This is a genomic window from Anoxybacillus sp. J5B_2022, from assembly GCF_026847645.1.
Lineage (GTDB): Bacteria > Bacillota > Bacilli > Bacillales > Anoxybacillaceae > Anoxybacteroides.
In genome coordinates, this window is the sequence record NZ_JAPSMC010000010.1 from 1 (window position 1) to 57671 (window position 57671).

Annotated in this window: 56 protein-coding genes and 1 other annotated feature (1 of these 57 running past the window's edge); of the genes, 46 read left to right on the top strand and 10 right to left on the bottom strand. The window is 44.6% G+C overall.

Annotated elements, in window-relative coordinates:
- Positions 1-41 precede the first annotated feature (41 nt).
- Positions 42-1904 (top strand): sensor domain-containing diguanylate cyclase, encoded by a 1863-nt coding sequence (locus M4I42_RS04475; RefSeq protein WP_268851100.1) that lies wholly within the window; start codon positions 42-44, stop codon positions 1902-1904.
- 40 nt (positions 1905-1944) lie between these two features.
- Here M4I42_RS04475 and M4I42_RS04480 read toward each other — a convergent pair whose 3' ends face one another.
- A complete protein-coding gene (locus M4I42_RS04480; protein WP_328284587.1) occupies positions 1945-2424 on the bottom strand; it encodes a GAF domain-containing protein in 480 nt (159 codons plus the stop codon).
- Between the two features lie 28 nt (positions 2425-2452).
- Positions 2453-3265, bottom strand: coding sequence for a histidinol-phosphatase HisJ (gene hisJ, locus M4I42_RS04485; RefSeq protein ID WP_268851047.1), 813 nt, complete (start codon positions 3263-3265; stop codon positions 2453-2455).
- Between the two features lie 175 nt (positions 3266-3440).
- Between hisJ and ezrA the strand changes: the two genes are divergently transcribed.
- From ezrA to mbcS, 5 genes are all read left to right on the top strand, one after another.
- The gene (gene ezrA, locus M4I42_RS04490; protein ID WP_268851048.1) at positions 3441-5144 is read left to right on the top strand and encodes a septation ring formation regulator EzrA; all 1704 of its coding nucleotides are present in this window, start codon (positions 3441-3443) and stop codon (positions 5142-5144) included.
- 144 nt (positions 5145-5288) lie between these two features.
- Positions 5289-6431: a cysteine desulfurase family protein gene (locus M4I42_RS04495; RefSeq protein ID WP_268851102.1), complete on the top strand. Its 1143-nt coding sequence runs from the start codon at positions 5289-5291 to the stop codon at positions 6429-6431.
- Positions 6432-6436: 5 nt separating this feature from the next.
- A complete protein-coding gene (thiI, locus tag M4I42_RS04500) occupies positions 6437-7642 on the top strand; it encodes a tRNA uracil 4-sulfurtransferase ThiI (RefSeq protein ID WP_268851049.1) in 1206 nt (401 codons plus the stop codon).
- 79 nt (positions 7643-7721) lie between these two features.
- Positions 7722-7925 (top strand): alpha/beta-type small acid-soluble spore protein, encoded by a 204-nt coding sequence (locus M4I42_RS04505; RefSeq protein WP_066327687.1) that lies wholly within the window; start codon positions 7722-7724, stop codon positions 7923-7925.
- Positions 7926-8048: 123 nt separating this feature from the next.
- A complete protein-coding gene (gene mbcS, locus M4I42_RS04510) occupies positions 8049-9641 on the top strand; it encodes an acyl-CoA synthetase MbcS (protein WP_268851050.1) in 1593 nt (530 codons plus the stop codon).
- Positions 9642-9702: 61 nt separating this feature from the next.
- On the opposite strand, the gene M4I42_RS04515 is transcribed toward mbcS, so the two are convergent.
- Entirely contained in the window at positions 9703-10506 is an 804-nt protein-coding gene (locus M4I42_RS04515; protein ID WP_268851051.1) for an NAD kinase, read from the bottom strand.
- 116 nt (positions 10507-10622) lie between these two features.
- On the opposite strand from M4I42_RS04515, the gene sppA reads away from it, so the two are divergent.
- From sppA to M4I42_RS04555, 8 genes are all read left to right on the top strand, one after another.
- Positions 10623-11633, top strand: coding sequence for a signal peptide peptidase SppA (gene sppA, locus M4I42_RS04520; protein ID WP_268851052.1), 1011 nt, complete (start codon positions 10623-10625; stop codon positions 11631-11633).
- Between the two features lie 12 nt (positions 11634-11645).
- A complete protein-coding gene (locus M4I42_RS04525) occupies positions 11646-12116 on the top strand; it encodes an RDD family protein (protein WP_268851053.1) in 471 nt (156 codons plus the stop codon).
- A gap of 73 nt (positions 12117-12189) precedes the next feature.
- The gene (locus tag M4I42_RS04530; RefSeq protein ID WP_268851103.1) at positions 12190-12849 is read left to right on the top strand and encodes a DUF2953 domain-containing protein; all 660 of its coding nucleotides are present in this window, start codon (positions 12190-12192) and stop codon (positions 12847-12849) included.
- 11 nt (positions 12850-12860) lie between these two features.
- On the top strand, positions 12861-13307 hold the full coding sequence (gene ytfJ / locus M4I42_RS04535; protein ID WP_268851054.1) for a GerW family sporulation protein: 447 nt from the start codon (positions 12861-12863) through the stop codon (positions 13305-13307).
- Between the two features lie 74 nt (positions 13308-13381).
- Positions 13382-13882, top strand: a complete 501-nt coding sequence (gene tpx, locus M4I42_RS04540; RefSeq protein WP_268851055.1) for a thiol peroxidase — start codon at positions 13382-13384, stop codon at positions 13880-13882.
- Positions 13883-14007: 125 nt separating this feature from the next.
- Positions 14008-14997, top strand: coding sequence for a class I SAM-dependent methyltransferase (locus M4I42_RS04545; protein WP_268851056.1), 990 nt, complete (start codon positions 14008-14010; stop codon positions 14995-14997).
- A 188-nt stretch (positions 14998-15185) separates the two neighbouring features.
- The gene (locus M4I42_RS04550) at positions 15186-16379 is read left to right on the top strand and encodes an acetate kinase (RefSeq protein ID WP_268851057.1); all 1194 of its coding nucleotides are present in this window, start codon (positions 15186-15188) and stop codon (positions 16377-16379) included.
- A gap of 77 nt (positions 16380-16456) precedes the next feature.
- Positions 16457-16969, top strand: coding sequence for a MogA/MoaB family molybdenum cofactor biosynthesis protein (locus tag M4I42_RS04555; RefSeq protein ID WP_268851058.1), 513 nt, complete (start codon positions 16457-16459; stop codon positions 16967-16969).
- 26 nt (positions 16970-16995) lie between these two features.
- Here the strand turns inward: M4I42_RS04555 and M4I42_RS04560 are convergent, their stop codons facing one another.
- Positions 16996-17301 carry a hypothetical protein gene (locus M4I42_RS04560; RefSeq protein WP_268851059.1) on the bottom strand — a complete coding sequence of 102 codons (306 nt, stop codon included), beginning with the start codon at positions 17299-17301 and terminating at the stop codon, positions 16996-16998.
- Positions 17302-17494: 193 nt separating this feature from the next.
- Between M4I42_RS04560 and M4I42_RS04565 the strand changes: the two genes are divergently transcribed.
- A complete protein-coding gene (locus M4I42_RS04565; protein ID WP_268851060.1) occupies positions 17495-18703 on the top strand; it encodes an argininosuccinate synthase in 1209 nt (402 codons plus the stop codon).
- The gene (gene argH, locus M4I42_RS04570; RefSeq protein WP_268851061.1) at positions 18700-20079 is read left to right on the top strand and encodes an argininosuccinate lyase; all 1380 of its coding nucleotides are present in this window, start codon (positions 18700-18702) and stop codon (positions 20077-20079) included. The genes M4I42_RS04565 and argH overlap by 4 nt, the downstream gene beginning before the upstream one ends.
- A gap of 65 nt (positions 20080-20144) precedes the next feature.
- Here the strand turns inward: argH and M4I42_RS04575 are convergent, their stop codons facing one another.
- Complete coding sequence (locus M4I42_RS04575) at positions 20145-20600, bottom strand: universal stress protein (protein WP_268851062.1); 456 nt, start codon at positions 20598-20600, stop codon at positions 20145-20147.
- 265 nt (positions 20601-20865) lie between these two features.
- Between M4I42_RS04575 and M4I42_RS04580 the strand changes: the two genes are divergently transcribed.
- On the top strand, positions 20866-21012 hold the full coding sequence (locus tag M4I42_RS04580; RefSeq protein WP_268851063.1) for a hypothetical protein: 147 nt from the start codon (positions 20866-20868) through the stop codon (positions 21010-21012).
- 284 nt (positions 21013-21296) lie between these two features.
- Positions 21297-22055 (top strand): SDR family oxidoreductase, encoded by a 759-nt coding sequence (locus M4I42_RS04585; protein WP_268851064.1) that lies wholly within the window; start codon positions 21297-21299, stop codon positions 22053-22055.
- A 30-nt stretch (positions 22056-22085) separates the two neighbouring features.
- Here the strand turns inward: M4I42_RS04585 and M4I42_RS04590 are convergent, their stop codons facing one another.
- Positions 22086-23180, bottom strand: coding sequence for a M24 family metallopeptidase (locus M4I42_RS04590; RefSeq protein ID WP_268851065.1), 1095 nt, complete (start codon positions 23178-23180; stop codon positions 22086-22088).
- Between the two features lie 134 nt (positions 23181-23314).
- Between M4I42_RS04590 and M4I42_RS04595 the strand changes: the two genes are divergently transcribed.
- Positions 23315-23995, top strand: coding sequence for a metal-dependent hydrolase (locus M4I42_RS04595; RefSeq protein ID WP_268851104.1), 681 nt, complete (start codon positions 23315-23317; stop codon positions 23993-23995).
- Between the two features lie 109 nt (positions 23996-24104).
- Complete coding sequence (locus M4I42_RS04600; RefSeq protein ID WP_268851066.1) at positions 24105-25421, top strand: CBS domain-containing protein; 1317 nt, start codon at positions 24105-24107, stop codon at positions 25419-25421.
- Between the two features lie 13 nt (positions 25422-25434).
- Here the strand turns inward: M4I42_RS04600 and M4I42_RS04605 are convergent, their stop codons facing one another.
- Positions 25435-25746, bottom strand: a complete 312-nt coding sequence (locus M4I42_RS04605; protein WP_268851067.1) for a YtpI family protein — start codon at positions 25744-25746, stop codon at positions 25435-25437.
- 92 nt (positions 25747-25838) lie between these two features.
- On the opposite strand from M4I42_RS04605, the gene M4I42_RS04610 reads away from it, so the two are divergent.
- Positions 25839-26786, top strand: coding sequence for a DHH family phosphoesterase (locus M4I42_RS04610; protein WP_268851068.1), 948 nt, complete (start codon positions 25839-25841; stop codon positions 26784-26786).
- A 28-nt stretch (positions 26787-26814) separates the two neighbouring features.
- Here M4I42_RS04610 and ytrI read toward each other — a convergent pair whose 3' ends face one another.
- On the bottom strand, positions 26815-27321 hold the full coding sequence (ytrI, locus tag M4I42_RS04615) for a sporulation membrane protein YtrI (protein WP_268851069.1): 507 nt from the start codon (positions 27319-27321) through the stop codon (positions 26815-26817).
- Positions 27318-27659, bottom strand: coding sequence for a YtrH family sporulation protein (locus tag M4I42_RS04620; protein ID WP_268851070.1), 342 nt, complete (start codon positions 27657-27659; stop codon positions 27318-27320). Before M4I42_RS04620 ends, ytrI begins: the two co-directional genes overlap by 4 nt.
- 122 nt (positions 27660-27781) lie before the next feature.
- Here M4I42_RS04620 and dnaE point away from each other — a divergent pair, with 122 nt between their 5' ends.
- The 7 genes from dnaE to M4I42_RS04655 all read left to right on the top strand — a co-directional run bounded on the left by dnaE (position 27782) and on the right by M4I42_RS04655 (position 37142).
- The gene (gene dnaE, locus M4I42_RS04625; protein ID WP_268851071.1) at positions 27782-31105 is read left to right on the top strand and encodes a DNA polymerase III subunit alpha; all 3324 of its coding nucleotides are present in this window, start codon (positions 27782-27784) and stop codon (positions 31103-31105) included.
- Positions 31106-31289: 184 nt separating this feature from the next.
- Positions 31290-31889 (top strand): FadR/GntR family transcriptional regulator, encoded by a 600-nt coding sequence (locus M4I42_RS04630; protein WP_268851072.1) that lies wholly within the window; start codon positions 31290-31292, stop codon positions 31887-31889.
- Between the two features lie 23 nt (positions 31890-31912).
- Positions 31913-32785 (top strand): acetyl-CoA carboxylase, carboxyltransferase subunit beta, encoded by an 873-nt coding sequence (gene accD / locus M4I42_RS04635; RefSeq protein ID WP_268851073.1) that lies wholly within the window; start codon positions 31913-31915, stop codon positions 32783-32785.
- Positions 32770-33747 carry an acetyl-CoA carboxylase carboxyl transferase subunit alpha gene (accA, locus tag M4I42_RS04640; RefSeq protein WP_268851074.1) on the top strand — a complete coding sequence of 326 codons (978 nt, stop codon included), beginning with the start codon at positions 32770-32772 and terminating at the stop codon, positions 33745-33747. Before accD ends, accA begins: the two co-directional genes overlap by 16 nt.
- Positions 33748-33922: 175 nt before the next feature.
- Entirely contained in the window at positions 33923-34882 is a 960-nt protein-coding gene (gene pfkA, locus M4I42_RS04645; RefSeq protein WP_268851075.1) for a 6-phosphofructokinase, read from the top strand.
- Between the two features lie 51 nt (positions 34883-34933).
- Complete coding sequence (gene pyk, locus M4I42_RS04650; RefSeq protein WP_268851076.1) at positions 34934-36694, top strand: pyruvate kinase; 1761 nt, start codon at positions 34934-34936, stop codon at positions 36692-36694.
- A 58-nt stretch (positions 36695-36752) separates the two neighbouring features.
- Positions 36753-37142: an FxsA family protein gene (locus M4I42_RS04655; RefSeq protein WP_268851077.1), complete on the top strand. Its 390-nt coding sequence runs from the start codon at positions 36753-36755 to the stop codon at positions 37140-37142.
- Positions 37143-37162: 20 nt separating this feature from the next.
- On the opposite strand, the gene ytvI is transcribed toward M4I42_RS04655, so the two are convergent.
- Complete coding sequence (gene ytvI, locus M4I42_RS04660) at positions 37163-38269, bottom strand: sporulation integral membrane protein YtvI (protein ID WP_268851078.1); 1107 nt, start codon at positions 38267-38269, stop codon at positions 37163-37165.
- Between the two features lie 99 nt (positions 38270-38368).
- On the opposite strand from ytvI, the gene M4I42_RS04665 reads away from it, so the two are divergent.
- The 18 genes from M4I42_RS04665 to thrS form a co-directional block, all read left to right on the top strand.
- Positions 38369-38824: a DUF441 domain-containing protein gene (locus tag M4I42_RS04665; protein WP_268851079.1), complete on the top strand. Its 456-nt coding sequence runs from the start codon at positions 38369-38371 to the stop codon at positions 38822-38824.
- 285 nt (positions 38825-39109) lie between these two features.
- Positions 39110-40228: a citrate synthase gene (citZ, locus tag M4I42_RS04670; RefSeq protein ID WP_268851080.1), complete on the top strand. Its 1119-nt coding sequence runs from the start codon at positions 39110-39112 to the stop codon at positions 40226-40228.
- 76 nt (positions 40229-40304) lie between these two features.
- Complete coding sequence (gene icd / locus M4I42_RS04675) at positions 40305-41579, top strand: NADP-dependent isocitrate dehydrogenase (RefSeq protein WP_268851081.1); 1275 nt, start codon at positions 40305-40307, stop codon at positions 41577-41579.
- A gap of 24 nt (positions 41580-41603) precedes the next feature.
- On the top strand, positions 41604-42542 hold the full coding sequence (gene mdh, locus M4I42_RS04680; protein WP_183253313.1) for a malate dehydrogenase: 939 nt from the start codon (positions 41604-41606) through the stop codon (positions 42540-42542).
- A gap of 83 nt (positions 42543-42625) precedes the next feature.
- Positions 42626-43096, top strand: a complete 471-nt coding sequence (locus M4I42_RS04685; protein ID WP_268851082.1) for a MaoC family dehydratase — start codon at positions 42626-42628, stop codon at positions 43094-43096.
- Positions 43097-43184: 88 nt separating this feature from the next.
- Positions 43185-43895: a response regulator transcription factor gene (locus tag M4I42_RS04690; protein ID WP_268851083.1), complete on the top strand. Its 711-nt coding sequence runs from the start codon at positions 43185-43187 to the stop codon at positions 43893-43895.
- Positions 43888-45636: a two-component system histidine kinase PnpS gene (gene pnpS / locus M4I42_RS04695; protein WP_268851084.1), complete on the top strand. Its 1749-nt coding sequence runs from the start codon at positions 43888-43890 to the stop codon at positions 45634-45636. The genes M4I42_RS04690 and pnpS overlap by 8 nt, the downstream gene beginning before the upstream one ends.
- Before the next feature lie 186 nt (positions 45637-45822).
- Positions 45823-48453 (top strand): DNA polymerase I, encoded by a 2631-nt coding sequence (polA, locus tag M4I42_RS04700; RefSeq protein WP_268851085.1) that lies wholly within the window; start codon positions 45823-45825, stop codon positions 48451-48453.
- Positions 48454-48468: 15 nt separating this feature from the next.
- On the top strand, positions 48469-49290 hold the full coding sequence (mutM, locus tag M4I42_RS04705) for a DNA-formamidopyrimidine glycosylase (RefSeq protein WP_268851086.1): 822 nt from the start codon (positions 48469-48471) through the stop codon (positions 49288-49290).
- Positions 49291-49305: 15 nt separating this feature from the next.
- Complete coding sequence (gene coaE, locus M4I42_RS04710) at positions 49306-49905, top strand: dephospho-CoA kinase (protein WP_268851087.1); 600 nt, start codon at positions 49306-49308, stop codon at positions 49903-49905.
- A gap of 124 nt (positions 49906-50029) precedes the next feature.
- Positions 50030-51058, top strand: coding sequence for a glyceraldehyde-3-phosphate dehydrogenase (locus tag M4I42_RS04715; protein ID WP_268851088.1), 1029 nt, complete (start codon positions 50030-50032; stop codon positions 51056-51058).
- Between the two features lie 238 nt (positions 51059-51296).
- On the top strand, positions 51297-51671 hold the full coding sequence (gene speD, locus M4I42_RS04720) for an adenosylmethionine decarboxylase (protein ID WP_066327582.1): 375 nt from the start codon (positions 51297-51299) through the stop codon (positions 51669-51671).
- Between the two features lie 108 nt (positions 51672-51779).
- Entirely contained in the window at positions 51780-52178 is a 399-nt protein-coding gene (locus M4I42_RS04725) for a cytosolic protein (protein ID WP_268851089.1), read from the top strand.
- Between the two features lie 25 nt (positions 52179-52203).
- On the top strand, positions 52204-52665 hold the full coding sequence (gene nrdR / locus M4I42_RS04730; protein WP_268851090.1) for a transcriptional regulator NrdR: 462 nt from the start codon (positions 52204-52206) through the stop codon (positions 52663-52665).
- A gap of 60 nt (positions 52666-52725) precedes the next feature.
- Positions 52726-54117: a replication initiation and membrane attachment family protein gene (locus M4I42_RS04735; protein WP_268851091.1), complete on the top strand. Its 1392-nt coding sequence runs from the start codon at positions 52726-52728 to the stop codon at positions 54115-54117.
- Positions 54118-54131: 14 nt separating this feature from the next.
- Positions 54132-55070, top strand: coding sequence for a primosomal protein DnaI (gene dnaI / locus M4I42_RS04740; protein WP_268851092.1), 939 nt, complete (start codon positions 54132-54134; stop codon positions 55068-55070).
- Between the two features lie 107 nt (positions 55071-55177).
- On the top strand, positions 55178-56035 hold the full coding sequence (gene ytxC, locus M4I42_RS04745) for a putative sporulation protein YtxC (protein WP_268851093.1): 858 nt from the start codon (positions 55178-55180) through the stop codon (positions 56033-56035).
- Between the two features lie 46 nt (positions 56036-56081).
- Positions 56082-56331: a binding site (T-box leader), on the top strand.
- Positions 56332-56376: 45 nt separating this feature from the next.
- Positions 56377-57671, top strand: the 5' portion of a protein-coding gene (gene thrS / locus M4I42_RS04750) for a threonine--tRNA ligase (protein ID WP_268851094.1). Its footprint extends 637 nt past the window's final position; the window shows 1295 of its 1932 coding nt (coding positions 1-1295); it begins with the start codon at positions 56377-56379; the stop codon falls past the right edge of the window.

Below are 57671 nucleotides of genomic sequence, written 5' to 3' on the forward strand. Positions count from 1 at the left end.
GAATTATTTTGTAGATTACATAGATGCGGGTGAATGACATGATGAAAGCACATGAGAGAGAAGCATATACCGCCTTTAAGGAAAAGTTTTTCGACTGGTTGTTAGCGTACGAAGATCACGATCATTTTTCGAAAACGATGCTGAGTTTGTTTTTATTGTTGAAACAAGAACTGATGATAAAAGAAGTCACATTGTTTTTATTCGACCCTTTCGAAAAAACGTTTTACCCAGAAGTGACAACAAAAGAAGACCTATTAGCTTGTGATGTTTTACCGAATGCCGAGTTTCAAACGGCCGATCCAAGACAACGTATACATATACATGAAAACGAGCAATGTATGATTGCGCAACTATTGCTTCAGCAATCCGAAGAATTTTCGGGTGTCTTGCAATTCGTCTATGACAACGGTCAGCGTCCTAGCCAAGTGTTTCTCGAGCAGATTGTCACCGACTTTTCGCGCTTATTTAGCAAAATGAAAAAAATTGCGCGCGGGTTGAGCGAAGAAAAACGATATGAACGGCTTCATCATTTTACAGCGAAAATTCATGCGTCGATGAAAATTGAAGATGTGTTGGAAGAAATTATTGATACGCTGCAAGAAGTATATCCTTCCTTTACGTACTACTTGTTTTTATCCGACGATCATCCGTATCACGAACGTTTGCCAATAAAAACACTTATGTTTGAACAGGCGGACGAAAATATGGCGGCAATGCAGGCGTTTTTGACGGGGAAAATTCAACTCGAAGACTCAATTGCGCTTCAACGTTCCATTTTATACGCCCCAATTAAAGGAGCCCAAGGGGTTTATGGGGTGATTGAAATTATCGCTTCGCACATTATGGAGTTTCCAAAAAGTGAAATCAATTTCATTTCTTTGTTGGCGAATACGGCAGGAAGCGCGTTAGAAAACGCGAAATTATATGAACAGTCGCGCCGACTTGTAGCGGATTTGCAGCTGATTAATGAAACGATGCACCGGTTGAATGCAAACTTGCGCCTGCAAGATGCGCTAGAGTTTATGGTCAGTCAAATTAAACGTTCATTTGGTGCCGAAGAAATCGGTTTTTTCATGTTTGACCGTGAAAAGAAAAGGTTGTTGCCTGGAAGCACGCCATTTTTTCAATCGCGGCAAGCGAAAAAATATATTGAATTTGTATCGAAACGAATTCGCACGGAACGGGATATGGTGTTTTTAGGCGATGCGAAAGTTGATGCCTCACCGTCTGCACCTATTTATCGTTCGTTAATGGCCGTGCCGATGGTGCAAAACGGTATGCTAAAAGGAATGGCCATTGTGTTGCATCGCGAGCCATATCACTTTACTTTTGAAATGTTTAAATTGTTGCAATCGCTCATTCACCATTCTACGCTGGCGTTTGCGAATGCAATGCTACGAGAGGAATTAGAAAACCTTGTGATTACGGACTATTTAACGAAGCTATATTCGCGTCATTACTTAGACGAACAGCTACAAAAATCGATGGAAGTCGATGCGTTTGGTACGTTTATTTTAATTGACATTGACAATTTCAAAAGCATTAACGACACGTACGGTCACCAGACAGGCGATGATATCATCGTGCAAGTGGCCAACATCATTAAGCAAAACATTCGCGAGCATGATATTGGGGCTCGTTGGGGAGGCGAAGAGCTGGCGATCTATTTGCCAAAAGTCCCATTAACAACCGGAGTAGCGATCGCTAATCGCTTGGCGGCAAAAGTGCGACAAGAAACAAACCCGCCGGTCACCGTTTCTTGCGGCGTTTCCTATTGGAAAAAAAATCGTCGCGAAGAAGCGACCGAGTTGTTTAAACGAGCCGATGAGGCGCTATATATGGCGAAACGGTCGGGGAAAAACTGCGTGTTTGTGAAAGATTACCAACACCAATACAAAGCGTAAAAAAGGAATCCGTTTTGCGGGATTCCTTTTTTCGCGAATCTTATAAGGAAGCAACTAAGACTTCGACAAATTTTTCTAAATAGTGTTGATCGATGTCGTCGAAACGGTTTTTCATCGGACTGTCGATATCTAATACCCCGATGACGTTCCCGTTTTTTATCATCGGTACGACAATTTCTGATTGCGAGGCAGCATCGCAGGCAATATGTCCAGGAAATAGATGTACATCGGGAACGAGTTCCGTTTTTTTGTTTTGCGCTGCTGTTCCGCATACGCCTTTTCCGAACGGAATGCGAACGCATGCTGGCAGCCCTTGAAACGGTCCCAATACTAACTCTTCCCCTTCGGCTAAGTAAAAGCCAACCCAATTGATATTATGTAAAAATTGGTTGAGAAGCGCAGCAGCATTGGCTAAATTGGCGATAAAATTCGTTTCTCCGGCAATCAGCGCTTGTAGCTGTTTAATGACAAGTTCGTAATTTTCTTCTCGTGTTCCATTATACTGGATGGCGTGAAACAAAGCGATCCTCTCCTTTTAAAAATGGATGTTAAAGCGTCGATTCCGAAAATGCCTCGCGAACCATTTGCTCTCTCCCTTGATGCAAATCGCGGGCACAATGGGCATCAGATCCGTACACGAGCGGGATGTTTCGCTTTAATGCTTCGTGAACGACCCAATGCGGCGGATACGGCTCTTTGCAAAGCGGTTTTTGGACACCGGCTCCGTTATAGTCCAGCTCATACTGCCGTGCCTTGATTTCATCGAGGATGTGAACAATCCGTTCTGCCATAGAAACAGGACAAGGAAATTGTTTTTGAAACTTATGAACGAGCGTTAGATGACCGATGCGCTTCGGTTTATATGCGCCGAGGTCAGCACGGACTGCCTGCAATACGGCATGATAATATGCTTCATGAGCGAGAGACACCGACCCGAACGCTTCGGTCATGGCTTGGAACATATCCGGGCTATAGTCTAAACAGAAATATTGGCCGTTCGCAGGAAGAAAATGTACCGACAAAATGCTATCATCTAATTCGGGACCGATTTCTTCAAGAAAGCGTGCGGTTTCTTCCTCATAGCCGATAATAAAATCGACTTCCAACCCGATGCGAATCGTAATATCGGTTTGATACTGTTTCTTTATGCGTTGCAGTGTTGAGATATAGGAGTCTAGCTGCTCCATAGCCATGGCGCTGTCTTGTTCGGGAGTTGGATCGACAAAAGCCGACGGAAGCGGTGCGTGTTCGGTAAATGAAATGTCTGTATATCCTAGCTCGATGGCTCGCTCGATATATTGCACGAACGAGTCGTTGCTTCCGTGTGGACAAAACGGTGTATGGATATGACCGTCGCGCAAACGAATCCCTCCTTTTATTACATAGTTGAAAAAATGAAGATTTTTGTAAAAAAAAATTAAAAATTTTGGTCAAAAAATGTCGTTAACATGGTATCATAAAAACATTAAAAGAACATTATGTCAATGTTTTTGCCTTCTCCATAATGTGACTAACTCGGATGCAAGGGGGCTTCTTATGGAAATTGCGATCACGATTTTACTCCTCGCTAGCGGAGGAATGATATATAACTATGTGTACCGAAAGAAGATGTATCGTGAAATTGATCGTTTAGAAGCATGGAAAATTGCGATTATGAATCGGCAAGTAACCGATGAACTTTCGAAAGTGAAGCAGCTGAACATGACGGGAGAAACGGAGGAGCTGTTCGAGCGCTGGCGCCAGCAATGGGACGACATTGTGACTGTAAGACTTCCGGAAGTAGAAGAAAAGCTGTTTGATGTGGAGGAATTTCTTGATAAATACCGCTATGCAAAAGCAAAAGGCGTGTTGCGGGAAATCGAACAAACGCTTCGGAAGATAGAAGAAGACATTCAAACCATTCTTCATGAACTCGATGAACTTGTAGGTAGTGAAGAACAAAACCGCGTGGAAATTGAGCAGTTAAAAGCGGTGTATCGCGATGCGAAAAAAATGCTGCTCGCCTATCGCCATACATTTGGGGTGGCGGAAGAAAATTTGACACTTAAATTGGACGACATTCACAACGCGTTTCAAAGATTCGAAGAGTTGACGAATGCCGGTAATTATTTAGCGGCACGAGAAATTGTCTTGTATTTGAAGCAAGAATTGATGGTTTTTTCTAAAATGCTTCAAGACATTCCAACGGTGCTTACCGAATGTCAAACAACAGTTCCAGCTCAGCTCGCGGAGTTAATCGAAGGATATCAAGAAATGAAAGAGGAAGGCTATATCCTTGACCATCTCGACATCCACCAAGAGGTATCGAAGCAGCAAGAAAAATTACAGCAATGTATCGACATGATTCGCCAGCTTCAACTAGAGGAAGCGAAGCAAATGCTCGAAGAGATCAAAGCAGATATCGATGCGCTCTACGATTTATTAGAAAAAGAAGCATTGGCGTACCAATACGTGAAAACAGAAATGGGACAAATTGAAGAGCAATTGTATCAGTTAAGCGAAGAGGCGAAGCAGACGGGAGCTGAAACGTTATTTGTGCAACAAAGCTATCGGTTAACTGCCCAAGATCTTGAAAAATACCGCAGTATGGAAAAACAAATTCAGCAATTAGCGAAGCGGTTTGCATTAATTCAAGAGCGCGCTCTGGAAGAACGGACGGCTCATTCGTTTATTAAAGAAGAACTAGAGTTGTTGTTCGGACAAATTCAACTGTTGAAAGAAGAGCACGAACAGTTTCGTGAAATGTTGCAAACGCTGCGAAAAGACGAATTGGCCGCTCGCGAAAAGCTTCGCGATATGCGTAAACAGTTGTCAGAAGCTGTTCGTTACGTGAAAAAGAGCCGATTGCCAGGACTTCCCGAAACCTATAAATTGCAGCTAGATGAAGCGAAGGAACTTTTGACAAACGTTTCATTGCGCCTCGATGAGAAGCCGCTCAACATGGAGGCGGTTAATCAAGCGCTGACGGAAGCAGCAGCGTTAGTGGAACGCGTCTGTGAACAGACGATGAGCATGGTGGAGCAAGCGGATCTTGTCGAAAAAGTGATTCAATATGGGAACCGTTATCGCCGCCGCTATCCATCGGTCAAAGAGGGATTAGAAGAAGCGGAAATGTTGTTTCGCCATTATGATTACGAACGGGCGCTAGAGCAGGCGGTGGCAACGGTGGAAAACGTTGAACCAGGTGCTTTTGAGCGTATTCGGCAACTTTTGCAAGAAGAAGTCGAGCCGAAAATATGACCGCGTGAAACCGATAAATACCTACCTATGTAGATATTTATCGGTTTTTTCGCGAATAATGTAAATAGGCGTTTTTGTTGCGGTTAGACGAATTTATTTTTATTATTTTCTTTGTGTTAAGCATGTATGCGGAGGATGGACGTGATGATTTATTTAGATAACAGTGCAACGACAAAGCCGTTTCCTGAAGTGGTCGATTCGTTTGTGACGGTCGCCACCAACTATTTTGGCAATCCTTCATCGCTTCATGAATTGGGCATGAAAGCGGAGCGGTTGCTCTCACAAGCGCGGGAGCAAGTGGCGGCGCTTCTTGCCGTCAAACCGAATGAAATCATTTTTACATCTGGAGGAACGGAAGCGAACAATCTGGCGATTAAAGGAGTTGCTTTTCAGTATCGGCAACGGGGCCATCATATTATTACGACTGCGATTGAACATCCATCGGTTGTTGAGCCGTGTCGACAGCTTGAAGAACTAGGGTTTGATGTTACATATTTACCTGTGGATAAACACGGGCTCGTTGACGTAGAAACGCTTGAGCAGGCGCTTCGCGATGATACGATTCTTGTGTCGATCATGCACGTCAATAACGAAGTCGGCTCGATTCAACCGATTGAACAAATCGGGCGAATGTTGCAGCGCTACCCAAAAGTAATTTTCCATGTTGATCATGTGCAAGGAGTCGGCAAAGTTCCGCTCGATGTAAAAAAAGCGCATATCGATCTATGTACGATGTCGGCACATAAGTTCCACAGTTTGCGAGGGGCGGGCGTTTTATATGTCCGAAACGGCATTCGCCTTTCGCCGCTACTAGCGGGGGGAGGACAAGAATGGCAGCTTCGTTCAGGAACGGAAAACGTCGCGGCTATTGTCGCGATGGCGAAAGCGCTTCGGCTCTCCATGGAAGCATATGAACGGCACTCGTCGCGCTTATGGGCGATGAAAGAGCAATGGTTAAAAGAGTTGAACAACATCGACGGCATCGAGGTTCATACGCCAGCGGATCATTCTGCGCCGCATATTATTAATTTTTCTTTAAACGGTTTAAAGTCGGAAGTATTTGTTCATGAATTGGCGAAACAGCAAATTTTTGTTTCGACGACATCGGCCTGTTCATCGAAAAAACGAGCGCCAAGCAAGACGTTGTTGGCGATGGGAGTCGATGCGAAGCGGGCGGAAAGCTCGATTCGAGTTAGTTTATCGTGGGAAAACACGTTAGAAGAAATTCCAGTTGCTATCCGTGCTATGAAAGCAGCGATTCAAAAACTACAAGACGTAGAGAGGTAGAGAGCATGCGCTATGATCGTATTTTAATTCGTTACGGAGAAATGTCGACAAAGGGAAAAAACCGCAACCGTTTCGTCGTGCGGTTGAAACGGAACATTCGAAAAAAATTAAAAGCTTTTCCGAACATAAACATTGAATATATGCGTGACCGAATGTACATTTTATTGAATGGTGAGCCGCACGAGGAAATTATGGAACAGTTAAAGACGGTGTTCGGCATTCAGTCGTTTAGTTTGGCAATGAAATGCGAGAACGACATCGAGCAAATTAAAGCAACGGCATTAGCGGCAGTGCAACGATTTTCGTACGAAGGTAAAACGTTTAAAGTGAGTGCGAAGCGGATTGACAAGCAATTCCCGATTGGAAGCAATGGCCTTAATTATGAGCTCGGCAGCCATATTTTACGGAATACGAATCATTTAACGGTGAACGTTCATGAACCGGATATTGATGTACGGGTGGAAGTGCGCAAAGACGGTACGTACGTAACGTGCCACGATATTCCAGGGGCAGGTGGTCTCCCTGTTGGCACAAGCGGAAAAGCGATGCTTATGTTGTCTGGTGGCATCGACAGTCCGGTCGCCGGATATTTAGCGATGAAACGCGGATTGGAAATTGAGGCAGTCCACTTTTTCAGCCCGCCATTTACAAGTGAACGGGCAAAGCAAAAAGTGATTGATTTAGTGAAGAAGCTGACGCGATTTGGAGGGAAAATTCGGCTTCATATCGTTCCGTTTACCGATATTCAACAGACGATTCACCAACAAGTTCCAGATGGATATTCACTCATTTCGTCGCGGCGAATGATGTTGAAAATTACTGATTTGTTGCGAAAAAAATATAACGGCTTGGCGATTGTCACCGGGGAGAGCCTCGGGCAAGTGGCGAGCCAGACGTTAGAAAGTATGTTTGTCATTAACGATGTCACGACGACGCCGGTTCTTCGTCCGCTCGTTTCGATGGATAAGACAGAAATTATTGCGATTGCGAAAAAAATTGATACGCATGACATTTCGATTCTTCCATATGAAGACTGCTGTACCATTTTTACTCCAAACGCGCCAAAAACAAGACCGAAACGGGAAAAAGTGGTTCATTATGAAAGTTTTATTGATTTAGAGCCACTGATTGAAGCAGCTGTTGCTAATACGGAAACGATTGTCATTGATGAAGAATTTACCGCAGAGAAAGCGTTTGAACAGTTGTTCTAATCTCAAAATTTACCAAAATCATAAATGAATGAATCCGTGTGTTTTCACACATTCTATAGCTACAAGGAGGTGAAAACACATGGCACGCAACAACTCTTTATTAGTGTCAGGTGCTCAACAAGCTCTTGACCAAATGAAATACGAAATTGCGCAAGAATTTGGTGTCACACTAGGTGCGGACACAACGGCACGCGCAAACGGTTCTGTCGGTGGAGAAATCACAAAACGCCTTGTTGCAATGGCGCAACAACAATTAGGCGGTTCCTATCCAAAACAATTTTAATTTCATATTCATGGCTACAAGGGCGGGAGAATTTCCCGCCTTTTATTATGTTAAAAAATTATTCAAAAAATTTTGATTGTTTTGTATAATGGTTGATGAAAAGAAAAAATGGGGGATGAGGATATGGAACGTGAAGATCTAATTGCACCGGAACAGTACAATTTAACAGCGGAAATGGAAAAGTACGCCCAACAAACTCCCGAACGAACGGCTTTAAAATGGGAGAGTGAGGACGGTCAGACAAAGGAAATCACGTACGGGGAGTTCGTGAAAAAAGCGAACCAAATTGGAAACGCTTTACTTCGTGCTGGATTGCAAAAAGGCGATAAAGTGCTCATTATGGTGCCGCGCCTAATTGAAGCGTACGAAGTATATTTCGCTTCTTTAAAGGCGGGACTTGTCGTCATTCCAAGCTCGGAGATGTTACGCACGAAAGATTTGCAATACCGCATTTCCCATGGGGAAGTGAAAGCGGTTATCGTATATGAACCGTATGTCGGTCAATTCCTCCCGATTGAAAATATGGATGCGATTTTGAAATTTGTCATTGGCGATCACGAGGTCGATGGTTGGACAAACCTAGGAAAAGCGAGCGAAGCAGAAAGCGATGAATTGAAAGCTGCAGATACGACTCGTGACGATATGGCGTTTTTATCGTACACATCAGGAACAACCGGTAATCCAAAAGGCGTTGTGCATACGCACGGTTGGGCATATGCACATTTGCGCACCGCAGCGAAAAACTGGCTTTGCATTGAAGAAGGGGATGTCGTATGGGCAACCGCTGGACCGGGGTGGCAAAAATGGATTTGGAGCCCGTTTTTATCGACGTTAGGGTCAGGAGCGACAGGCTTTGTTTACTTTGGGCGATTTGAGCCAGAAAAATATTTGCAACTTTTGAGCAAATATGAAGTAAATGTTCTTTGCTGCACGCCGACAGAGTATCGGTTAATGGCGAAAGTGCCGACGATCGGTCAATATCAGTTGCCGCATTTGCATAGTGCCGTATCGGCAGGAGAACCGTTAAACCGAGAAGTGATCGATACGTTTGAAAAATATTTTAACGTACAAGTTCGCGACGGATATGGGCAAACGGAAAATACGTTGCTTGTCGGCGTCTTGAAAGGAATGAAAATTAAGCCAGGTTCGATGGGAAAACCAACGCCAGGAAACCGCGTCGAAATCATTAACGAAAACGGCGAGCCTTGCGCTGTTGGCGAAGTGGGCGACATTGCCGTGCATGTGGAAACCCCAGCTTTATTTAAGCATTACTACAAAGACCCAGAGCGGACGGCGATGCAATTCCGCGGCGATTACTACATTACAGGGGATAAAGCGAAAAAAGATGAAGACGGCTATTTCTGGTTTGAAGGACGCGGGGACGATATTATTATTAGCTCTGGTTATACGATCGGCCCGTTCGAAGTTGAAGATGCGCTCGTGAAACATCCGGCGGTGAAAGAGTGCGCGGTTGTCGCAAGTCCGGACGAAGTGCGCGGCCACGTCGTAAAAGCGTTCATCGTGCTTCGCGAAGGCATTGATCCGACTGATCCGTCGCTCATCCCAGCGTTACAAGAGCATGTCAAACAATTAACAGCCCCGTATAAATATCCGCGCAAAATCGAATTTGTCGACGATCTACCAAAAACGACATCCGGCAAAATTCGCCGTGTCGAATTGCGCGAGCGGGAAATGCGCCTTTCCCAAAAAAAATAATCAACAAAATAGTGGATGTCCCAACAGTGTGACGGGACATCCTTTTTTTGAGTCTCTTTTCTTACAAAAACGTCCGCTTTACTTTTTCCCAGAACGAGTTGTCTTTTAAGCGCACGGTTTTGATGACACGGTCGCTTAAGGCGATGTCGATTTTTTCGATATGGCGGATGCTCAACGCTTCGTTATCCATGCCGATCAGCGGGTAGTGGTTGCCTTCTGGCGAAATTTTTAACGTTAGCTTTCGCTTTCCGCTTAAAATAAAAGACGAACCCAACGTCCGGTAGCGGTTGTTGTTCAGCGAAGCGAGTTCGCTCACTTGAATGCACGGAAGCAGCGGATCGACGACTGCGCCATTGACCGATTTATTGTAAGCGGTGCTTCCTGTTGGCGTAGCGACGATCATTCCATCGCCGCGGAACGTCTCAAAATGAAGATCATCAATAAATACGTCCATGACAAATGTTTTAATAATTCCGGAACGGATCGAGCATTCATTTAAGCAAAAAAACGAAGCGGTATCGTCGATCGTTACTTCAATGATCGGATAGCGCCGCACTTCAATTTGTTCGCTTGAGGCTGCTTGTACCATATGCTCGGTGTCTTCGATTTGAAAATCACAATAAAACCCGCGCGATGATAATGTAGAAATGCCAGCATATAAGCAATCATCGCGAAATCCTGTTTGTCGTACTGCCTGCAAAAAGGAACCATCATCCCCGATGCTGACGATGACGTTTGCTTTTGTGTGATCGTCCACGACGATAAATCCATGCTCTTTCGCTAGATTTACTAGCGGCTGGACGCGCTTCGTTAGTTCGTCATCATGCTTGTAAAAAAAATACATGCGATTTCGACGTTCTGGCATGGTAAAACCTCCATTGTCATATTTTAGTTAATATGTACTTATGGTAAAATAAATAAATCAACTATAGTTTACCATTTATCATGAAGAAACTGAAATGATTTCAAGGGGGAATCAACATGAATCGAAAGCGCTGGATTGCGCTTGCAGTAGCTATTGCACTATTTATCATTTCTTCGCTTGTCAGCGTCATTTCCTCACTAGTGACAAAAGATGCTGGGAAATGGTCAGAAGAATGGTTAGCGTTAATGGATCAAAGTTTTAGTGAAGAAGTGCTTAAAGACGGGGATCCTTCCAAAAAAATTGTTGTGCTTGAAGTAAATGGCGTCATCCAAGACACGGATGAAGCAAGTTCGCTCTTTTCCACAGAAGGGTATAATCACCGTAACTTTTTGCAAATGATTGAACAAGCAAAAAATGACGACACGGTGAAAGCAATCGTCTTACGCGTCAATTCACCGGGAGGAGGCGTCGTCGAAAGCGCAGAAATCCATGATCAATTAATAAAACTAAAAAAAGAAACGAAAAAGCCGATTTATGTGTCGATGGGTTCAATGGCAGCATCCGGTGGCTACTATATTTCGACCGCGGCCGATAAAATTTTTGCTAGCCCTGATACACTAACAGGCTCGCTCGGTGTCATTATGCAAAGCTTAAACTATGAAGGATTGGCGAAAAAGTACGGCGTGGAAATGGTGACAATTAAAAGCGGGCCGTATAAAGATATTATGAACCCAGCAAGAAAAATGACAGAAGAAGAGCGAAATATTTTACAATCGCTTATCCAAAACGCCTATGACGGCTTTGTGAAAGTTATTTCGGAAGGAAGACATTTGCCGGAGAGTGAAGTCCGGAAAATTGCCGATGGCCGCATTTATGACGGTCGTCAAGCAAAACAACTAAAGCTTATTGACGAATTCGGCTACTTAGATGATACGATTGCAGCGATGAAAAAAGAGCATCGCTTAGGAAAGGCACAAGTGGTCAAATATACGAACGACTTTGGATTCGGTTCGTTATTCCGCATGAAAGCACCATCTTTTATAGCAAATGATACGGAAGAAATGAAGCTAGTGAAATTATTTTCTACGCCAAAATCGCCGCGGCTCATGTATTTGTATGCCGAATAAGGGGGAATGCACATGGCAGAGGAAAATGTGTATGCGCTTGAAAACAACGTTGATGTGGCGACAAGTCAGCCGCCTCGCTACGCCGGCTTTTGGATGCGATTTTGGGCATATTTACTCGATTTGCTCGTCGTCGGCAGCATCGACCGTCTAATCGTTTATCCGCTCTTTCGTCTGTTCGATCTTTCCGTGGATAAAGCGACGATGTTCTCACCAATTGCGATTGCCACGGCATTCGTATTTTACGGCTATTTCGTGTTCATGACAAAATTTTTTCAGCAAACCGTTGGGAAAATGGTGTTTGGCTTAAAAGTCGTGACGATGAACGATGAACCATTCACGTGGGTTACAGTGTTGTTTCGCGAAGTCATCGGAAAATTTATTGCGAAGTTCATTTTATTTATCGGGTTTCTTTTTGTCGCTTTCTCCGAGAAAAAGCAAGGGTTGCACGATCAAATTGCTGATACAACTGTTATTCACGAATAAACCTGCAAACGCAGGTTTATTTTTTTTACAGATGGTGACAATGATATGTTGAAAGGAAGTGCAGACATTGAAAGTGATTGCTGTCATCCTCCCGATAGTATTGCTTTTGTTTCTTTGGCTGAAACTATCGATTACTATCTTTTTTCGACATGCCCAAGATGACGATGAGTGTCGCGTGACGTTTCGGGTATTGTTCGGGCTGATTCGCTATACGATTCGCATTCCTTTAATTAAAGTGGAGAAACAATCTCCTGGAATTGTGGTAGCGCATAAAACGACGCAAAACGTTTCCGAAAGCGAACCGAAACGAACGAAATATAGTCCACAAGAAATTATTCATAGTTTCCAAAAAGCAAAAGATTTTGCCGAGCATGTCGTGCATTTGCATGTGATTATCCGGAAATTTTGTTCGCATATCACCGTCACGACGTTTGAGTGGCAGTCGAAAATCGGAACCGGTGACGCTGCCCAAACAGGCGTGCTCGTCGGAATTGGCTGGTCTGTAAAGTATGGCGTTTTAGCGCTCATCAGCAAATATATGAGAATAAAAACAACCCCCGTTCTTTCGCTGATTCCATCTTTTCAGCAAGCAGCGTCGGAAACAAACTTTGTATGTATGATTCATTTTCGCATCGGGCATGCTATAGTAGCGGGAATACGAATAATGAAATATTGGCGCGGGAGCCGGTTGAAAAAAGAAACGTTCAACCGTCAAGCAAATGAAAGTTACTAGGAGGTTTCGCTATGAGCAATCATCCAATTCAAGGACTTATGACAACGGCAATGGAAAATTTAAAGCAAATGATTGATGTCAATACGATTATCGGCGACCCAGTGGAAACCCCGGACGGAAGTGTCATTTTGACCGTTTCCAAAGTAGGGTTCGGTTTTGCGGCAGGCGGAAGCGAGTTTATGTTGGACGGAAAACAAAATGGGCATGCGGTGAACGGACAAGCAAATGGCGAACATCCATTTGGCGGCGGTTCCGGCGGCGGAGTATCGATTACCCCGATTGCGTTTTTAGTTGTCAATTCTTCTGGCGTAAAACTGTTGCATTTGGATGAAAACACGCACCTATACGAAAAAATTTTAGATTTTGCCCCGCAAGTGGTTGAGAAAATTCAAGCGATGTTAAAGAAAAATAAAGAAGAACGGCCACATCCGAAAGATGATTTAGGGAATTTAATCTAAGGCAAAATCGTTGAAAATTTTTTTCATTCCCGTTATGATTACCCTATACATATTTTTTATGGGAGGAATTTTCAATGGCCAATGTAACGTTCAAAGGGAATCCAGTAACATTAGTCGGGAATGAAGTGAAAGTAGGCGACAAAGCGCCAGACTTTAAAGTATTGGCGAACGATTTATCAGAAGTGACGCTTGCAGATACGAAAGGCTTTGTTCGCCTAATTAGCGTCGTTCCATCGATCGATACAGGCGTATGCGATGCGCAAACGCGCCGTTTTAACGAAGAAGCAGCGAAGCTAGATAACGTGAAAGTGTTGACGGTTAGCGTTGATTTGCCGTTTGCGCAAAAACGTTGGTGCGGAGCAGCTGGAATTGAGAACGTGCAAATGCTTTCTGACCATCGCGATGTGTCGTTTGGGCAAGCGTATGGCGTGTTAATTAAAGAATTGCGCCTGCTTGCTCGTGCAGTGTTCGTCATCGACAGCAGCGACACAGTTACTTATGTCGAATACGTTCCAGAAGCAACGAACCATCCAAATTACGAAGCAGCGATTGAAGCGGCAAAAGCGGCGAAATAATAAAGGCGGAGATCAAAGCTAGACGATGAAAAGACCTCGATTAATTCGGGGTCTTTTCTTATTGAAAATCGCGGCGGAAGCCCATACAATAAAAGATTGGACACCCATACGAAAGGGGAAAAAAGATGACACCTATTGAACGATTATTTACGTTGTTTGACCAAACCGCGCTCATTTTACAAGAAGAACTGCACTGTACATATTTAGAAGCGGTGGCGGAAACAGGCGAGAACGTTTTTCATGGCGATGTGTTGCAAGAAGAAGTAAGTGAATTAAACCAAAGGCGGTTGAAACAAGAATACAAACAAATTCAGCTTGACGGTTTTACGAACGAAGAAATTCGCAAGGCGTTTCAGCTGGCTGTATTGAAAGGGATGAGGGAGCATACACAGCCGCACCATCAAATGACGCCCGATGCAGTTAGTTTATTTATAAGCTATTTAGTCGGTAAATTTACTGCGAACTATTTTGCGTTAACGATTCTCGATCCGGCGGTCGGTACGGCGAATTTATTGACGGCGGTGCTGAACCATTTGCAGAATAAACAAGTGAAAAGCTATGGAATCGATGTCGATGATTTGTTAATGAAAATTGCGTACGTGAATGCGAATTTACAAAAACACCCGGTTCATTTTTTTAACCAAGATAGCTTGCAGCCGCTGTTTGTCGACCATGCGGATGTCGTTATTTGCGATTTGCCAGTTGGCTATTATCCGAACGATGACAACGCGTCACGGTTTGTGCTAAAAGCGGAAACCGGGCATTCATACGCGCACCATTTGTTTATCGAGCAAAGCGTACATTATACAAAAGAAGGCGGCTACTTATTTTTCTTAATTCCGAATTCGCTATTTACAAGCGACCAAGCACCCAAGCTTCATGCGTTTTTAAAAGAACATACGGTCATTCAAGGATTGCTTCAACTCCCGCTTTCGATGTTTAAAAACGAACAGGCAGCAAAAAGCATTTTCATTTTGCAAAAGAAAGGTGTTCGCGTGAAAGCACCGAAAAAGGCGTTGCTCATCGAGCTTCCTAAGTTTTCAAACAAACAAGCAATGAAAGCGATGATGCATAAAATTGACGAATGGTTCGTAACGGAAAAGAAAGGGCTCTGAGAAAGGGCTCTTTTTGCTATTTGTTAGCTCCGAATTTTGTGAATATAAAAACATATTACATGCAATCGGTTACAATTTGGTGAAATGCTTGAAAACACGATAAAATCATGCGTAAAATGAAAAAGGATTATGACGATTTGGAATACTAGAGAATAATGGAGAAGCGTCTTAAAGGAGTTGTTTTTTATATGTCAAAAATTATGGCGATTAACGCAGGCAGCTCGTCGCTGAAATTTCAGCTGTTTGAGATGCCAAGCGAAGCAGTATTAACGAAAGGAATTGTCGAGCGGATCGGATTTGAAGATGCAATTTTCACGATTGTCGTTAATGGCGAAAAAGTGCAGGAAGTAACAGCGATTCCGGACCATGCGGTTGCGGTGAAAATGCTGCTAGATAAATTAATTCGTTTTGGCATTATTCAGTCGTTTGCAGAAATCGACGGAATCGGTCACCGCGTCGTTCATGGCGGCGAGAAGTTTAGTGATTCCGTTCTGATCACCGATGAGGTGCTAAAAGAGATTGAAGAATTATCGGAACTTGCACCGTTACACAATCCAGCGAACATTGTCGGCATTAAAGCGTTTAAAGAAGTGTTGCCAAACGTGCCGGCTGTTGCGGTGTTTGATACAGCGTTCCATCAGACGATGCCAGAACAGTCATTTTTATACAGCCTTCCGTATGAATATTACACAAAATTTGGCATTCGGAAATACGGCTTCCACGGGACATCGCATAAATACGTAACGCAGCGCGCCGCAGAGTTGCTAGGGCGGCCGATTGAGCAATTGCGCCTTATTTCGTGCCATCTTGGGAATGGAGCGAGCATTGCGGCAGTAGAAGGCGGAAAATCGATCGATACGTCGATGGGCTTTACGCCATTAGCAGGGGTAGCGATGGGAACGCGTTCCGGTAATATCGACCCGGCGCTAATCCCATACATTATGGAGAAAACGGGAAAAACAGCGGAAGAAGTGATTGATGTTTTGAATAAGAAAAGCGGTATGCTTGGCATTTCCGGTTTTTCGAGCGATTTGCGTGACATTGAAAAAGCAGCATCGGAAGGAAACGAACGGGCGGAATTAGCGCTCGAAGTGTTTGCCAACCGTATTCATAAATATATCGGTTCATATGCGGCGCGCATGTGTGGGGTCGACGCGATTATTTTCACAGCGGGAATTGGCGAAAATAGTGACGTTGTGCGGGCGAAAGTATTGCGTGGCCTCGAATTTATGGGCGTCTACTGGGACCCAGCATTAAACAAAGTGCGCGGCAAAGAAGCGTTCATCAGTTACCCACATTCACCGGTTAAAGTATTAGTCATCCCAACGAATGAAGAAGTCATGATCGCCCGCGATACAGTCAGATTGGCAGAATTAGTATAAAGAAGAAAAGCTAGACATCGTGTTATGTCTAGCTTTTTGTATAATAAAAATGAAACTATGACGAAAGGTAGATGATAATGAGCGTAAATGAACATAAAAAGGAAGCGCTGTGCGTTATTCGCTGCAAAGTGGTAACGGTAAGCGATACAAGAACGGAAGAAACAGATAAAAGCGGTCAATTAATGATGCAGCTGTTGCAAGAAGCAGGGCATGAAATCGTCGATTACGAAATCGTGAAAGATGAAAAAGAACACATTCGCGCTGCGGTTCTCCGTGGTTGTGAACATGCAGAAATCGATGTGGTGCTGACAAACGGCGGCACTGGAATTGCCAAACGGGACGTGACGATTGAAACGGTTAAAGAAATCATCGAAAAAGAAATTGTTGGGTTTGGCGAGCTATTTCGCATGATTAGCTATACCGAAGATATCGGCTCGGCGGCGATGTTATCGCGGGCGATTGCTGGCGTCGCAAATAGCACAGCGATTTTTTCGACGCCTGGCTCGACCGGAGCGGTACGGTTGGCGATGACAAAACTCATTTTGCCGGAACTGCGCCATGTCGTTCGCGAAATTCGCAAAGATTTGTAAAAGGCGGCTAGTTGCTCAAGCCGCCTTTATTGATGCAATTTGGCAGATACGGTTTGATTCAGCCGGTACCAAATCCATAAATCATTAATGATCGAAGCAAGTTCTGCAATTTCGGCATTTAACCGGCATGAGCGAGCAAAATCGCTTTCGTCGCTCAATTCCGCTTGCTTTTGATTGATCGTTTGCTCGAGTTCGGCGATCCTGTCGGGAATTGCTCCGCGGATTTTTTCCCACTCTAACAAAATATCGTACTGTTCCTTCTCGCTATATTCTTCCCACGCTCTTTCAAGCGCCGGCAATCGAATCCCAAGCCGCTCATCATACGCAAACACTGTTTCCCCCTCACTTTCTTACTGTTTATTTTACAAAAAAATAAGGAAAAGACCAACGAATTCAAATAGTATTTTTATACTTTTTGATGAATAACTATTGAAAAAGGCAATAAAAGCTGATAAAGTGATATTGTAATAAATGAATAATTATTTAGTTTCAAGTATATTTATGTGAAAGGGAAGGGGAAAACATATGGCCAATCCAAAAATTGTGTTAGCCTATTCAGGCGGTTTAGATACATCTGTTGCGATTAAGTGGTTACAAGAACGAGGATACGATGTCGTGGCGTGTTGCTTAGATGTCGGCGAAGGAAAAGATCTTGATTTTGTAAAAGAAAAAGCGTTGACTGTCGGTGCGATTAAGTCATATGTCATCGATGCAAAAGAAGAATTTGCGAATGAATACGCGCTTGTTGCATTGCAGGCGCATACCCTTTATGAAGGAAAATATCCGCTCGTTTCGGCGCTTTCTCGGCCGCTGATTGCGAAAAAACTAGTAGAAATTGCCGAGTTGGAAGGGGCTGTAGCGGTTGCGCACGGCTGCACAGGAAAAGGAAACGACCAAGTTCGTTTTGAAGTATCGATTAACGCGTTAAATCCGAATCTGGAAGTCGTGGCGCCAGTGCGGGAGTGGAGCTGGTCACGTGAAGAAGAAATCGAATATGCGAAAAAGCACAACATCCCGATTCCGATTGACTTGGACAGCCCGTTCTCGATTGACCAAAACTTATGGGGAAGAAGCAACGAGTGCGGCATTTTAGAAGATCCGTGGGCAGCTCCTCCAGAAGAAGCGTACGAATTAACAGCGGCGCTTGAAAATACGCCGGATGTGCCGGACATCATTGAAATCGGCTTTGAGCAAGGAGTACCAAAAACGTTAAACGGCAAAGAATATTCGTTGGCGTCGCTCATTCTTGAGCTTAATGCGCTTGCCGGCAAACACGGGGTTGGCCGCATCGACCACGTCGAAAACCGTCTCGTCGGCATTAAATCGCGCGAAGTGTACGAATGCCCAGGAGCGATTACGCTCATTAAAGCGCATAAAGAATTAGAAGATTTAACACTCGTCAAAGAAGTCGCGCACTTTAAGCCGCTTATCGAGCAAAAATTGGCGGAAGTCATTTATAACGGCTTATGGTTCTCGCCATTAAAAGACGCACTTCTCGCTTTCTTAAAAGAAACGCAAAAAAATGTCACGGGTGTGGTGCGCGTGAAGCTATTCAAAGGCCATGCAATTATCGAAGGACGGAAGTCAGAGTTTTCATTATATGACGAAAAACTCGCCACATACACAGCAGAAGACGAGTTCGATCATCAGGCGGCAGTCGGCTTTATTTCTTTATTCGGCTTGCCGACAAAAGTGTACAGCATCGTGAACAATCAAAAGAAGGTGACCGTGTGAAAAAACTTTGGGGCGGACGGTTTACAAAAACAGCGGAAGAATGGGTCGATGAGTTTGGTGCATCGATCCCATTCGACCAAGAATTAGTGGAAGAAGACATCGAAGGAAGCATCGCCCATGTGACGATGCTCGGAAAATGCGGCATTTTGCCAAACGAAGATGTCGAAAAAATTAGAGCCGGTTTGCTGTCGCTTTTGGAAAAAGCGAAGCAAGGGAAACTCGAATTTTCCGTTGCCTATGAAGATATTCATTTAAACATCGAAAAAATGTTGATTGACGAAACTGGTCCTGTTGGTGGAAAACTGCATACGGGTCGGAGCCGCAATGACCAAGTAGCGACCGATATGCACTTATATTTGCGCAAGCGCGTTCATGAAATTATTGAATTGATTCGGGAATTACAACAAGTGTTGGTGGAAAAAGCAGAAGCGCACGTCGAAACGCTCATTCCAGGATATACGCATTTGCAACGGGCGCAGCCTGTGTCATTTGCCCACCATTTGCTCGCTTATTTTTGGATGTTAGAGCGCGATCGGGAGCGGTTTACGGAATCGCTAAAGCGCATTAACAAATCGCCGCTTGGCGCTGGAGCGCTTGCCGGCACGACGTTTCCGATCGACCGCCAATACACCGCCGAGCTGCTCGGTTTTGACGGCATTTACGAAAACAGCATCGATGCGGTTAGCGATCGTGATTTTATTCTCGAATTTTTAAGCAACAGTTCGCTTTTGATGATGCATTTGTCGCGTTTTTGCGAAGAGCTAATTCTTTGGTCAAGCCAAGAATTTCAATTCATCGAAATCGACGATGCGTTTGCGACAGGCAGCAGCATTATGCCGCAAAAGAAAAATCCGGACATGGCCGAGCTTATTCGCGGAAAAACCGGGCGGGTGTACGGAAACTTAGTTGGCTTGTTAACAGTCATGAAAGGGACTCCGCTTGCCTACAATAAAGATATGCAGGAAGATAAAGAAGGCATGTTTGATACAGTGAAGACGATAACCGGTTCGTTAAAAATTTTTGCGGGCATGATCGCGACGATGGGAGTTCGTACCGAAGTGATGAAAAAGGCGGTCAAGCAAGATTTTTCAAACGCAACAGAATTGGCGGACTATTTAGCGAAAAAAGGTGTTCCGTTCCGCGAAGCGCATGAAATCGTCGGTAAACTTGTGTTAACATGCATTGAAAAAGGCATCTTTTTAGCGGATTTGCCGCTTTCGGAGTATAAGGAAGCTTCTCCTTTGTTTGAGGAAGACATTTACGAAGCGCTCGACCCGTATACTGCAGTGAACCGCCGCAATAGTGCAGGAGGAACCGGCTTTGCGGAAGTGCGGAAGGCGATCGAAAAGGCGAAGAAAACAATGAACACTCCGTAAACGTGTTACGGAGTGTTTTATTATTTTATTTGGCTTTGAGAGCTAATCAGTTGCCTCCGCTTTTCTTAAATTTCTAATTCTTTTTCTGTCCGAACGACTAATACGTCGCATTTTGCATAGCGGGTAATATGTTCGGAAACGCTTCCAATTAAAAGCCGTTCTACTGCATTTAATCCGGTAGCGCCGCAAACGATTAAATCGGCATGATGTTTTGGAGCGATATCTTTGGCAATTTTGACTTTTGGCGAACCGAATTCGATCTCCACATTAACTTCTTTTACTCCTGCTTCTACTGCTTGTTTTTGATAGTTTTCTAGCAATTCTTTTGCATACTGCTCCGAGCGTTCGATGACGGCCCGATCATGCATTTCTACAGCTGCGAGTGCGCGTACATCAATGATATGGGTTAAAATGAGCGCAGCGTCATTACGTTTCGCGATTTCAATCGCTTTTTTAAACGCCCACTCTGCTTCTTTTGAGCCATCGACGGCTACTACAATCGTTTTGTACGTCATTGCCATGTTTCCCACTCCCTTTTGGATAGAAATGCTAACTTCAATATAAGTATATCATATGGAAGACAAGGAAGACTATCGATATCCTAACATTTTTATGGCTCTTCACCAAAAGTTGTACTTGATTTTTTCACAACATGCCCCACTTACGCTTGTGAGGAAAAATCAGTAAATCAATGATTTTTGCACATCATTGTTCAGGAGAACGTATCGCTTATCAAGTACATGTTGTGGTGATGAACCATTTTTATGAAAAAGGAGTGACTATTTGATGAAGAAAGAGCGCGATGTTAGAGAGTCGTTTTACGATGAAGCAGCCGCACAGACAATCAGTGAGCAAATTATGAACGCGTACCAAAGCGGCGTCATCGATCAAGAAGAAGGGTATTATCACCCGCGAAGAGAAGCAGGGGAATAACAAAAGACCATCATGGCGCATGGACGTCATGATGGTTTTTAATTAATAAAGATAGGAAAGTATAAAATTTCGGTACAGAGGGATGTCTAGCTCCAAGCGCCATCGGCTCGAATCGCTCCGTCCCACACTGCGGCGGCGACAGCCTCCTCGGTGGGACTCGTGCGCTCTTCGCCGATAGGCGGGCGCTTTGCGCTTTTCTTATTAGATCATAAACATCGCACGTGTTTTTTCCCTCTCATTTGTAGTAAAGTAAAAATAGAGATTGTTTATGGGGAGGAGTTTTTGTGCGGCATGCCCTCATAACAGCAGGAGCGAAAGGATTAGGCCGAAAAGTGACAGAAATGTTGCTTGAAAAAGGATATTCAGTAACTGTAAACTACCGAAGCGACGAGGTCGCTGTCCGGTCGCTGCAAGAAAAATATGCCCATCTTTCCACAAGGCTACAATTTGTTAAAGGAGATGTCACGAAAAAGGAAGATTTGCATCATCTTGTCGATCAAGCGCTAGACCGGTTCGGCCGCATTGATTTTTTAATTAATAACGCGGGGCCGTACATTTTTGAACGAAAAAAATTAGCTGACTACGATGAAGCGGAATGGTATGAAATGATTGAAGGAAATTTAAGCGCGGTGTTTCATCTGTTTAAAAAAACAATTCCGATCATGAGAAGACAGCGATTCGGCCGCATTATTACATACGGATTTCAAGGGGCGGCAAGCGCGCCGGGCTGGCTGCATCGCGCAGCATTCAGCGCCGCGAAAGTCGGACTTGTGTCATTAACGAAGACGATCGCGGTAGAAGAAGCGGAATACGGGATTACGGCCAATATGATTTGTCCTGGCAATATTTTAGGGGAGATGAAAGAAGCGACGATTGCTCAATCAAGAAAGAAAAAGGACGAGATGACGCCGATCGGACGCTCTGGAACAGGGGAAGATATTGCGCGAGTGATCGCGTTTTTATGTGACGAAAACTCGGACATGATCACCGGCTCTGTCATTGACATTACCGGTGGATTAGACGTGATTCACCGGTACCGGTAAAAAAAAGCAAGTGGCATCCCCGCCGCTTGCTTATAAAATGATAAGTTCTTTTGGATAGTTCGTCAACACTTCGACGCCGGTATCGGTAATGAGTACATCGTCTTCAATGCGCACGCCGCCGACGGAAGGGACGTAAATGCCCGGCTCGATTGTAAACACCATTCCTTGCGCCAGTGGCATTGGATTTGTAGCGTTCATGGACGGATATTCGTGAATTTCGATGCCTAACCCGTGTCCGACACGGTGAGTAAAATACGACCCGTACCCGGCTTCCTCAATCATTTGTCTTGCGGCTTTGTCGATTGCGCCGACGATTGCTCCAGGTTTTGCGGCGGCAATGGCCGCTTGCTGTGCAGCTAACACCGTTTCATATATCCGTTTTTGTTCTTCTGTCGGCTTTCCGAAGCAGACGGTTCTCGTAATGTCTGAACAATAGCCATCGAGCACGACGCCTAAGTCGAATAAGACGAAATCGCCTTGCTGAATAGCGGTTAAGTCCGGTACACCATGCGGGGCAGCCGTTTTTTCACCTGTTAATACCATCGTCGCAAACGACATTTCTCGAACGCCTTTTTTCTTCAATTCATGCTCGATCGTCGCGATGATGTCTAATTCCGTTTTTCCTTCGGCAATTGTTTGCACGCCGACTTCTACACCAAAATCAGCGAGCGCGGCCGCTTGACGCAAAATGGCGATTTCTTTTTCATCTTTGATCATTCGAAGCTGGCGCAATTTTTCTTCGGCATTAAGAACAGAGCGTGCAGTGAAATATGCATGTAGCTGTTCATACCGTTCGAGAGAAAGATGGCTTTTTTCGACAGCCACTTTTTCGATTGGGAGCGCAAGTTTTTTTAGATAGTTGGCAATCAGCTCCCACGGATGGTCGGTGTCGCTATAGCCAATGAGCGAATACGCCCAGCCAGAATGTTTTGCTTGTTCGACTTCCATTTGCGGACAAACTATCACCGGCTCTTCATTTGGAAAGACGAGCAACGCTAGCAATCGTTCGTGTGGATCGCTGTAAAATCCGCTTAAATAAAATACATTTGGTGTTGACGTAATAAGAGCAAATGAAATATGTTGTTCTTGAAGCCATTGTGAAAAAGAGTGCAGTCGTTGATTCATCGTATCCCCTTCTTTTTGATCAAATTCTATTTTGAGGGTACCAACAATTCAACAAGATGTAAACAAAAAAGGAAATCGAAAAAGAATTGCGAAATACATACTTAAAAAGAAATGAGAGAAAGGAGCAGATTATGATGAAACTTACGTACCACGGACATTCGGTTGTTGAAATCAAAACGAACGGGACAACGATTTTCATCGATCCGTTCATTACGGGGAACGAAACGACTGACTTAAAAGTAGAGGAAGTGCAAGTCGACGTCATTTTACTAACGCACGGGCACGGCGACCATGTTGGCGATACGGTGCCGCTCGCGTTGCGCAACAACGCTCTCGTCGTTGCGCCGTTTGAGCTGGCGACGTATTTGAGCTGGCAAGGGGTCAATGTACATCCAATGCACATTGGTGGGGCGCATCAGTTTGATTTCGGAAAGGTGAAATTAACTCAGGCGTTCCACGGCTCAAGTTATATCGATGAAAATAAACAAATCATTTATACAGGCATGCCGTGTGGAATTTTATTCACCGCAGAAGGAAAAACGATTTACCATGCAGGAGATACAGCGCTATTTTCCGATATGAAGCTGATCGGGGAGCGAAATGTGATCGATGTCGCCTTTTTGCCGATTGGCGATAATTTTACGATGGGACCGGAAGATGCAGCGCTTGCGGCAGAATGGTTGCGGGCAAAAACGGTCGTACCGATTCACTATAATACGTTCCCGGTCATTAAGCAAGATCCGGAGCAGTTTGTTTCGATGTTGAAAGATGGCGTCGGAAAAGTATTGCGTCCGGGCGAAAGCATCGAACTATAAAAGAGCCTTCGAGGCTCTTTTTTCTTGTCGGAAGCGAACGGGGCACATTGAATCGTCATTCGTTCACTCGTATAATAGAAAGTAGACATTGGACAAAGGGTGAAGACATTTGGCGACAAAACACGAACAAATTTTGCAATATATTGATAGCCTGCCGGTTGGCGAAAAAATTTCCGTTCGGCAAATCGCGAAAGAGATGGGCGTGAGCGAAGGAACGGCATATCGAGCGATTAAAGATGCGGAAAATAAAGGATATGTGAGCACGATCGAGCGCGTCGGTACGATTCGCATTGAACGGAAAAAGAAAGAAAATATTGAAAAGCTGACGTATGCCGAAGTCGTCAACATTGTTGACGGACAAGTGTTAGGCGGACGTGAAGGGCTATATAAAACGCTCAATCGCTTTGTCATCGGAGCGATGCAGCTTGAAGCAATGATGCGCTATACTGGAGCAGGCGATTTATTAATTGTCGGCAACCGGACGAAAGCGCACCAGCTCGCGCTAGAGGCAGGGGCAGCCGTCTTAATTACCGGCGGTTTTGATACGGCGGATCATGTAAAAAAATTAGCGGATGAATTACAATTACCGATTATTTCAACGAGCTACGATACGTTTACTGTCGCCACGATGATTAATCGGGCGATTTACGACCAATTGATCAAAAAAGAAATCGTGCTCGTGGAGGACATTTTAATTCCGTTAGAAAAGACAGTGTATTTACAAACGACAGATGTAGTGGAAAAGTGGTATCAGTTGAATCGCGAAACGAAACATAGCCGCTTCCCAGTCGTCGATCAGCAATTGAAAGTGCAAGGAATGGTCACATCGAAAGACGTGTTAGATTGCGACCGAATGCTGCCGATTGAGAAAGTGATGACAAAGCACCCGATCACGGTGAATGGCAAAATATCGGTCGCTTCTGCTTCGCATATGATGGTATGGGAAGGAATTGAGTTGTTGCCGGTCGTCGATGAACATAACCGTTTGCAAGGGATTATTAGCCGCCAAGATGTATTAAAAGCATTGCAAATGATTCAGCGGCAGCCGCAAGTCGGTGAAACGATTGACGACATTATTACAAGCCAATTCCGTGAAGTAGATCCGCATTCGAAAACGGAAAACGTCTTTCGCTACACGGTTACACCGCAAATGACGAATTATTTAGGGACGCTGTCGTACGGTGTATTCACCACGATTGTAACGGAAGCAGCAACGCGGGCATTGCGCCTTTATAAACGCGGAGATTTAGTGATGGAAAATATTACAATTTATTTTATTAAGCCGGTACAAATCGATAGCACGATCGATATTAAAGCTAGGCTGCTCGAAATTGGTCGGAAGTTCGGGAAGGTCGATGTGGAAGTGTATCACGAAGGGGCGGTCGTCGGCAAAGCAATGATGATGTGCCAGTTGATGGATCGATAGGCGAAACGGGGGATTATCCCCCGTTTTTTGCTAGTTGTTCAGCCTCTTCGATGACAAGCGGCAAATAATATTTATAGGCACGGTAGCCAGCCCATGCACTTCCGCCGCCGATCAACAAAAAAATCGTGCCGACGAGATATGTTACGGTCGAGGAATAAAGAAAAAATTGGTTTACGCCAAAGAAAAGGACGAATGAGCCGAGCGCCATGCTCGCTTTTGCAGAAATCCAGCGGCGTTCTGCGGGACGACGGCTTCGAAAATATTTAATTTTATAATAAACATAAAACGACAGCGAAAAAACAATAAGAATAACGAATACTGGCATAACGTTCCCTCCATCTTTTCTTTCTCTACCATTGTACATGGTTTTCCCTTATAATGAAAGAAAACTATCGTAATTAAAGAGGAGAAGTTGCGATGAAAGAACAGGCACTTGCTATTTTAGAGATGATCCGGCAATTTGATACGGTCATCATTCACCGCCATGTGCGTCCCGATCCGGATGCATACGGTTCACAAGGAGGACTAGCAGAAATTTTAAAAGCTTCGTTTCCGGAGAAAAAGATTTATACTGTCGGGAAAGAAGAACCAACGCTGCATTTTTTAAGACGGCTAGATCAAATTGACGACGCTGTTTACGAACAGGCGCTCGTCATCGTATGCGATACAGCGAACGAAGAACGAATTTGCGATGGGCGTTATCGCCTTGGCCAAAAGCTCATTAAAATTGACCATCATCCAAACGAAGATCCGTACGGGGATATCGTATGGGTGGATACAAATGCCAGCTCGACAAGCGAAATGATTTATGAGTTTTATTTAGCTGGAAAAGACCAAGGGTTAGTGATGACGAAAGAAGCAGCGCGCCTCATTTACGCCGGCATTGTTGGCGATACAGGTCGTTTCCTTTTCTCAAGAACAAGCGCTAAAACGTTTCAATATGCAAGCGAGCTTATTCAATACAGCTTCTCGATGACAGAGTTATACGACCACTTGTATCGTACTCCAGTGAATGTCGCTCATTTAAGCGGGTATGTGCTACAAAACTTCGAACTTTCCGAATCAGGGGTAGCGTTTGTGAAAATGCCAAAAGCGTTGCTGGTTGAGTATGATGTGACGCCTTCCGAAGCGTCGCAGCTTGTTAGCCTTTTAGGCAATATTGATGGCATTTGCGCATGGGTATTTTTTATCGAAGAAGAAAAAGAAATTCGTGTTCGTCTTCGTTCAAAAGGAGTTATTGTCAATGAAGTAGCGAAAAAATATCGCGGGGGCGGCCATCCGTTTGCGGCTGGTGCAACGATTTACTCATGGGACGAAGCGGACCGTGTCATCGCTGATTTAGAAGCGGCGTGTGGCGTGAAATAACAAAAAAGGTGTTCCGGTTGGAACACCTTTACTTATGGACAGGTCTCAATTTCAGTTCAACCGATAAAGTTGTAAATAAAAAAAGTTCTGTAATTTCCAGCCGATACGTTTGCTCATTCATCGTATACGTTTTATTTTCGATTGCTTTCTTTAACAGCTCTTTACTTTGGTAGACCGTTTCAATATCTTTAGCGATTAAATGCGAAATATCTTCTTTCACGCTTTCTTCAATATGAAACGTTGTATAAGAATCAAGTTTATATTGGTCGGCATTGGCAAGACGAACACGGATTTCTTGAACAGTGAGCTTCTTTTTGTTTGCTTTGTTTAGTTCTACGTAATCTTCCTGCCAAATGCGAATATCATTTTTTAAATCGACAATTTGGTCTTGTAATTCTGCAATTCGACGAGTTTGTCGCTCTTGCAGTGCACCGAATAAATAGAGAAACACGATCCAGCTAATCACCGCACCGATGGCGGCACCAGCGAAAAAACGTTGCCACGCTCGATCTTGATAATAAGGCGGAATTCTCATGTGGAAATGTGCTCCTGTGCAAGCCACGTAATGATTGTTACCCCTGTTTGGGCACCACCGATCGCTGTAAGGATGAGAAAAATTTGTTTCACTAGATCGCGTGTTTCCCCGGAAAATAAGCCACGGTCAACTGTATAAAACGTATCAAACGTCCCTCCGATCGCCGAAACGACCGCCCAAATTTTTAAATCAAGCGCAAACCGATACATGGAAGTGAGCGGCGGTTGCCCCATTAAAAAGGCCCCGATTCCCCCAATGATCGCTCCACCTAACAGCACCCCAAGAGCGAGAAAATAACTTTGAACTAATGCCGGGAAAAATGCTAGTTTTATCTCCATCGTTGCCCCATTCCTTTCGTTCACTCATTCTCTTTTTCCATATATATGGACAAACGAAACGAAGTATGTTTTGCGTTGCAAAAGTTTTGTCGACTATAATAAGGAAAAAGGAGGGAAAGGCATTGGCGTTTGTTCATCTTCATGTACGGAGCGGTTACAGTTTATTAAATAGTACAGCAAAAATAAGTGATTTAGTGAAAAAAGCAAGCGAACTTCAATTCGATGCTTTAGCGTTGACGGATGAAAACGTGCTGTATGGAGCCATTCCGTTTTATCTAGAGTGCCAAAAATACGGCATTAAGCCGATTATTGGCATGATTGCCCGTGTGAAATTGGAAGGGGAAGCGGGATATCCGGTTGTGTTATTAGCGAAAAACAACAGCGGCTACCGTCATTTAATGAAAATAAGCAGTGCGATTCAAACGAAAGCGCCGGACGGAATTCCGGAGAAATGGCTAAGGCATTACTGCGGTGGACTGATTGCCCTAACACCGGGAAATGACGGACATATTGAAACATTGCTTGCGCAGAACGAATGGGAGAAAGCAAGAGAAATAGCCGCTATATACCAACAGTTGTTCAACGGCGATTTTTATTTAGCGATCCAACGGCATGGCGTAGAAGAAACGTGGCAACAAGAACTCGTTCGCTTAAGCAAGGAAGCAAGCATTCCGCTAGTAGCGACGAATAATGTCCATTATCTCGAAAAAGAAGACGCTTTTGTGCACGACTGCCTTTTAGCGATTCAACAAGGTGTAAAACTTGATGAGAATGGAAGGAAAAAGTTACGTAGTGACGAATACTATTTAAAACCAACAGAAGAAATAGCTGCTTTGTTTGCGGATATGCCGGAGGCGATTGCCAACACGGAAAAAATCGCTGCCCAATGTTATATCGACATCCGATTCGGTGAGATGAAGCTGCCGAAGTACCCAGTGCCTGGCAATGAAAATGCGCACGATTATTTGCGGAAGCTTTGTTTCGAAGGACTGCGGGAGCGAATCCCGTCGCCAGCGCTTGCGTATGTCGAGCGCCTCGAGTACGAGCTAGCGATTATTAAGGAAATGAATTTCAGCGACTATTTTTTAATTGTCTGGGATTTTATGAAATTTGCTCGCCAGCAAGGAATGATGACAGGCCCAGGGCGCGGTTCAGCCGCTGGTTCGCTCGTCGCATATGTTCTTTATATTACCAATGTGGATCCTATCCATTACGGGTTATTGTTTGAGCGGTTTTTAAATCCTGAGCGCATTTCGATGCCTGATATCGACATTGACTTTCCGGATGACCGGCGCGATGAAGTTATTCAGTACGTTTCCCATAAGTACGGAGAACAGCATGTTGCACAAATTATTACGTTCGGTACGTTCGGAGCGAGAGCCGCGCTTCGCGATGTGGCAAGAGTGATGGGGGCGACGGCAGGAGAGGTGGACCTGCTTGTGAAACATCTCCCGAACAAATTAGGGGTGACGCTGCAAGAAGCATACGAGCAGGTGCCCGCATTTCGCAAGGCGGTGCATGCTTCGGAACGATCGCACAAAATTTTTACGACCGCTTTGCGAATCGAAGGACTTCCGCGCCATACGTCTACCCATGCGGCAGGAGTCGTCATTAGCGAACAGCCGCTTTCTGACATCGTTCCTTTGCAACAAGGGCACGGGGATATTTATTTAACGCAATACGCGATGGACGTACTAGAGCAGCTCGGCTTACTGAAAATGGATTTTCTCGGGTTGCGCACATTAACGTTTATCGGAAATATTCGGAAACTCATTCACGAAAAAACGAAAGAAGTCGTCGATTTAGCAAATATTCCATTAGATGACCAAAAGACGTACGAGCTGTTAAGCAATGGCGATACGAATGGTATTTTTCAGCTAGAATCGGAAGGAATGAAACAAGTTCTCCGAAAACTAAAGCCGTCGCAATTTGAAGACATTGTCGCCGTTAACGCGTTATATCGACCAGGGCCGATGGAATTTATTTCAGTATACATTCGCCGCAAACACGGCGAAGAAGCAGTGACGTATTTGCATCCAGATCTCGAACCGATTTTACGGCCCACTTACGGCGTGCTCATTTACCAAGAGCAAATTATGCAAATTGCTGCCAAAATGGCGGGTTTTTCATTAGGTCAAGCGGATTTACTGCGACGAGCGGTCGGAAAAAAGAAAAAAGAGATTCTCGACCAAGAGCGAACTCACTTTGTCAAAGGTTGTATCGAAAAAGGATACAGTGAAGCGCTTGCCCACGAAGTATACGATGTCATCGTTCGTTTTGCCAACTATGGATTTAACCGGAGCCATGCGGTCGCTTATAGCATGCTTGCCTACCAATTGGCATATTTAAAAGCGCATTATCCGTTTTATTTTTACGCGGCACTGCTAACGAGCGTCATTGGCGACGAAGAGAAACTAGCCGACCATATTCAAGAGATGCGCAAAAAACAAATTCGCCTTCTTCCGCCTTCGATTAATCGCAGCTATTATTCATTTTCCATCGAAGATGAACACATTCGTTTTAGCCTTGCCTGCATTAAACATGTCGGAGCGATGGCGGTAAAAGCGATCGTGGAAGAACGAAAAAAACGGCCGTTTTCCGATTTGTTCGATTTTTGCGTTCGCCTATCGAAAAAAGCAGTCAATCGAAAAACGATCGAATCGCTTATTTTAGCCGGGTGCTTTGATGAGTTTGGCATCGAGCGGTCGGTGTTGCTCGCTACGATGGATGCTGCGCTTGAGCATGCAGAATTAATGGGGCCATATGTTGGGGAAGATGGGGATTTGTTCGCGAGCGAGTTCTCTTTTAAGCCAAAATATGCCGAGGCTCCACCATTCACGCTCGAAGAAAAGCTCGCATACGAAAAAGAACTGCTTGGCGTGTATCTTTCTCCACACCCTATTTCTTCCAAAATAGAGCGTTTGCAAGCAGCAGGGGCGATACATATTGCTGATGCTATGAAAGAAACAAGCGGTCGAACCGTCCGGATCGGGGCTTACATTGTTGGCGAGCGAAAAACGCGAACAAAAAAAGGAGAAGAAATGGCGTTTTTCACCGTTAGCGACGAAAGCGAAGAAATGGAAGCGGTAGCCTTTCCAGAGGCGTATCGCCGCTATCAGCCGCTGTTAAAAACGGGAGAAATTGTGCTGCTAGAAGGAAAAATCGAAACGCGTGGAACGAACGTGAAGGTGATCATAAAAAATGTGGTTGCCCTTAGTGAAGAAGTGCTCTTTATCAAAATTTGTCCACATCATATCCGTGACGGAAAGCTGGCTCCGTTGAAACAATTTTTGCAACAATACCGTGGACCGATTCCGGTTGTTCTCTACTATGAACAAGAGCGAAAAACAGTGAAGCTGTCACCGGATTATTATGTGAACGCTTCGAACGAATGTCTAGCACAATTAAAAATGTTGTTGGGAGAGTCGTATGTGGTGTTGCGGTAATCTTTTCTTTACTATTTCATTGTTTTATTATATTGTATTAGCGTTAGGTGGTCAGACCAGCTTGATTTAGGCATGCTCAAAGGGATGAATTATACTATCATTTTTTAGGAAATCCAAGCTTCATAAAGCCGACCAAAAAGCAAAAAATTGTTGTTATTATGTTAAGGTAGGGAAGGCAGCCGGGATGACATCAAAAGTATACATGGAGATTTTGCAGCAACTTTATCGCATTATTGAAGAAGATGGATTAAGCGCAGGCGATAAAATCCCTTCCGAGCGGGAACTGTCCGAACGGTTGAAAGCAGGGCGCTCTTCTGTTCGCGAAGCGCTCCGTTCTCTTGAATTTCTTGGAATTATAGAAACGAGAAGAGGCGAAGGAACGTATTTAAAAGAGTTCGGGGAACATCAACTGATCGGACTGCTCGGGATGTTCATTCTGCAAGAAAAGAAAGCGAAAGAAGATTTAGCAGAAACGAAATGGTTGATAGAAGAAATTGGCTTAACGTTAGCTTGCGAACGGCGAACGGAAGTGCATTTAAGAGAGCTACAGATGCTTCTTAAGCAGCCGCTTGACTATGAAACGTTTTTTCACTGGGTGCTAAAAGCCGGAAATAACTATTTATTAGAGCGAATTTGGCGGGTATTAAACGATTTTTACCAATGGCAGCACGGAACGATCTCCTTACCACACTCTTTTTATGAGCAAATGCACCAATCGTTAGAAGAGAGCGATCTAGAAAAAATTCGCGCGCTGTTTGCGGAGCACGTAAAACACAGTCGATAAACTAGCAAAGGAGGAAACGCCTCTTGCTTAAAGAGTTGTTTACCAAAAAGAAAAAATATGCTTCGATTCCTTCGGAGCAAATGAAACAAGATGTTCCGGAAGGGATTATGACAAAATGCCCGAAATGCAAAAAAATTATGTATACAAAAGAGCTCGTGAAAAATTTACGCGTTTGCATCAGCTGCCATTACCACCATCCGATGCCGTCGCGTGAACGAATCGCAAGCCTTTTAGACGAGGGGAGTTTCCGTGAATACGATGCGGAGATGATCTCGGAAAATCCGCTTCAGTTTCCGGACTATCTTGAAAAGCTTGAGGCGGATCGCCGTAAATCGAACCTTAACGAAGCGGTGGTGACAGGCGAAGGAACGTTAAATGGCCATCCGCTTGTGATTGCGGTGATGGATTCTGCTTTTCGCATGGGAAGCATGGGTTCGGTCGTCGGCGAAAAAATTACGCGTGCGGTTGAAAAAGCGCGGGAATTAGGCGTTCCGTTTCTTATTTTCACCGCTTCCGGTGGGGCGCGCATGCAAGAAGGGGTGCTAAGTCTCATGCAAATGGCGAAAACGAGCGCAGCGCTGAAATTGTTCAGCGATGAGGGTGGTCTCATCATTTCCGTCATGACACATCCAACGACCGGAGGCGTATCGGCAAGCTTTGCATCTCTTGGCGACTACAACTTTGCCGAACCAGGTGCGCTCATCGGCTTTGCTGGCCGTCGCGTCATTGAACAAACGGTGCGTGAAGAACTTCCGGAAGATTTTCAAACAGCGGAGTTTCTATTAAAACATGGACAACTCGATGCGGTTATTCACCGGCACGAGTTAAAAGAAACGTTAACGAACGTATTAGATATCCATCAAGCAAGGGGGGATGGCGGATGGTGGGAGAATTAGAGTTTGAAAAGCCGCTCATCGAATTGCGAAAAAAGATTAGTGAATTAAAAGAATTTACGAAAACAGCGGACGTCGATTTATCGGCGGAAATTGAAAAATTAGAGGCGCGATTGGAAAAGCTAGAAAACGAAACGTACGCGAACTTAACGCCGTGGGATCGCGTACAAATTGCAAGACATCCAAGCCGTCCGACAACGCTCGATTATATTCAGCGGCTATTTACGAACTTTTTCGAGTGTCACGGTGACCGCTTATTCGGAGATGATGAAGCAATCGTCGGTGGCATTGCGAAATATGATGGGCTTCCTGTGACGGTCATCGGACATCAGCGCGGAAAAGATACGAAAGAAAACATCCGCCGTAATTTCGGCATGCCGCACCCAGAAGGCTACCGTAAAGCGCTGCGATTGATGAAGCAGGCGGAAAAATTTCACCGCCCGATCATTTGTTTTATCGACACGAAAGGGGCGTATCCAGGAAAAGCGGCAGAAGAACGCGGTCAAAGCGAAGCAATTGCCCGCAATTTGTTTGAAATGGCGGGGCTCACTGTTCCGATTGTCTGCATCGTGATCGGCGAAGGAGGCAGCGGTGGTGCGCTCGCGCTTGGCGTAGGGAACCATATTCATATGCTCGAAAACTCCACTTATTCCGTCATTTCTCCAGAAGGGGCGGCTGCGATTTTGTGGAAGGACGCTTCGTTAGCGCGACGAGCGGCGGAAACAATGAAAATTACCGCACCTGATTTAAAAGCGCTTGGCGTCATTGATGAAATTATTCCGGAAGTGCGCGGTGGGGCGCATCGTAATGTTGATGAGCAGGCAAAAGCGATTGACCATGTATTGAAGCAATCACTAAAAGAGTTGCTAGCATTAGATGGCAACGCACTCGTCGAACAGCGATATCAGAAGTTTAAACAGATGGGGAAATTTACGGTTTCTCGCGATTATCTTGGGATAAAATAATGAAGCTGTCTCTTTTTATGAGGCAGCTTTTTCCCTAATCGAATTTCGAAAGAAAAATAAACATTTTTGAAAACAGCGGTTTGTCTATTGTGTTCGAGTATGCTTCATGGTATTTTATACAATGTATGAGGTCGGACTTCTGAGGGGTATGAAACAAGAACACGAGGTGAGCAAAATGAAGAGAATTGGTGTATTGACAAGCGGCGGCGATTCTCCAGGCATGAATGCGGCGATTCGGGCAGTCGTACGCAAAGCGATTTATCATGGAGTAGAAGTGTTCGGTATTTATCATGGGTATGCAGGGTTGATTGCAGGGCAAATTAAAAAATTGGAGATCGGTGATGTCGGCGATATTATTCATCGTGGGGGAACGATGTTATATACGGCACGCTGTCCCGAATTTAAAACGTTAGAAGGCCAGCTAAAAGGAATTGAACAGCTCAAAAAACATGGGATTGAAGGGCTAGTCGTGATTGGCGGAGATGGCTCGTACCAAGGGGCGAAAAAATTGACAGAACACGGCTATCCTTGTGTCGGTGTGCCAGGAACGATCGATAATGATATCCCAGGAACGGATTTTACGATTGGCTTTGATACAGCTTTAAATACAGTCATTGATGCCATTGACAAAATTCGTGATACGGCAACTTCCCATGAACGTACATACGTTATTGAGGTCATGGGGCGTCATGCTGGCGATATCGCACTTTGGGCAGGTTTAGCAGGCGGAGCGGAATCCATTTTAATTCCAGAAGCGGACTACGATATGGACGATATTATTGTTCGTTTAAAACGAGGGCACGAGCGTGGGAAAAAGCATAGTATCATCATCGTTGCAGAAGGCGTTGGAAGCGGCGTAGAGTTCGGAAGAAAAATTCAAGAAGCAACAGGCTTCGAAACACGCGTCACTGTATTAGGCCATGTGCAACGTGGTGGTTCTCCGACAGCATTTGACCGCGTTCTCGCAAGTCGTCTCGGTGCACGTGCGGTGGAATTGTTGCTCGAAGGAAAGGGTGGACGGTGCGTCGGTATTCAAAACAACCAACTTGTCGATCACGACATTATCGAAGCATTAGCACAAAAACATACAGTGGACCAAAAGATGTATCAGTTGTCAAAAGAGCTTTCGATCTAAAAAAACATGGTATCGTTACCAGAGGACAGATGGAAAGGAAGAATGGAGAACATGCGGAAAACGAAAATTGTTTGTACGATTGGTCCTGCAAGCGAAAGCGTCGAAAAGCTCGTTGAATTAATCGAAGCGGGAATGAACGTAGCGCGCTTAAATTTCTCACACGGTGACTATGTGGAACATGGTCAACGTATTCAAAACATTCGCGAAGCAGCGAAGCGGACAGGAAAAACAATCGCAATCCTCCTTGATACGAAGGGGCCGGAAATTCGTACCCATAACATGGAAAATGGTGCGATCGAGCTAAAAGAAGGGGCACAAGTGATTGTCAGCGTGAACGAAGTGCTCGGAACGCCGGAAAAATTTTCGGTTACGTACGAAGGATTAATTGATGATGTGAATCCGGGAGATAAAATCCTCCTTGATGACGGTTTAATCGGCTTAGAGGTGGTATCTGTCAATCAACAGGCGCGGGAAATCGTCACGAAAGTGTTAAATAGTGGTGTGTTGAAAAATAAAAAAGGAGTCAACGTACCAGGTGTCCGCGTGAACTTGCCGGGCATTACCGAAAAAGATTGCCAAGATATTTTATTTGGCATTCGGCAAGGCGTTGACTTCATTGCTGCTTCGTTCGTTCGTCGTGCGTCTGACGTATTAGAAATTCGTGAATTGTTAGAAGCGAACGATGCGCTCGATATTAAAATTATCCCAAAAATTGAAAATCAAGAAGGTGTCGACCATATCGACGAAATTTTAGAAGTAGCGGACGGATTGATGGTGGCACGCGGCGATTTAGGGGTTGAAATTCCGGCGGAAGAAGTGCCGCTCGTGCAAAAAGAGCTCATTAAAAAATGCAATGCGCTCGGTAAACCGGTCATTACCGCAACACAAATGCTTGATTCGATGCAGCGCAATCCGCGTCCAACGAGAGCGGAAGCAAGCGATGTCGCCAACGCGATTTTTGATGGAACAGATGCGATTATGCTTTCCGGAGAAACAGCAGCGGGACTTTACCCAGTCGAAGCAGTGAAAACGATGCATCGAATTGCGTTGCGCACCGAACAAGCGCTGCAATACCGTGATTTGTTAGCACAACGCACGAAACAGAGCGGAACAACGATTACGGATGCGATCGGCCAATCGGTTGCCCATACGGCGTTAAATCTTGACGTTGCCGCGATTGTTACGCCGACCGTTAGCGGCCAAACGGCGCGCATGATTTCGAAATACCGTCCGAAAGCGCCGATTGTCGCTGTGACTTCAAGCGATGCCGTATCGCGGAAATTAGCGCTCGTATGGGGCGTTTATCCGCAAGTCGCTCCGCAAGTGAACACGACCGATGAGATGCTTGATATTGCCGTCGAAGCGGCAGTGAAATCAGGCATTGTGAAACACGGGGATTTAGTTGTCATTACAGCGGGTGTTCCAGTCGGTGAAACAGGGTCGACGAACTTAATGAAAGTCCATGTGATCGGCGATATGATTGCGAGAGGACAAGGAATTGGCCGCAAATCGGCGTTTGGCAAAGTTGTCGTCGCGAAAACGGCTGAAGAAGCGCTTCACAAAATGGTAGAAGGCGGTATTCTTGTGACATACAGCACGGATGCGGATATGGTAAAAGCGTTAGAAAAAGCAGCGGCGATCATTACGGAAGAAGGCGGATTGACAAGCCATGCAGCCGTTGTCGGATTAAGCCTTGGCATCCCGGTCGTTGTCGGCGTGCAAAATGCGACAACCATTTTAAAAGATGGACAAGAGATCACCGTTGATGCAGGATTTGGCGCGATTTATCAAGGACATGCCAGCGTATTGTAAGCTATAATAAAACAGAGAAGTGTACCTTCTCTGTTTTATTTTTTGGGAGGGAAGAAGCATGAGGTGGATGGTAGCGTTTTTTATTATTGTCCCAGCATTGGAAATTGCGCTGTTTGTTCTTTCTGGCCAGCTGATCGGTGTTTGGCCGACTGTTGCTCTCATCGTTTTAACGGGCGTTTTAGGAGCGTGGCTCGCAAAGCGGCAAGGGGTAGCGGTCATTGAAGCGGCAAAGCGCGATATGATGTATGGTCGCCTTCCAAGCGGTGCTGTGCTGGATGGAGTTTGTGTATTAGCTGGTGGGCTTTTATTGTTAACCCCTGGCTTTTTCACGGATATTATCGGTCTTTTTTTGCTGCTTCCGGTGACACGAATGTTTGTTAAACCGTTGATTGCACGCTGGCTAAAGTCGTTGTTTGAAGCAAACGTGTTTTTCTATACAAAAAAATAAGCCCTTCGCGCATGAAGGGCTTAGCCTTTAATAAATCGCCAAAGATCATGAAAAACGTTGGCGCTATGCAATGCTCGAATGACGACAAGCAAAACCGGACCGGCGATTAAACCGAGGAAACCGAGCAGCTTAAACCCAACAAAAAGCGCAATTAACGTAGCTAGCGGGTCAAGGCCGATGGAGGACGACAAAATTTTTGGCTCCATAATTTGTCGCTGAACGAGTACGACGATGTACAAAACGCCTAGCCCGATTGCAAATGGTACGTTCCCGCTGACGGCGGCGTATATAATCCATGGGATGAAGACAATCCCTGTACCTAAATACGGCAAAATATCGACAATTCCGATAATAAGCGCAATCGTAATCGCATAATCGACGCGCAAAATCAACAATCCGATTAAGACGATGACGGTTGTAATCGAAATAAGCGTTGCCTGAGCTTTAATAAAGCCAAACAATGCCTGTTTTAAGTTCATGAACACCGTTCGTCCGCTCGTTTGTGCTTTTGTTGGTAAAAAACGGTGCACGGTTCTGCTCAACCGATACCAGTCTTTGCTGATGAAAAAGGTTGCCAATAGCGAAAAAATGATAACCGTTGCCGCGTTCGGCAGCCAGCCGAGCAATTTTGGAATATTTTGCAATATCCCTTGAATAAATTGGCCAACTGTTGTCGCTACTTTCGTTCCGACCGACTGAATGTTGCTCATAATGGTATCTTGTTGGCTCACATCTAAATTTTTAAATAAAGCAGCCCAATCGTTGTAAAGTGGAATGATTTGGCTTGCAATAACGTCTTCGATATAGACGACAAGCGTTTGGAAATGGCTCGGCACTACTTCCGCCAAATATTGCGTACCAGATACAATTTCCACGACCAAAAGCGTCACTAATCCCGCGAAAACGGTCAATAGGGCGGCTAAAGAAACGATCACAGCAAGCGCCCGCGGCATTTTCGCTTTTTTTTCTAAATAATTCACGAACGGATTGATCATAAAGGCAAGCAAAAATGCGATAATAAACGGGTATGTAACCGTAGCGGTATAATAAATGGCGATTACACCAAGTAAAACCGCAGCAATGACGACGAGAAAACGAAAGATGCGCTGTAAATATTGTGGGGACAAAGTTCCACCTCCTAATTTTTTCCGTATACATAGTATTATACTGTATTATACGTCGATGAAAAGCGAAAAGTTTCATTTTAGAAGAAAGGACGACGAAATGTGAATGAGCCGATTATATTTTTGCTCCTTTTGTTGATCATCGGGATTGTGGCGAAAAACGAATCGTTAATGATAGCTGTTTCGTTTTTGTTAGCGATTAAGCTTATCGGGTTAGAAGCGAAATGGTTACCGCCGATTCAGGCGAAAGGGATTCAATGGGGCGTCACGATCATTACGATCGCGGTGTTAGCACCGATTGCGACTGGCGAAATCGGGTTTAAGCAACTGATGGCGTCCCTTCATTCGCTTTCAGCTTGGATTGCGCTTTTGTCTGGCGTGTTTGTCTCCTTAGTCGCAAAAGGCGGCATTACACTATTGTCGACAGATCCTCATATCACCGCTGCGCTTGTGCTCGGTACGATTATTGCGGTTTCGCTTTTTAACGGAGTTGCAGTCGGCCCGTTGATTGGCGCGGGCATTGCGTATATGGTTATGAAGGTGATAGAATATTTATGAAAATCGTTTTTTTATGATAATATTGACGAAGAATAAGCAGTTTTGATTCACAAAAATCAGATAATTGTTTATAATATAGACAAGCGCCCTTTTCTTTGTCTGTACGATGTTTGTGGATATTCTTATTGTCGCGTGTCAACGAATGGGCGGCAATATGAATACAATATAAAATGTAAGCATTTTCTTTTTGGTTTTTGTTTTATCATTTCGAGCAAGCGCTCGCTCTTGCATCATGAAACGCATAATGGGAGAAGGGGAATTTTTTAGAGAAAAGGAGAGGTGTGTATGACAGTAACACGCGGTCTTGAAGGGGTTGTTGCAACGACTTCCAGCATTAGTTCCATCATTGATGACACATTAACGTACGTCGGCTATGATATTGATGATTTAGCTGAAAATGCTACATTTGAAGAGGTTGTTTATTTGCTTTGGCATCGCGAGTTGCCGACAAAGGAACAGCTTGAAGAATTAAGAAAGCAATTGGCGGAAAACGCAGCGATTCCGAATGAAATCATCGAGCATTTCAAATTATATCCGATTGATAAAGTGCATCCGATGGCGGCGCTGCGGACAGCAATTTCGTTTTTAGGGTTGTACGATGAAGAAGCAGATGTAATGACTCCAGAAGCCAATTATCGGAAAGCGATTCGCTTGCAAGCGAAAATCCCTACAATTGTGACGGCATTTTCGCGCATTCGCAAAGGTTTAGAACCAATTGCGCCGCGCCAAGATTTGACGTTTGCCGCAAACTTCTTGTACATGTTAACAGGAGCAGAACCGAATGAGATTGCGGTAGAAGCGTTTGACAAAGCGCTCGTATTGCACGCTGACCACGAGCTAAACGCCTCGACATTTACAGCACGCGTCTGTGTGGCGACATTGTCCGATATTTACTCCGGCATTACGGCAGCAATCGGTGCCCTTAAAGGTCCGCTTCATGGTGGGGCAAACGAAGCAGTTATGAAAATGCTTACAGAAATCGGCACTGTCGAAAACGTCGAACCTTACGTTCGTCAAAAGCTTGAAAATAAAGAAAAAATCATGGGCTTCGGTCACCGGGTATACCGCAAAGGTGATCCGCGGGCGAAACATTTGAAAAAAATGTCGGAAAAATTAACGAAACTTGTTGGCGAGCCGCATTGGTATGAGATGTCGACGAAAATTGAAGACATCGTCACGTCAACGAAAGCGTTGCCGCCAAATGTTGATTTTTATTCCGCGTCTGTGTACCATTGTTTAAGAATCGATCACGATTTATTTACACCAATTTTTGCGGTAAGCCGCATGTCTGGATGGCTTGCGCACATTTTAGAGCAATATGAAAACAACCGCCTCATTCGTCCGCGCGCTGAGTATACAGGACCAGCAAAACGGGCGTATGTGCCGATCGAGCAGAGAGGTTAAGACAGCAAAGGGAACAAAGGGCGGGGAATTAACACGTTCTCGCCCTTCACATTAAATACATTGGAGGTTGTTACAAGTGGTTCAAGGTGAAAAAATTACAGTCACAAACGGCGTGTTAAACGTGCCAAACAATCCGATTATTCCTTTCATTGAAGGAGACGGAACAGGACCGGATATTTGGGCAGCAGCATCCCGGGTGTTAGAAGCAGCAGTCGAAAAAGCGTACAAAGGCGAAAAGAAAATTGTGTGGAAAGAAGTTCTTGCTGGTGAAAAAGCTTACAAACTGACAGGAGAATGGTTGCCGCAAGAAACGCTTGATGTCATTCGTGAATACATAATTGCGATTAAAGGACCGCTTACAACGCCAGTAGGCGGCGGAATTCGCTCGTTAAACGTCGCACTTCGCCAAGAATTAGATTTATTTGTTTGCTTGCGCCCAGTTCGTTATTTTAAAGGCGTACCTTCTCCAGTAAAGCGCCCTGAAGATACGGATATGGTCATTTTCCGCGAAAACACAGAAGACATTTATGCCGGCATCGAATATGCAAAGGGGACACCAGAAGTTAAGAAAGTGATTGATTTCTTACAAAATGAAATGGGCGTCCGCAAAATCCGCTTCCCAGAAACATCGGGGATCGGCATTAAACCTATTTCGGAGGAAGGAACGAAACGCCTCGTGCGGGCAGCGATTAATTATGCGATCGAGCATGGCCGCAAATCTGTCACGCTCGTGCATAAAGGAAACATTATGAAATTTACGGAAGGCGCGTTCAAAAACTGGGGCTATGAATTAGCGGAACAAGAATTTGGCGATAAAGTGTTCACATGGGCAGAATATGACCGCATTGTCGAAACAGAAGGAAAAGAAGCAGCGAACAAAGCGCAAGCGGAAGCAGAAGCAGCTGGAAAAATCATCATTAAAGATGCGATTGCCGATATTTTCTTACAACAAATTTTAACTCGTCCGCGTGAGTTCGATGTGGTAGCAACGATGAACTTGAACGGCGACTACATCTCGGATGCTTTAGCAGCGCAAGTGGGCGGTATCGGCATTGCGCCTGGCGCGAACATTAACTATGAAACAGGGCATGCGATTTTTGAAGCAACGCACGGTACGGCGCCGAAATATGCTGGATTAGATAAAGTGAATCCATCATCCGTTATTTTGTCAGGCGTCATGATGTTTGAACATCTTGGGTGGAACGAAGCAGCGAAATTGATCATTGATTCGATGGAAAAAACGATTGCGTCGAAAGTGGTTACGTATGACTTTGCTCGTCTCATGGAAGGCGCAACAGAAGTGAAATGTTCGGAGTTTGCTGATGCGTTAATTCGCAATATGGAAGCATAATGAATCAATAGGGGGATGGGGAAGGTGACAATGAAACGCAAAAAAATATCGGTCATTGGCGCAGGGTTTACTGGGGCGACAACAGCATTTATTTTAGCGCAAAAAGAACTGGGGGACGTCGTATTAGTTGATATCCCGCAATTAGAAAACCCGACGAAAGGAAAAGCGCTCGATATGCTAGAATCAAGCCCTGTATTAGGGTTTGATGCGAACATTATCGGCACGTCTGATTATGCGGATACAGCGGATTCTGACATCGTTGTCATCACTGCTGGAATCGCGCGCAAACCAGGGATGAGCCGTGACGATTTAGTGACAACGAACCAAAAAATTATGAAGGCCGTCACAAAAGAAATTGTTAAATATTCGCCGAATTGCTATATTATCGTGTTGACAAACCCAGTTGATGCGATGACGTACACCGTTTACAAAGAATCTGGATTCCCGAAAAACCGCGTCATCGGTCAATCAGGCGTACTTGATACTGCACGTTTCCGCACGTTTGTTGCGCAAGAATTAAATCTTTCGGTAAAAGACATTACTGGCTTTGTATTAGGTGGACATGGCGACGATATGGTTCCGCTCGTCCGCTACTCTTACGCAGGCGGTATCCCGCTTGAAACATTAATTCCGAAAGAGCGCTTAGATGCGATTGTGGAACGTACGCGCAAAGGCGGCGGCGAAATCGTGAACTTGCTTGGCAACGGCAGCGCTTACTATGCGCCAGCAGCTTCGCTTGTCGAAATGGTTGAAGCGATCATTAAAGACCAACGCCGCGTACTCCCAGCGATTGCATATCTTGAAGGCGAATACGGATATGAAGGCATTTACTTAGGCGTACCGACAATTTTAGGCGGCAACGGTATCGAAAAAGTAATCGAGCTTGAACTTACGGAAGAAGAAAAAGCGGCGCTTGCGAAATCCGTCGAATCCGTAAAAAATGTCATGAAAGTATTAGAATAAAGCGTGGACAAACATTCGGGGCATTCCCGAATGTTTGTTTCTATACATAATGAAAACGCTTTCTAAACAAAGGGGTGTAAGCGATGTTAAAAAAGCGAAAACTTGGGAGAAATATATCGGAAATCACGGTCGGGGAAAAATTAGTCATTAACACGAAAATTGAAGATAAAGACTTATTGCTGTATCTCGGATTAACCGATGATGCGAATCCGCTATACATCCAGCACGACTACGCTTCACAAACACCGTTGAAAAAGCCGATCGTCCCAGCGATTATGTTGACAGGAATGATCACGTCCGCCATTTCGAAATATTTGCCGGGCCCGGGAAGCCATATTAAAAGGCATGATATTCATTTTCTCAAGCCTGTCTATCATTATGAACAGCTGCAATTTTGGTTTGAAGTCAAAGGGGTAGATATAGAAGATCATTCGATTACGATTGCGGTTGAAGCGCTGCGTGACGAAAAAGAAAAAGTGCTCGAAGGGATGTTGGCCGTTTGTCCGCCATATGCGTTATCATTGCTCGATAGCCACGTGTTAGAAAACTTTTAGTATATTAAGGCTGCCTTTTGAAAGAGGCGGTCTTTTTTTTATTATGTGATATAATAAAATTAACAATCTTTTTAAACAGGAGGAGAGTATGAGTAAAAAAGTATTAGTTGTAGACGATGAACCGTCCATCGTGACGCTTTTGCAATACAACTTAGAGCAAGCGGGGTTTGAGGTTATCACGGCGAGTGATGGCGAAGAAGGCATGCAAAAAGCAATTCGCGAACAGCCGGATTTAATGATTCTCGATTTAATGCTTCCGAAAATGGATGGAATCGAAGTATGTAAACAATTGCGCCAACAAAAAATGATGCTCCCGATTTTAATGCTGACAGCAAAAGATGACGAGTTCGATAAAGTGCTCGGGCTAGAACTTGGCGCCGATGATTATATGACAAAGCCATTTAGTCCGCGTGAAGTAGTAGCCCGTATGAAAGCGATTTTGCGGCGCATCCAGCCACAGGCTATACAAACAGAAGAAGAAACGGACAAAATGGTCATTGGGGATTTAACGATTTTCCCAGATCGTTATGAAGCATATTTTAACAGCGCGGCGTTAGAGTTAACACCGAAAGAATTTGAACTTCTTTTATATTTAGCGAAGCATAAAGGACGGGTATTAACGCGGGATCAATTGTTAAGTGCGGTATGGAACTACGATTTTTCCGGAGATACGCGCATCGTCGATGTCCACATTAGCCATTTGCGGGAAAAAATCGAACAAAATACGAAAAAACCTTTATACATTAAAACGATTCGCGGCTTAGGCTACAAGCTAGAGGAGCCAAAAAACGATGACTAACTTTCGATCTCGCCTTTTATTTGCGCTCGTTTCGCTCATTGTAACGGTGCTGATTTGCCTCGGTATTTTATTAGGGCAATTGTTCAAAGATTTTTATTTAGAAACGATGAATAAACGCATTGAAAAAGAGGCGAAAATGATCGCGCTTTTGCTCGGAAGTGAAACAATCGAAGCGGCTCGTCCGCAAGTGCAAAATATGAGTAAAACACTGTCTGCGCGCATTACCGTTCTCGATGAAAAAGAGAGGACACTGCTTGATACAGGGCGGATCGCTAATATTAGCGATGACGATCATGAGCAAATCGTCCGTGATATTTTACACAGCAAAAGTGAAAAAAATCTGTCGATTATGGAAGAAAAACAAAACGTGTATTATTACATCGTTCCGTTTTCTCGCGCTGGAAAAGAGGCGGGATATGTTATTTTAAGCACGCCCGTCAGTTCGTTGAAAAAAATTAACCAGCAAATTTGGGGCGTGCTCATTAGCAGTTTAGGCATGGCGCTTATTGTGATTATTTTATTAGGGCTTAAAATTGCGAACCAATATATGAAACCGATTGAGGCGGCAACAAAAGTTGCGTTTGAACTAGCCCGTGGAAACTATAAAGCGAGAGTATACGAAACACATAACGATGAAACGGGGATGCTCACACATTCGATTAACATTTTAGCTCGCAATTTGCAAGAAATGAGCAAAATTCAAGAGATGCAAACGGACCGGCTGCATACGCTCATTGAAAATGTCGGCAGCGGTTTAATTTTAATTGACAGCCGCGGTTACATTAACTTAGTGAACCGGGCATATAAAGAAATTTTCCATATCCGTCCGGTCGATTATTTACATCGGCTGTACACAGAGGTGTTCGCTCATAAAGAAATCATCAAACTTGTGGATGAAATTTTTATGAAAGAAACGAAAATTCGCAAACAGCTCGTCTTAACAGTCGATATTGACAGGAAATATTTTGAAGTATATGGGGCGCCGATTATCGGTACGAACGATGAATGGAAAGGGATCGTGCTTGTGTTCCATGACATTACGGAGCTGAAAAAACTGGAGCAAATGCGCAAAGACTTTGTCGCCAACGTATCGCACGAATTAAAAACGCCCATTACATCGATCAAAGGGTTTGCTGAAACGTTATTGGACGGGGCGATGAAAGACGAGCGGGCGTTGGAACACTTTTTATCAATTATTTTGAAAGAAAGCGAACGGTTGCAAAGTTTAATTCAAGATTTGCTTGATTTATCGAAAATCGAACAGCACGGATTTCAACTGCGTATTGAACAAGTAAATCTCACTCAATTACTTACCGAATTGATCGTTATGTTTTACGGAAAAGCGGAGGAGAAAAATATTCATTTGCATTTGAGCGCTGCTAGTCCGATCTATGTGGCGGGCGACAGCGACCGGCTAAAGCAAATTTTTATTAATTTAATTACGAACGCGCTGACGTATACACCAAAAGACGGACGCGTCGAAGTCCGAGTGGAGGAGCAACTCGATGAAGTGCTTGTTCACGTCGAAGATACAGGCATCGGCATTGAAGAAAACGAAATTCCGCGCATTTTTGAGAGATTTTATCGTGTCGATAAAGCGAGAAGTCGCAATTCTGGCGGGACAGGACTAGGGCTTGCGATCGTCAAACATCTCGTCGAAGCCCATCACGGCTATATTACTGTCAAAAGCCGGATCGGCCAAGGAACGATTTTTACTGTTCATTTTCCGAAAGAAGCATAGATTTACAAAATGTTAACATCTTTTTTACTCTTTATTCATAAACGTTTGTTACGATAAACACGAAAACCCCTTCATCCAGGGAGCCAACCCTTGAAGACGAGAACGAAAAAATGTTCTCGTCTTTTTTTTCATTATGTCCCCAATCATGCTACAATAAAAGCAACTGAGTTGGAGGAGGGACAATGTTTGAAGAAAAAGTTAGTATTGATTGACGGCAATAGCATTGCGTACCGGGCGTTTTTCGCTTTGCCGCTTTTACATAACGATAAAGGAATTCATACGAATGCAATTTACGGATTTACGATGATGCTCATGAAAATTTTAGCGGAAGAAAAGCCGACCCATCTGTTAGTGGCATTTGATGCTGGGAAGACGACGTTTCGCCATGAAACGTTTGAAGCGTATAAAGGCGGCAGACAAAAAACTCCACCGGAGCTATCGGAACAGTTTCCGCTCTTGCGCAAGCTGCTAGAGGCGTATCAAATCCGTTCGTATGAACTGGATAATTATGAAGCGGACGATATTATCGGTACACTATGCGCTCAAGCAGAAAAAGAAGGATTTGACGTCAAAGTCATTTCGGGGGACCGAGATTTAACGCAGTTAGCGTCCGAACATGTAACGGTCGAGATCACGAAAAAAGGCATTACCGATGTTGAGTCGTATACGCCGGAAACGATTAAAGAAAAATATGGGCTCACGCCGGAACAAATTATTGATTTAAAAGGATTGATGGGCGATGCGTCCGATAACATTCCAGGCGTGCCGGGTGTTGGGGAAAAAACGGCGCTTAAGCTATTAAAAGAGTTCGGGACAGTCGAGCAATTGCTCGCCTCGCTTGAGCGAGTGAGCGGAAAAAAAGTGAAAGAAAGCCTCGAACAACATCGCGATGTTGCGCTCATGAGCAAACAGTTAGCAACGATTTTGCGCGATGCCCCGCTTGATATTACGCTCGAAGATACAAAATACGAAGGATACGATTTAGACAAAGTAACCGCGTTATTTAAAGAGCTTGGCTTTAACTCGTTGCTCGCAAAAATCGCGCCAAAACAGCAAGAAGAGCCGGTGCATTTAACAGCGGTTTCCTATACGGTTATCCGAGACATTACAGGAGAAATATTAACAGACGAAGCGTCTGTCGTTGTCGAAGTGTTGGAAGAAAACTATCATAAAGCACCGATTCTTGGTTTTGCCATTGCCAATGAAAAAGGGAACTTTTTTATTCCAACGAAGGTCGCGTTGTCGTCTCCTTCTTTTAAACAATGGCTTGAAGACGAAAAGGTGAAAAAAAGCGTATTTGATGCGAAACGGGCAATCGTTGCCTTAAGATGGCAAGGCATTGACATGCGCGGAGTGGATTTTGATCTGCTCATTGCGTCGTACCTTTTAAATCCGTCGCAATCGACGGAGGATGTCGCTTCGGTAGCAAAGGCAAAACAGTATACGGACGTGCAACAAGACGAAGTCGTGTACGGCAAAGGCGCAAAACAAAAAGTGCCGGATGAATCGACATTGGCGGAGCATCTCGTTCGAAAGGCAGCGGCCATCCGCGCGTTAAAAGAAACATTCATCGTCGATTTAAAAGAAAATGAACAATATTCGCTGTTTACGGAATTAGAATTGCCACTGACGATGATTTTAGCCGATATGGAATTTTTAGGGATTACGATCAACGTCGAGCGGCTAAAAGAGATGGGCGATGAGCTTCAAGAACAGTTGCAAGCGCTTGAGCAGGAAATTTACCAACTCGCCGGACAAGCGTTTAACATTAACTCGCCGAAACAGCTTGGCGTCATTTTATTTGAAAAATTGCAATTGCCGGCGCTGAAAAAAACGAAAACTGGTTATTCGACATCGGCGGATGTGTTAGAGAAGCTTGCCTCGCAACATGAGATTGTCGAGAAAATTTTGCACTATCGCCAGCTCGGCAAACTGCAATCGACGTATATTGAAGGGCTATTAAAAGTTGTCCATCCAGACACGAGCAAAGTGCATACGATTTTTAACCAAGCGTTAACGCAAACAGGGCGGCTAAGCTCGACAGAACCGAATTTGCAAAACATTCCGATTCGCTTGGAAGAAGGCCGGAAAATTCGTCAAGCGTTCGTTCCATCGGAGCCGGATTGGGTCATTTTTGCGGCCGATTATTCACAAATTGAATTGCGCGTGCTAGCGCACATTGCCAATGACGAAAACTTAATTGCAGCGTTCCAACATGATTGGGACATTCATACGAAAACGGCGATGGATATTTTCCACGTCAGCGCAGAAGAAGTAACGCCGCAAATGCGCCGTCATGCAAAAGCGGTGAACTTCGGTATCGTGTATGGCATTAGCGATTACGGCTTATCGCAAAACTTGAACATTTCCCGCAAAGAAGCAGCGCAATTTATTGAACGATACTTTGTGAGCTTCCCAGGGGTAAAACGGTATATGGAGGAAATCGTGCAACAAGCGAAGCAAACGGGGTACGTAACGACGCTTTTGCATCGCCGCCGTTATCTTCCGGACATTACAAGCCGCAATTTCAATTTGCGAAGCTTTGCGGAGCGAACGGCGATGAATACGCCGATTCAAGGAAGCGCGGCAGATATTATTAAAAAGGCGATGATCGATTTAGCAGAGCGGTTACAAAAAGAGGGGATGCAAGCGCGGATTTTATTGCAAGTGCATGACGAATTGATTTTAGAAGCGCCGAAAGCGGAAATTGAGCGGCTCACAAAGATCGTTCCAGAAGTGATGGAAAATGCCATCGAGCTGCGCGTGCCGCTCAAAGTGGATTATCACTATGGACCAACTTGGTATGATGCGAAGTAAAGGAAGGGATTTGCAATGCCGGAATTGCCAGAGGTCGAAACAGTTAAACGCACACTCATTCCGTTAACCGTCGGTAAAACGATTCAACATGTCCAAGTGTTTTGGCCGAATATCATCAAAAAACCGGATGTCGTAACGTTTGCTGAAATGCTGCAAGGCCAAACGATTCAAAGCGTCGAGCGCCGCGGGAAGTTTTTGAAATTTTTGCTAGATGAACTTGTGCTCGTTTCCCATTTGCGCATGGAAGGGCGCTACCTTTTGCAGCCATCTACCGCACCGATCGAGCCGCATACACACGTCATTTTTCAATTTACAGATGGGACCGAATTAAGGTATCGTGATGTGCGAAAATTTGGGACGATGCATTTGTTCAAAGCGGGAGAAGAAGAAGCGCAGCCGCCGCTATCGTTGTTAGGGCCGGAGCCGTTTTCGCCGGCATTTACGCCAGAGTTTCTAATGAATAAGCTGCAAAAAACGAGCCGAAACATAAAAAGCGTGCTGTTAGATCAAACGGTTGTCGTTGGGCTCGGCAACATTTATGTGGACGAAACGTTATTCCGCTCGCGTCTCCATCCGGAGCGAACCGCTTCTTCGTTGACAGCGGAAGAAATCGAACGTCTTTACCGCGAAATAGTGGCAACGTTGCACGAAGCGATTGAGCATGGGGGAAGCACTGTTCGAACATACGTCAATACGCAAGGAGTGTCCGGAACATTTCAATTACAATTGTTTGTCTATGGCCGCAAAGGAGAGCCATGCAAACAATGCGGGCATCCTGTGCGAAAAATAACGGTTGCCGGGCGTGGCACTCATTATTGCGAACGGTGCCAACAATAAAAGAGGGGGGAGAAAATGGCGCTAACGATCGGTTTAACGGGTGGAATTTCCAGCGGCAAAAGTACGGTAGCGCACATGCTAAAAGAGTTGAACATTCCAGTCATTGATGCGGACATCATCGCTCGGGAAGTAGTGAACGTTGGAGAAGAAGCGTACGTTCGCATTGTGGAAACGTTCGGGAATGACATTCTCGAAGCGAACGGTGAAATTGACCGAGCGAAGTTAGGAGCGATCGTGTTTCATGATGAAGAAAAGCGGAAGCAGCTAAACGCGATCGTTCACCCGGCTGTTCGAAAAAAAATGCTTGCCGAACGAGAAGCGTATATCCGCCGCGGCGAGCCGGTAGTTGTGCTTGATATTCCGCTTTTGTTTGAAAGCAAGCTAACTCATTTCGTAGATAAAATTATTGTCGTTTATGTAGATGAAGCGACCCAGCTGGAGCGGCTGATGAAGCGGAACGGGTTTTCTCAAGAAGAGGCGCTCGCCCGCATTCGTTCGCAAATGCCGCTTAGCGAAAAAAAAGCGCATGCGGATGCGGTCATTGATAACAACGGAACGGTCGATAAAACGCGAGAACAGCTTTTATATATTTTAAACAAATGGGATGTCCTGTAAAAAATAGGACGTCTTTTTTTATTTTTTTGTACGATTTACTCTACACAAATCATAAAAATATGTTATACTAATTATGCGAATAGGAGATAATTAGTATAACATATATTTGAGAGGAGAAAACTTAATGAAAGCGAAAGTAGCGATTAATGGGTTTGGACGAATTGGGCGAATGGTATTTCGCAATGCCATTGCTGCTGAAAACTTAGATATCGTTGCGATTAATGCGAGCTATCCAGCAGAAACATTAGCTCATTTAATAAAATATGACTCCACTCATGGAAAATTTGCAGGGGAAGTAATTGCACTTGAAGATGGCTTATTAGTGAACGGAAAAAAAGTGCTGCTGCTCAATTCGCGCGACCCGCAGCAACTTCCATGGAAAGAGCTAGACATTGATATCGTCATCGAAGCGACGGGGAAATTTAATGCTAAAGAAAAAGCAAGCCTTCATTTAGAAGCAGGAGCGAAACGTGTGATTTTAACAGCGCCGGGAAAAAACGAAGATGTGACGATCGTGGTGGGCGTGAATGAAAAGATGCTCGATATTGACGAACATTTCATTATTTCGAACGCTTCGTGCACAACGAACTGTTTGGCACCGGTTGTGAAAGTGCTTGATGAAGCGTTTGGCATTGAAAACGGGCTAATGACGACCGTGCACGCGTATACAAACGACCAGAAAAACATTGACAACCCGCATAAAGATTTGCGTCGCGCTCGTTCTTGCGCACAATCGATCATTCCGACGACGACAGGTGCGGCGAAAGCGCTAGCGCTCGTCTTGCCGCATTTAAAAGGGAAGTTACATGGCATGGCGCTTCGCGTTCCGACGCCAAACGTTTCACTCGTCGATTTGGTCGTGGACTTGAAGCGGGACGTAACCGTCGACGAAGTGAATGAGGCGTTTATTCGTGCGGCGAACGGTTCGTTAAAAGGCATTCTTGATTTTACAACCGAGCCGCTCGTGTCGATCGATTTCAACACAAACCCACATTCGGCGATTGTCGATGGGCTGTCAACAATGGTGATGGAAGGACGGAAAGTGAAAGTGCTCGCTTGGTACGACAACGAATGGGGCTACTCTTGCCGCGTGGTAGACTTAGCGAATTTAGTCGCCAACAAAATGATGGAAAAATTAAAAGTGAACGCATAAAAGCGCTGGCCTCGGTCAGCGCTTTTCCCATTTTCGAAAAAAATCAAAAAGTGTATTGCAAAAAAAAAATAAACAAAGTATACTATGTTTCGTGAACTTCTTAAACGCACGGTAATGTGACTACTTAAAGGGTTAGGACCTCTTTGGACTAACTTTCCCCCGTGGTAGTTATACATGCCATTATGCAAAAGAATTTCATGTTTATTTTTTGGAAAATAAGTTAAAGGGGGATTTTTTGATGGACACAATGGGTCGTCACGTTATCTCAGAATTATGGGGATGCGATTTTGATAAGCTGAATGACATCGAATTTATTGAAAAAACATTTGTTGATGCAGCATTGAAATCTGGCGCAGAAATTCGGGAAGTAGCATTCCATAAGTTCGCGCCACAAGGAGTAAGCGGAGTCGTCATTATTTCGGAATCGCACTTAACGATTCACAGCTTCCCAGAGCATGGGTATGCGAGCATTGACGTGTATACATGTGGAAACCTTGATCCGACGATTGCTGCAGACTACATCGCGGAAGCGCTAGGGGCGCAAACGCGCGAAACGATCGAACTTCCGCGCGGAATGGGTCCAATCGAATTGAAAAACGTGAAAGCATTGTAAATAACGAAAACAAAAAGAGGTGGCAAACGCACCTCTTTTTTTGTATTGTACATATACCTAGCACTAGTGGTATCATAATAATAAAGAATTGCACAAGGAGCGGCAGAAATGAGCATTTGGAACAAACTAAAGTATGCCTTTACGAATCATTGCGAAACGAAAGAAACCCATGAAGACGAACAGTTGCGAAGCCGTTATTATAAGGTGACGAACGCTCATGCGATAAAAGCGGTGAAAGAACTGCTTGAGTCTTCTTCGGAATATGAGCTTCTTTCTGTATCGGAAGAGCGGGGGGAATTTAGCGCTGCGACTCGCCGTGGCAAAAAAGCGTTTATCGTCATTACGGTCATTTCCGTTCGTCCATTTGAAACTGCGATTGATTTTTCCGTAACGACTAATACAAACGTATTACCGTTCGATTTTGGTTGGAGCCGTCGCGTCATTCTTGATTTGTACGAAAAACTGGACCAGCGCTTGCCGTATATCGGCTCTGGAATCAACGGATGAAACTAAACAAAACGGAGTGGTTCTTGTGAAGTGCCCAACTTGCCATCATAACGGAACAAGGGTGCTTGATTCGCGTCCAGTTGATGAAGGGCGTTCAATTCGCCGCAGACGGGAATGCGAACAGTGCCATTATCGATTCACTACATTTGAAAAAGTGGAAGAAATGCCATTAATTGTCGTCAAAAAAGAAGGAACGCGCGAGGAGTTCAGTCAAGAGAAAATATTGCGCGGGTTGATTAAAGCGTGTGAAAAACGGCCGGTCGCGCTCGAGCAGCTAGAGCAAATCACACAAGAAATTGAAAGGGAATTGCGCAACCGTGGAGTCGCGGAAGTGAAAAGCGAAACAATCGGCGAAATGGTCATGGAACGGCTGTCGAAAGTCGACGAAGTAGCATACGTCCGCTTCGCCTCTGTTTACCGGCAATTTAAAGATTTAAACGTCTTTATTGACGAACTGAAAGAACTGATCAAAAAAGAACAACAGTAAAGGGCTTACGCGGTAACTCGGACAAGCCCTTTTTTTAATCTATTAAGGAAGGTCGATAGTATGGAACATCATTGGAAAGAACTGATTCCCGTCGATCGGTATGTTGTGCGTAGCAACGGAATTTTGCATGAGTTTGACCGCAAAGTGGTCACGCTATTATACCAGCCGCTAATTGGCTCTCGCGCATTCAGCTTATATATGACGCTATGGGGTGAGCTTGATCAACAATTTCTCAGCGCGGAAACGACGCATCATAGCTTAATGGCGATTATGCAATGTAGCCTAAAAGACATTTACGATGAACGGCTGAAACTTGAAGGAATTGGACTGTTGAAAACATATGTCAACCACGCGCAAGATCCGAAGCAGTTTATTTACGAGTTGCAGCCGCCGCTTTCGCCGGAACAATTTTTCAACGACGGCGTGCTGAACGTGTTTCTTTATAGCCGTGTCGGTCGGACGAAATTTCATAAATTAAAACAATTTTTTTCTGTGCCGGCAATTGATACAAGCGGCTTTTCCCCGATCACAAGGTCGTTTAATGAAATTTTTACTTCGGTTCATCCAGAGCAAATGGTCGCTACGATGAATGAGGAAACGAAACAAGATTTATCTCTCTCCGATGAACGAAAATATTTCGATCGGAGCGAAGAAACGTATGTGCTTGAGGAAGACGTGTTTGACTTTGACTTATTTTTTGCCGGACTTTCCAAGCAGATCGTTCCGAAGCGGGCGGTGAACGCGAAAGTGCGGGAAGCGATCAAAAAGCTCGCTTTTTTATACGGAATTAGTCCGTTAGATATGCAAAAAATTGTCATAGGCGTGATCGATCCGGCGGAACATATTGATATTGAAGCGCTCCGAAAGGCCGCACGTGACTGGTATCAATTTGAGCGGGGGGATGATGAACTGCCGCATTTAAGCACGCGCGTGCAGCCGCTCTCGTATCGAACGATGATGGACGTCGAGCCGAAAACGAAAGAAGAACAACTCATCAAGCAGCTCGAGACGATTTCCCCGCGCCAGCTGTTAATCGAGATTTCAGGCGGTGCGGAACCTTCGATGAGCGATTTACAACTTATTGAAGACATAATGTTCCAGCAAAAACTGTTGCCTGGCGTGGTGAATGTATTGATTTATTATGTGATGTTACGGACCGATATGAAGCTGTCGAAAGCATACGTCGAAAAAATTGCTAGCCATTGGGCGCGCAAAAAAATTCGCACCGTCAAAGAAGCGATGGAACTCGCGAAAAAAGAAGCGAAAAAATACCAAAGCTGGGCGAGCGAAAAAGAGAAAAAACCTGCTCGTAAAACCGTGCGCAAAGAAATGTTGCCGGATTGGCTCAACATGGATTATAGTCAAAAAGAAAGCGAACAAACGGAAGCGAGCGATCTGGAAATGAAACGCCGCGAACTAGAAGAGCGGCTGAAAAAATATCGAAATGAGTAATAGGATGTGGGAACATGGAACATATGAACCAGCTGCTCAGCCGCCTGCTTCATCGGAAAGATTTTCGCCAGCGCTATGAACAACTGAAACAAGAAGTGCTGTCCCACCGCGAAGTCCAAGCGTTTTTGCGCGAGCATGAAGGGAAAATTACAGCGGAAGTACTAGACCGTAGCCTCGTCAAGCTGTACGAGTTCATTCAGCAAACGAAAAACTGCAAGCGGTGCCCGAGTTTAGACACATGCAAAAACCTGCTAAAAGGGTATCATCCACGCCTTGTTTGGCAAGGAAATGCCATTGACGTCCGATACGACCGTTGCCCAACAAAAATCAAGCACGATGAGCGGAAGCGGCAAGAAGCGTTAATTCAAAGCTTATTTGTACCGCGGGAAATTTTGCAAGCCTCTTTATCGGATGTAGACCTCACCGACGAAGGGCGGATGAAGGCGATTGAACTGGCGGAACAGTTCGTTTCGAATTACGAACCGGGGAAAAAGATGAAAGGATTGTACTTATACGGTTCGTTTGGTGTCGGAAAAACATACATCCTTGGTGCGATTGCCAATGCGTTGGCGAAAAAAAATATTGCTTCTCTTATTGTGTATGTGCCAGAGTTTTTTCGTGAGTTAAAAAGCTCACTCCATGATCAAACGATCAACGAGAAGCTAGAATACGTCAAAAAAGTGCCTGTTTTAATGCTTGACGATATCGGGGCAGAATCGATGTCGAGCTGGGTGCGCGACGATTTATTAGGGCCGGTTTTGCAATACCGGATGCTAGAAAATTTACCGACTTTTTTCACGTCGAATTTTGATTTGCAGCAGCTTGCCCATCATTTAACGTATTCGCAACGCGGCGAGGAAGAGCAAGTGAAAGCAGCGCGCATTATGGAGCGCATCCGCTATTTAGCGCAACCAGTCGAGATTAAAGGACGAAACCGCCGTTTCGAGGCATAGGCAAATCAGCCCTGTCGAAAGGGCTTTCCGATGCTTTTTCTGATTCTAAATGAGTTTGTCCTCCCATATATATAGAACAAGCATTCACTGATAAAGGGGGGACAACATTGATCAAAATTTATTTTGAACAGAGCAACGATGTAGAAAAATTTGCCCGTCTCTTCGAAGCAATCGCTGATCCGCTCTTTAGCTGTGAGCATGACGGCGATCGAGTAGTCACCATTCACATAGATGAACGCGCGGATGGGATGATATCGGCTGGCATCGCACGAGCGATTGCTCAATTTATTCTTCGGTTTGTCGAAGATCGGCTATTATTATCGATTATTTCAGGGACGTTTTATTTTAAAGCGGAGGAAGAACAGCAACAAATTTTACAGCTCGCCCATTCGTTTTTGGAGGGAGAAAGGCATGATTATCGGAGTGGAAAGCAGCCGATGGATTCGCGAGAAACGCTCATTATGAACGCATTATTGCCATTTTTAAAAGATGGGCTTTCTTTTTCGATGGCGTCGTTTATCACCTTTCGTTTAAAACGGTACATCGGGCTGCTTCATTATTATGTGGAGTTAGCTATTGACGAGTACAAATTAGAGCAAGAGTATCAAAATTTTGTGCAAATGTTGCGCGACTACGTAGCTGAGCGAGAAGCGAAATGGCCGGTTGTCCATCTTGTTCATCGTTCGCCAGAGTTTCTTTTTTTTGACGAGCAGTTTCGCCACGTGGCCAAGCCGGAACTAAAGCAATGGATCGACCGGAATTTGACGGTCAATCAACCGATGTATATCGACTCTTCGGTGTTGGCGCCGCTTGTTTCGCTCGCTCCGCAGACGATTTATGTATATACGGACGAGCCGGACGACGGCATGATTCAAACGATTCAAAACGTATTTCAAGAGCGGCTTCGTTTTTGTCCCGTTCACGCTTTTGTTCGTCCGATATGGACAAACGACGGATCGACTTGATTTTTCCACGCTCTCATTTTATAATTACGTACATAATCAATCGATGAAAAAAGTGATGATGAGGACACGAGTGTATTTTTACGGTTTCCAGAGAGGGAAGGCTAGGCTGGAACCTTCCTAACACGAAAAATGCACTTACCACCTCGGAACTTCAGCTGTGAAAGACGGTCGATCCCCCGTTGAGTAATGGCTGACGGAGAAGGCACCGTTATGCTATTCGAGCCATCGCGTTCCGACCATTGGTCGTTTTAGCGATGGGAAGAAGGGTGGAACCACGAAACGAACTCGTCCCTTAGTTAGGGATGAGTTTTTTATTTTACAGCAAAAAGGAGTGAAGGACCATGTCAGATGTAGTGAAAATTACGTTTCCTGATGGAGCGATGAAGGAGTTTCCGAAAGGAATCACAACAGAAGAAATCGCTGCTTCGATCAGCCCAGGGTTAAAGAAAAAAGCGATTGCAGGAAAACTAAACGATCGGTTGCTCGATTTGCGTACCCCGATTACCGAAGATGGGGCGATTTCGATTATTACGCCGGACATGCCGGAAGCGTTAGAAATTTTGCGGCATAGTACCGCTCATTTAATGGCGCAAGCGATTAAGCGCCTGTATAAACATGTGAAACTTGGTGTCGGACCGGTGATTGAAAACGGCTTTTACTATGACATTGACATGGAGGAGTCGCTAACGCCGGAAGACCTTCCAAAAATCGAACAAGAAATGCGGAAAATTGTGAAAGAAAACTTAGAAATTGTCCGGAAAGAAGTAAGCCGCGAAGAAGCAATTCGCCGTTACGAAGAAATCGGCGATCACTTAAAAATTGAGTTGATTCATGATATTCCGGACGGCGAAGTCGTTTCGATTTATGAGCAAGGGGAGTTTTTTGACCTTTGCCGCGGTGTTCACGTTCCATCGACAGGAAAAATTAAAGAGTTTAAGCTGCTAAACATTGCTGGGGCGTACTGGCGTGGTGACAGCAACAACAAAATGTTGCAGCGCATTTACGGCACAGCGTTTTTTACAAAAGAAGAGCTTGACGAATACCTCCGTCTATTGCAAGAAGCGAAAGAACGCGACCATCGCAAGCTAGGAAAAGAATTAGAGCTATTTACGACATCGCAAAAAGTTGGACAAGGGTTGCCGCTTTGGCTACCGAAAGGAGCGACGATCCGCCGCACGATCGAGCGCTACATCGTCGACAAAGAATTGGAGCTTGGCTATCAACACGTATACACGCCGGTGCTAGGTAGCGTGGAATTATATAAAACGTCCGGCCACTGGGATCATTATAAAGACGGCATGTTCCCACCGATGGAAATGGATAACGAGCAACTTGTGCTTCGTCCGATGAACTGCCCGCACCATATGATGATTTACAAAAACAAAATTCATAGCTACCGTGAGCTACCGATTCGTATTGCCGAGCTTGGAACGATGCACCGCTATGAAATGTCAGGCGCGTTGACAGGCTTACAACGTGTGCGCGGAATGACATTGAACGACGCTCATATTTTCGTCCGTCCGGACCAAATTAAAGATGAGTTTAAGCGCGTCGTCAACTTAATTCTTGAAGTGTATAAAGATTTCGGCTTAGACGAATATTCGTTTCGTCTTTCTTATCGCGACCCGCACGATAA

What these genes read in the sequence shown, in the direction of transcription:
- M4I42_RS04565 (WP_268851060.1), top strand. Translation starts at nt 17,495, where the DNA reads ATGGCCAATCCAAAAATTGTGTTAGCCTATTCAGGCGGTTTAGATACA.
- dnaI (WP_268851092.1), top strand. Translation starts at nt 54,132, where the DNA reads ATGGAACATATGAACCAGCTGCTCAGCCGCCTGCTTCATCGGAAAGAT.
- pyk (WP_268851076.1), top strand. Translation starts at nt 34,934, where the DNA reads ATGCGGAAAACGAAAATTGTTTGTACGATTGGTCCTGCAAGCGAAAGC.
- mutM (WP_268851086.1), top strand. Translation starts at nt 48,469, where the DNA reads ATGCCGGAATTGCCAGAGGTCGAAACAGTTAAACGCACACTCATTCCG.
- mbcS (WP_268851050.1), top strand. Translation starts at nt 8,049, where the DNA reads ATGGAACGTGAAGATCTAATTGCACCGGAACAGTACAATTTAACAGCG.
- M4I42_RS04630 (WP_268851072.1), top strand. Translation starts at nt 31,290, where the DNA reads ATGACATCAAAAGTATACATGGAGATTTTGCAGCAACTTTATCGCATT.
- ytfJ (WP_268851054.1), top strand. Translation starts at nt 12,861, where the DNA reads ATGAGCAATCATCCAATTCAAGGACTTATGACAACGGCAATGGAAAAT.
- accA (WP_268851074.1), top strand. Translation starts at nt 32,770, where the DNA reads ATGGTGGGAGAATTAGAGTTTGAAAAGCCGCTCATCGAATTGCGAAAA.
- M4I42_RS04690 (WP_268851083.1), top strand. Translation starts at nt 43,185, where the DNA reads ATGAGTAAAAAAGTATTAGTTGTAGACGATGAACCGTCCATCGTGACG.
- M4I42_RS04495 (WP_268851102.1), top strand. Translation starts at nt 5,289, where the DNA reads ATGATTTATTTAGATAACAGTGCAACGACAAAGCCGTTTCCTGAAGTG.
- tpx (WP_268851055.1), top strand. Translation starts at nt 13,382, where the DNA reads ATGGCCAATGTAACGTTCAAAGGGAATCCAGTAACATTAGTCGGGAAT.
- M4I42_RS04575 (WP_268851062.1), bottom strand. Translation starts at nt 20,600, where the DNA reads ATGGCAATGACGTACAAAACGATTGTAGTAGCCGTCGATGGCTCAAAA.
- M4I42_RS04610 (WP_268851068.1), top strand. Translation starts at nt 25,839, where the DNA reads ATGAAAGAACAGGCACTTGCTATTTTAGAGATGATCCGGCAATTTGAT.
- M4I42_RS04620 (WP_268851070.1), bottom strand. Translation starts at nt 27,659, where the DNA reads ATGGAGATAAAACTAGCATTTTTCCCGGCATTAGTTCAAAGTTATTTT.
- M4I42_RS04515 (WP_268851051.1), bottom strand. Translation starts at nt 10,506, where the DNA reads ATGCCAGAACGTCGAAATCGCATGTATTTTTTTTACAAGCATGATGAC.
- M4I42_RS04550 (WP_268851057.1), top strand. Translation starts at nt 15,186, where the DNA reads ATGTCAAAAATTATGGCGATTAACGCAGGCAGCTCGTCGCTGAAATTT.
- M4I42_RS04545 (WP_268851056.1), top strand. Translation starts at nt 14,008, where the DNA reads ATGACACCTATTGAACGATTATTTACGTTGTTTGACCAAACCGCGCTC.
- M4I42_RS04725 (WP_268851089.1), top strand. Translation starts at nt 51,780, where the DNA reads ATGAGCATTTGGAACAAACTAAAGTATGCCTTTACGAATCATTGCGAA.
- pnpS (WP_268851084.1), top strand. Translation starts at nt 43,888, where the DNA reads ATGACTAACTTTCGATCTCGCCTTTTATTTGCGCTCGTTTCGCTCATT.
- M4I42_RS04735 (WP_268851091.1), top strand. Translation starts at nt 52,726, where the DNA reads ATGGAACATCATTGGAAAGAACTGATTCCCGTCGATCGGTATGTTGTG.
- coaE (WP_268851087.1), top strand. Translation starts at nt 49,306, where the DNA reads ATGGCGCTAACGATCGGTTTAACGGGTGGAATTTCCAGCGGCAAAAGT.
- M4I42_RS04475 (WP_268851100.1), top strand. Translation starts at nt 42, where the DNA reads ATGAAAGCACATGAGAGAGAAGCATATACCGCCTTTAAGGAAAAGTTT.
- M4I42_RS04595 (WP_268851104.1), top strand. Translation starts at nt 23,315, where the DNA reads ATGAAACTTACGTACCACGGACATTCGGTTGTTGAAATCAAAACGAAC.
- ezrA (WP_268851048.1), top strand. Translation starts at nt 3,441, where the DNA reads ATGGAAATTGCGATCACGATTTTACTCCTCGCTAGCGGAGGAATGATA.
- M4I42_RS04715 (WP_268851088.1), top strand. Translation starts at nt 50,030, where the DNA reads ATGAAAGCGAAAGTAGCGATTAATGGGTTTGGACGAATTGGGCGAATG.
- sppA (WP_268851052.1), top strand. Translation starts at nt 10,623, where the DNA reads ATGAATCGAAAGCGCTGGATTGCGCTTGCAGTAGCTATTGCACTATTT.
- M4I42_RS04685 (WP_268851082.1), top strand. Translation starts at nt 42,626, where the DNA reads ATGTTAAAAAAGCGAAAACTTGGGAGAAATATATCGGAAATCACGGTC.
- thiI (WP_268851049.1), top strand. Translation starts at nt 6,437, where the DNA reads ATGCGCTATGATCGTATTTTAATTCGTTACGGAGAAATGTCGACAAAG.
- M4I42_RS04590 (WP_268851065.1), bottom strand. Translation starts at nt 23,180, where the DNA reads ATGAATCAACGACTGCACTCTTTTTCACAATGGCTTCAAGAACAACAT.
- M4I42_RS04580 (WP_268851063.1), top strand. Translation starts at nt 20,866, where the DNA reads ATGAAGAAAGAGCGCGATGTTAGAGAGTCGTTTTACGATGAAGCAGCC.
- M4I42_RS04655 (WP_268851077.1), top strand. Translation starts at nt 36,753, where the DNA reads ATGAGGTGGATGGTAGCGTTTTTTATTATTGTCCCAGCATTGGAAATT.
- speD (WP_066327582.1), top strand. Translation starts at nt 51,297, where the DNA reads ATGGACACAATGGGTCGTCACGTTATCTCAGAATTATGGGGATGCGAT.
- M4I42_RS04555 (WP_268851058.1), top strand. Translation starts at nt 16,457, where the DNA reads ATGAGCGTAAATGAACATAAAAAGGAAGCGCTGTGCGTTATTCGCTGC.
- ytrI (WP_268851069.1), bottom strand. Translation starts at nt 27,321, where the DNA reads ATGAGAATTCCGCCTTATTATCAAGATCGAGCGTGGCAACGTTTTTTC.
- pfkA (WP_268851075.1), top strand. Translation starts at nt 33,923, where the DNA reads ATGAAGAGAATTGGTGTATTGACAAGCGGCGGCGATTCTCCAGGCATG.
- M4I42_RS04505 (WP_066327687.1), top strand. Translation starts at nt 7,722, where the DNA reads ATGGCACGCAACAACTCTTTATTAGTGTCAGGTGCTCAACAAGCTCTT.
- citZ (WP_268851080.1), top strand. Translation starts at nt 39,110, where the DNA reads ATGACAGTAACACGCGGTCTTGAAGGGGTTGTTGCAACGACTTCCAGC.
- M4I42_RS04605 (WP_268851067.1), bottom strand. Translation starts at nt 25,746, where the DNA reads ATGCCAGTATTCGTTATTCTTATTGTTTTTTCGCTGTCGTTTTATGTT.
- M4I42_RS04525 (WP_268851053.1), top strand. Translation starts at nt 11,646, where the DNA reads ATGGCAGAGGAAAATGTGTATGCGCTTGAAAACAACGTTGATGTGGCG.